Source organism: Tahibacter aquaticus (genome assembly GCF_004363655.1).
In the GTDB taxonomy this organism is placed as follows: domain Bacteria; phylum Pseudomonadota; class Gammaproteobacteria; order Xanthomonadales; family Rhodanobacteraceae; genus Tahibacter; species Tahibacter aquaticus.
This window is the reverse complement of sequence record NZ_SNZH01000020.1, coordinates 57672-112361: the sequence shown is the minus strand read 5'-3', so window position 1 is coordinate 112361 and position 54690 is coordinate 57672. Positions and strand designations below refer to the sequence as shown.

56 protein-coding genes (2 of these 56 running past the window's edge) are annotated in these 54690 nt (G+C 66.1%); 20 read left to right on the top strand and 36 right to left on the bottom strand.

Annotated elements, in window-relative coordinates; genetic code table 11:
* On the bottom strand, positions 1-51 hold the start of the coding sequence (locus DFR29_RS25140; RefSeq protein WP_133821402.1) for a methyltransferase. It extends 441 nt beyond the left edge of the window; the window shows 51 of its 492 coding nt (coding positions 1-51); its start codon is at positions 49-51; its stop codon lies off the left edge, out of view.
* Positions 52-427: 376 nt separating this feature from the next.
* Between DFR29_RS25140 and DFR29_RS25135 the strand changes: the two genes are divergently transcribed.
* Together DFR29_RS25135 and DFR29_RS25130 are read left to right on the top strand one after the other, a co-directional pair.
* On the top strand, positions 428-706 hold the full coding sequence (locus DFR29_RS25135) for a hypothetical protein (RefSeq protein ID WP_133821401.1): 279 nt from the start codon (positions 428-430) through the stop codon (positions 704-706).
* Positions 703-978: a hypothetical protein gene (locus tag DFR29_RS25130; protein ID WP_133821400.1), complete on the top strand. Its 276-nt coding sequence runs from the start codon at positions 703-705 to the stop codon at positions 976-978. Before DFR29_RS25135 ends, DFR29_RS25130 begins: the two co-directional genes overlap by 4 nt.
* A 228-nt stretch (positions 979-1206) precedes the next feature.
* On the opposite strand, the gene DFR29_RS25125 is transcribed toward DFR29_RS25130, so the two are convergent.
* Positions 1207-1485, bottom strand: coding sequence for an HU family DNA-binding protein (locus DFR29_RS25125; RefSeq protein WP_133821399.1), 279 nt, complete (start codon positions 1483-1485; stop codon positions 1207-1209).
* 280 nt (positions 1486-1765) lie between these two features.
* Between DFR29_RS25125 and DFR29_RS25120 the strand changes: the two genes are divergently transcribed.
* Positions 1766-2032 carry a hypothetical protein gene (locus DFR29_RS25120; protein WP_133821398.1) on the top strand — a complete coding sequence of 89 codons (267 nt, stop codon included), beginning with the start codon at positions 1766-1768 and terminating at the stop codon, positions 2030-2032.
* Positions 2033-2086: 54 nt separating this feature from the next.
* Here DFR29_RS25120 and DFR29_RS25115 read toward each other — a convergent pair whose 3' ends face one another.
* Complete coding sequence (locus tag DFR29_RS25115) at positions 2087-3007, bottom strand: DUF72 domain-containing protein (protein WP_133821397.1); 921 nt, start codon at positions 3005-3007, stop codon at positions 2087-2089.
* A gap of 205 nt (positions 3008-3212) precedes the next feature.
* On the opposite strand from DFR29_RS25115, the gene DFR29_RS25110 reads away from it, so the two are divergent.
* From DFR29_RS25110 to DFR29_RS25085, 6 genes are all read left to right on the top strand, one after another.
* Complete coding sequence (locus tag DFR29_RS25110; protein ID WP_133821396.1) at positions 3213-3812, top strand: LexA family protein; 600 nt, start codon at positions 3213-3215, stop codon at positions 3810-3812.
* Between the two features lie 43 nt (positions 3813-3855).
* Positions 3856-5148 carry a Y-family DNA polymerase gene (locus DFR29_RS25105; protein ID WP_133821395.1) on the top strand — a complete coding sequence of 431 codons (1293 nt, stop codon included), beginning with the start codon at positions 3856-3858 and terminating at the stop codon, positions 5146-5148.
* 15 nt (positions 5149-5163) lie between these two features.
* Positions 5164-6057: an SOS response-associated peptidase family protein gene (locus DFR29_RS30585; RefSeq protein WP_133821394.1), complete on the top strand. Its 894-nt coding sequence runs from the start codon at positions 5164-5166 to the stop codon at positions 6055-6057.
* Between the two features lie 200 nt (positions 6058-6257).
* Entirely contained in the window at positions 6258-6530 is a 273-nt protein-coding gene (locus tag DFR29_RS25095; protein ID WP_133821393.1) for a SinR family protein, read from the top strand.
* Positions 6531-6956: 426 nt separating this feature from the next.
* Positions 6957-7391, top strand: coding sequence for an AAA family ATPase (locus DFR29_RS29780; RefSeq protein WP_279571538.1), 435 nt, complete (start codon positions 6957-6959; stop codon positions 7389-7391).
* A 72-nt stretch (positions 7392-7463) separates the two neighbouring features.
* On the top strand, positions 7464-7727 hold the full coding sequence (locus tag DFR29_RS25085; RefSeq protein WP_133821392.1) for a DUF2188 domain-containing protein: 264 nt from the start codon (positions 7464-7466) through the stop codon (positions 7725-7727).
* 193 nt (positions 7728-7920) lie between these two features.
* Here DFR29_RS25085 and DFR29_RS25080 read toward each other — a convergent pair whose 3' ends face one another.
* From DFR29_RS25080 to DFR29_RS25060, 5 genes are all read right to left on the bottom strand, one after another.
* Positions 7921-8379 (bottom strand): response regulator, encoded by a 459-nt coding sequence (locus tag DFR29_RS25080; protein WP_133821391.1) that lies wholly within the window; start codon positions 8377-8379, stop codon positions 7921-7923.
* A 56-nt stretch (positions 8380-8435) separates the two neighbouring features.
* Positions 8436-11618, bottom strand: coding sequence for an efflux RND transporter permease subunit (locus DFR29_RS25075; protein ID WP_133821390.1), 3183 nt, complete (start codon positions 11616-11618; stop codon positions 8436-8438).
* Positions 11615-13105 carry an efflux RND transporter periplasmic adaptor subunit gene (locus DFR29_RS25070; protein ID WP_133821389.1) on the bottom strand — a complete coding sequence of 497 codons (1491 nt, stop codon included), beginning with the start codon at positions 13103-13105 and terminating at the stop codon, positions 11615-11617. Before DFR29_RS25070 ends, DFR29_RS25075 begins: the two co-directional genes overlap by 4 nt.
* Positions 13102-14403, bottom strand: a complete 1302-nt coding sequence (locus DFR29_RS25065) for a TolC family protein (protein WP_133821388.1) — start codon at positions 14401-14403, stop codon at positions 13102-13104. The genes DFR29_RS25070 and DFR29_RS25065 overlap by 4 nt, the downstream gene beginning before the upstream one ends.
* Positions 14404-14470: 67 nt before the next feature.
* The gene (locus DFR29_RS25060; protein WP_133821387.1) at positions 14471-14854 is read right to left on the bottom strand and encodes a hypothetical protein; all 384 of its coding nucleotides are present in this window, start codon (positions 14852-14854) and stop codon (positions 14471-14473) included.
* Between the two features lie 1333 nt (positions 14855-16187).
* On the opposite strand from DFR29_RS25060, the gene ubiT reads away from it, so the two are divergent.
* Positions 16188-16709 carry a ubiquinone anaerobic biosynthesis accessory factor UbiT gene (ubiT, locus tag DFR29_RS25055; RefSeq protein WP_166654325.1) on the top strand — a complete coding sequence of 174 codons (522 nt, stop codon included), beginning with the start codon at positions 16188-16190 and terminating at the stop codon, positions 16707-16709.
* 8 nt (positions 16710-16717) lie between these two features.
* Here the strand turns inward: ubiT and DFR29_RS25050 are convergent, their stop codons facing one another.
* From DFR29_RS25050 to ubiU, 3 genes are all read right to left on the bottom strand, one after another.
* Positions 16718-17014 (bottom strand): hypothetical protein, encoded by a 297-nt coding sequence (locus DFR29_RS25050; protein ID WP_133821385.1) that lies wholly within the window; start codon positions 17012-17014, stop codon positions 16718-16720.
* 94 nt (positions 17015-17108) lie between these two features.
* A complete protein-coding gene (locus DFR29_RS25045; protein WP_133821384.1) occupies positions 17109-17984 on the bottom strand; it encodes a U32 family peptidase in 876 nt (291 codons plus the stop codon).
* 4 nt (positions 17985-17988) lie between these two features.
* Entirely contained in the window at positions 17989-18987 is a 999-nt protein-coding gene (gene ubiU / locus DFR29_RS25040) for a ubiquinone anaerobic biosynthesis protein UbiU (protein ID WP_133821383.1), read from the bottom strand.
* Between the two features lie 218 nt (positions 18988-19205).
* On the opposite strand from ubiU, the gene DFR29_RS25035 reads away from it, so the two are divergent.
* From DFR29_RS25035 to DFR29_RS25005, 7 genes are all read left to right on the top strand, one after another.
* Positions 19206-21350 carry a TonB-dependent receptor plug domain-containing protein gene (locus tag DFR29_RS25035; RefSeq protein WP_133821382.1) on the top strand — a complete coding sequence of 715 codons (2145 nt, stop codon included), beginning with the start codon at positions 19206-19208 and terminating at the stop codon, positions 21348-21350.
* Positions 21351-21371: 21 nt separating this feature from the next.
* Complete coding sequence (locus tag DFR29_RS25030) at positions 21372-22370, top strand: substrate-binding domain-containing protein (RefSeq protein WP_133821381.1); 999 nt, start codon at positions 21372-21374, stop codon at positions 22368-22370.
* A gap of 3 nt (positions 22371-22373) precedes the next feature.
* A complete protein-coding gene (locus tag DFR29_RS25025) occupies positions 22374-23159 on the top strand; it encodes an ABC transporter permease (RefSeq protein ID WP_133821380.1) in 786 nt (261 codons plus the stop codon).
* Positions 23156-23983 carry an ABC transporter ATP-binding protein gene (locus DFR29_RS25020; RefSeq protein ID WP_133821379.1) on the top strand — a complete coding sequence of 276 codons (828 nt, stop codon included), beginning with the start codon at positions 23156-23158 and terminating at the stop codon, positions 23981-23983. The genes DFR29_RS25025 and DFR29_RS25020 overlap by 4 nt, the downstream gene beginning before the upstream one ends.
* Before the next feature lie 23 nt (positions 23984-24006).
* Entirely contained in the window at positions 24007-25209 is a 1203-nt protein-coding gene (locus tag DFR29_RS25015) for an NnrS family protein (RefSeq protein ID WP_166654324.1), read from the top strand.
* 69 nt (positions 25210-25278) lie between these two features.
* Positions 25279-25719 carry a ribonucleotide reductase subunit alpha gene (locus DFR29_RS25010; RefSeq protein ID WP_243746176.1) on the top strand — a complete coding sequence of 147 codons (441 nt, stop codon included), beginning with the start codon at positions 25279-25281 and terminating at the stop codon, positions 25717-25719.
* 178 nt (positions 25720-25897) lie between these two features.
* Complete coding sequence (locus DFR29_RS25005) at positions 25898-26275, top strand: hypothetical protein (protein WP_208113713.1); 378 nt, start codon at positions 25898-25900, stop codon at positions 26273-26275.
* A 47-nt stretch (positions 26276-26322) separates the two neighbouring features.
* Here DFR29_RS25005 and DFR29_RS25000 read toward each other — a convergent pair whose 3' ends face one another.
* The 15 genes from DFR29_RS25000 to DFR29_RS24930 all read right to left on the bottom strand — a co-directional run bounded on the left by DFR29_RS25000 (position 26323) and on the right by DFR29_RS24930 (position 43772).
* Positions 26323-27648: an MFS transporter gene (locus DFR29_RS25000; RefSeq protein ID WP_133821377.1), complete on the bottom strand. Its 1326-nt coding sequence runs from the start codon at positions 27646-27648 to the stop codon at positions 26323-26325.
* 27 nt (positions 27649-27675) lie between these two features.
* Positions 27676-28575, bottom strand: a complete 900-nt coding sequence (locus DFR29_RS24995; protein ID WP_133821376.1) for a peptidylprolyl isomerase — start codon at positions 28573-28575, stop codon at positions 27676-27678.
* A gap of 4 nt (positions 28576-28579) precedes the next feature.
* Complete coding sequence (narI, locus tag DFR29_RS24990; protein ID WP_133821375.1) at positions 28580-29284, bottom strand: respiratory nitrate reductase subunit gamma; 705 nt, start codon at positions 29282-29284, stop codon at positions 28580-28582.
* Positions 29281-29967 (bottom strand): nitrate reductase molybdenum cofactor assembly chaperone, encoded by a 687-nt coding sequence (gene narJ / locus DFR29_RS24985; protein WP_133821374.1) that lies wholly within the window; start codon positions 29965-29967, stop codon positions 29281-29283. Before narJ ends, narI begins: the two co-directional genes overlap by 4 nt.
* The gene (gene narH, locus DFR29_RS24980) at positions 29964-31511 is read right to left on the bottom strand and encodes a nitrate reductase subunit beta (RefSeq protein ID WP_133821373.1); all 1548 of its coding nucleotides are present in this window, start codon (positions 31509-31511) and stop codon (positions 29964-29966) included. Before narH ends, narJ begins: the two co-directional genes overlap by 4 nt.
* A complete protein-coding gene (locus tag DFR29_RS24975; protein ID WP_133821372.1) occupies positions 31511-35254 on the bottom strand; it encodes a nitrate reductase subunit alpha in 3744 nt (1247 codons plus the stop codon). Before DFR29_RS24975 ends, narH begins: the two co-directional genes overlap by 1 nt.
* Before the next feature lie 61 nt (positions 35255-35315).
* Positions 35316-36743 carry a NarK family nitrate/nitrite MFS transporter gene (locus DFR29_RS24970; protein ID WP_133821371.1) on the bottom strand — a complete coding sequence of 476 codons (1428 nt, stop codon included), beginning with the start codon at positions 36741-36743 and terminating at the stop codon, positions 35316-35318.
* A gap of 269 nt (positions 36744-37012) precedes the next feature.
* Positions 37013-37366 carry a DUF7009 family protein gene (locus DFR29_RS24965; RefSeq protein WP_133821370.1) on the bottom strand — a complete coding sequence of 118 codons (354 nt, stop codon included), beginning with the start codon at positions 37364-37366 and terminating at the stop codon, positions 37013-37015.
* Positions 37367-37409: 43 nt separating this feature from the next.
* The gene (locus tag DFR29_RS24960) at positions 37410-37970 is read right to left on the bottom strand and encodes a molybdenum cofactor biosynthesis protein MoaE (protein WP_133821369.1); all 561 of its coding nucleotides are present in this window, start codon (positions 37968-37970) and stop codon (positions 37410-37412) included.
* A gap of 4 nt (positions 37971-37974) precedes the next feature.
* Positions 37975-38235 carry a MoaD/ThiS family protein gene (locus tag DFR29_RS24955; RefSeq protein WP_133821368.1) on the bottom strand — a complete coding sequence of 87 codons (261 nt, stop codon included), beginning with the start codon at positions 38233-38235 and terminating at the stop codon, positions 37975-37977.
* On the bottom strand, positions 38232-39515 hold the full coding sequence (locus DFR29_RS24950; RefSeq protein ID WP_166654323.1) for a molybdopterin molybdotransferase MoeA: 1284 nt from the start codon (positions 39513-39515) through the stop codon (positions 38232-38234). Before DFR29_RS24950 ends, DFR29_RS24955 begins: the two co-directional genes overlap by 4 nt.
* A complete protein-coding gene (locus DFR29_RS24945) occupies positions 39478-40497 on the bottom strand; it encodes a molybdopterin-binding protein (RefSeq protein WP_243746175.1) in 1020 nt (339 codons plus the stop codon). The genes DFR29_RS24950 and DFR29_RS24945 overlap by 38 nt, the downstream gene beginning before the upstream one ends.
* A gap of 3 nt (positions 40498-40500) precedes the next feature.
* On the bottom strand, positions 40501-41484 hold the full coding sequence (gene moaA / locus DFR29_RS24940; protein WP_133821366.1) for a GTP 3',8-cyclase MoaA: 984 nt from the start codon (positions 41482-41484) through the stop codon (positions 40501-40503).
* Positions 41485-41680: 196 nt separating this feature from the next.
* Positions 41681-42424, bottom strand: coding sequence for a helix-turn-helix domain-containing protein (locus tag DFR29_RS24935; protein WP_243746174.1), 744 nt, complete (start codon positions 42422-42424; stop codon positions 41681-41683).
* A gap of 52 nt (positions 42425-42476) precedes the next feature.
* Complete coding sequence (locus DFR29_RS24930) at positions 42477-43772, bottom strand: oxygen-independent coproporphyrinogen III oxidase (RefSeq protein WP_133821364.1); 1296 nt, start codon at positions 43770-43772, stop codon at positions 42477-42479.
* 163 nt (positions 43773-43935) lie between these two features.
* On the opposite strand from DFR29_RS24930, the gene DFR29_RS24925 reads away from it, so the two are divergent.
* The 3 genes from DFR29_RS24925 to DFR29_RS24915 are packed head-to-tail and all read left to right on the top strand — an operon-like array spanning position 43936 to position 48568.
* On the top strand, positions 43936-45966 hold the full coding sequence (locus tag DFR29_RS24925) for a pyridoxal phosphate-dependent decarboxylase family protein (protein WP_133821363.1): 2031 nt from the start codon (positions 43936-43938) through the stop codon (positions 45964-45966).
* Positions 45963-47084, top strand: coding sequence for a PLP-dependent cysteine synthase family protein (locus DFR29_RS24920; protein WP_133821362.1), 1122 nt, complete (start codon positions 45963-45965; stop codon positions 47082-47084). The genes DFR29_RS24925 and DFR29_RS24920 overlap by 4 nt, the downstream gene beginning before the upstream one ends.
* On the top strand, positions 47081-48568 hold the full coding sequence (locus DFR29_RS24915) for a UbiD family decarboxylase (RefSeq protein ID WP_133821361.1): 1488 nt from the start codon (positions 47081-47083) through the stop codon (positions 48566-48568). Before DFR29_RS24920 ends, DFR29_RS24915 begins: the two co-directional genes overlap by 4 nt.
* Positions 48569-48698: 130 nt before the next feature.
* On the opposite strand, the gene DFR29_RS24910 is transcribed toward DFR29_RS24915, so the two are convergent.
* The 10 genes from DFR29_RS24910 to DFR29_RS24865 form a co-directional block, all read right to left on the bottom strand.
* Positions 48699-49004 (bottom strand): hypothetical protein, encoded by a 306-nt coding sequence (locus DFR29_RS24910; protein WP_133821360.1) that lies wholly within the window; start codon positions 49002-49004, stop codon positions 48699-48701.
* On the bottom strand, positions 49001-49543 hold the full coding sequence (locus tag DFR29_RS24905) for a DnrO protein (protein WP_133821359.1): 543 nt from the start codon (positions 49541-49543) through the stop codon (positions 49001-49003). Before DFR29_RS24905 ends, DFR29_RS24910 begins: the two co-directional genes overlap by 4 nt.
* A gap of 112 nt (positions 49544-49655) precedes the next feature.
* Positions 49656-49880, bottom strand: coding sequence for a hypothetical protein (locus DFR29_RS24900; RefSeq protein WP_133821358.1), 225 nt, complete (start codon positions 49878-49880; stop codon positions 49656-49658).
* 101 nt (positions 49881-49981) lie between these two features.
* Positions 49982-51190 (bottom strand): beta-ketoacyl synthase N-terminal-like domain-containing protein, encoded by a 1209-nt coding sequence (locus tag DFR29_RS24895; RefSeq protein ID WP_133821357.1) that lies wholly within the window; start codon positions 51188-51190, stop codon positions 49982-49984.
* A gap of 1 nt (position 51191) precedes the next feature.
* Positions 51192-51707 carry a 3-hydroxyacyl-[acyl-carrier-protein] dehydratase FabA gene (gene fabA, locus DFR29_RS24890; protein WP_133821356.1) on the bottom strand — a complete coding sequence of 172 codons (516 nt, stop codon included), beginning with the start codon at positions 51705-51707 and terminating at the stop codon, positions 51192-51194.
* Positions 51708-51848: 141 nt separating this feature from the next.
* On the bottom strand, positions 51849-52148 hold the full coding sequence (locus DFR29_RS24885) for a chorismate mutase (RefSeq protein WP_166654322.1): 300 nt from the start codon (positions 52146-52148) through the stop codon (positions 51849-51851).
* A gap of 32 nt (positions 52149-52180) precedes the next feature.
* Positions 52181-53431 (bottom strand): hypothetical protein, encoded by a 1251-nt coding sequence (locus DFR29_RS24880; RefSeq protein WP_133821354.1) that lies wholly within the window; start codon positions 53429-53431, stop codon positions 52181-52183.
* Positions 53412-53678, bottom strand: coding sequence for a DUF2249 domain-containing protein (locus DFR29_RS24875; RefSeq protein ID WP_133821353.1), 267 nt, complete (start codon positions 53676-53678; stop codon positions 53412-53414). Before DFR29_RS24875 ends, DFR29_RS24880 begins: the two co-directional genes overlap by 20 nt.
* 404 nt (positions 53679-54082) lie before the next feature.
* Positions 54083-54514: a universal stress protein gene (locus tag DFR29_RS24870; RefSeq protein WP_166654321.1), complete on the bottom strand. Its 432-nt coding sequence runs from the start codon at positions 54512-54514 to the stop codon at positions 54083-54085.
* Positions 54515-54647: 133 nt separating this feature from the next.
* Positions 54648-54690, bottom strand: partial view of an SCO family protein gene (locus DFR29_RS24865; RefSeq protein WP_133821351.1) — the 3' end only. Its footprint extends 551 nt past the window's final position; 43 of the gene's 594 nt are visible here — the last part of the coding sequence; its start codon lies beyond the right edge, outside the window; the stop codon is at positions 54648-54650.

The window sequence follows — 54690 nt, the reverse complement described above, 5'->3', positions numbered from 1 at the left end:
GCCCACGTCGAGCACGTTGCGGATGGGACGGCCCAGGTAGTGCTCGGCCATGGCCACGGTCACCGTTTAGCCCGAATTGCTGGCGGTTTCGCTGCCAACTCCGCTGCAGGCTTGAAGGGTCACAGTCAGCGATTCTGCTACTACGCCGGCGATAACCGAAATCTGGTCATCGGTTCGTAACCAGTATCAGAGTGGACGTCAGGGTCAGGGCACCGGCAGCAACAAGGGCGGCGGCAACCGGCCCGGCCAGTCCGACAGCGACGACGGTTCGCGCGGCAAGGACGACCCGAACGGCACCCCGAACAGCCCAGATGCCGGCAATCGCTGATCAAGCTCGACGTTCGAGCAACACGTTTTTTGAGCGCCGCAACTTCTGCGGCGCCCCACCAGCCAAGGTACTCAGACACCCCAGCCAACGGAGCCAACCATGGCCACGCGCCCTGCAGCAGCAGCCATCATCGACCTGTCGAAAGCCGATCACCGCGAAGTCGAAACACTGTTCGCCGCCTTCGACGAATCCGACGGAAACGCCAAGAAACAGGCTGCACTTGCCAGCCAGATCGGTCAGGCCCTCAGCATCCATGCGGAGATCGAAGAGACGCCTTTTATCCCGCCGTCCTACCGTTGCTCGACAAGGAGGGGGAAGACCTCACGTGCGAAGCCACGGTGGAACACGGAACGCTGCACGGACTCATCGCCAGCATGAACGGCAAAGATGCCTCGCGGCCCATGGTCCGCGCGCATGTGACGGTGCTCAAGGAATACGTCGAGCACCACGTGAGGGAAGAGGAGAAGGAACTATTCCCGCGCGTCGAGAAGCTCGAGCTGGACTTGGTCGCCATGGGCGATCTCGCGCTGGCGCTCAAGCAGCAGATGATGGCCGACGTTGAGGCGGACCGATCCAACCAGAGCAAGGGTCAGCAGGCGACTGTCCGCGTTGTTCCCGTTTCGGTATCGCCGCGCGCTGAGGGGGCGTAGTCCTTCCCGCTGTTCGTTTTGCGCAGCGATCGGCCCGCCGGCCTTGCCCCTGGTTAACGGGCCGATCGCTTTCTCTGCCGGCGATCGACGGCGTACGTCGCACGCCGCGGTTTGTGTTTCCGTCGGGACGCGCCGCGACGCATTACGCGCGGCTCATCGGCGTTCCTGCGGGCATGCGGCGCGTCCGTTTTACTCTGGCCGGCCCGATGGCGCACAGGCCAGTGGATTTCACACGCCGGCCACGGCCTTCTTGAGGGCGGCGCCCGGTTTGAACGCCGGTGCTTTGGCGGCGGCGATCTCGATCGCGGCGCCGGTCTGGGGGTTGCGCCCCGTGCGCGCCGAGCGCTCCCGGACTTCGAACGCGCCAAATCCAGGCAGGACGACGGACTCGCCGGCAGCAAGCGCCTTGGAGATCTGGTTCAACACGGCGTTGAGGTAGGTCTCGCTCGTCACGCGGGGCAGGTCGAGTTCTTCGCCGATGCGTTGGATCAGATCGGACTTGTTCATAGGGTTTCTCCTGGAAAAGTCGAAAAGTATGGCACGGCGTCCTGCACGCGCCGTGAAAGCACGACCGCGTGCACACGCCGCGGGAGTCCGCGACCGGCTCTTCGAGCGCGAGCACCGACCTGGGTGCCGTCAGCTGTTACCTGCATCGGTGAGCCGCCCGCAAGCCGCTCTGCGCGTAAGCGTTGTGTGGCACCACACTCCGCCACGTCACCGGCACCCCGCGGAATCCCCCTGGTTCCGCGGGGTGTCGCGTTTCTAGGCTCGATTTTTAGGAGCAGTCATGGCCAGCACCCACTACCGCATCGCTACAGCCGCTGCAGTCGGGCTCAGCGTCGTCGGCGTTCTCGCTATCCTCATCGCCGTGATCCAGTTGGTCGTTCTGCTCATCAATGGACCGGACCCTCTGACGCGGGCAGCGGGCCTCAACTCGTTCTGGGCGACGTTGATGGCGTTTGGTGGTTCGGTCGCTGTGGGGCTGGCGCTGATCGTTGCCGGCGGCGCCGGTCGCGCAATCATCGCGTTGACGGCGCCTAAAAGCTCAGCGTAGCCCGCGCTTTGCGTTGCTCGTGCGCTTTGACGGCGACGTCCGTCGGTACCCGACTTAAATCCGCGTTTGCCGCCTAACGCCCCCGATCAGCTTCATCAGAGTCTGCCCGTTACGCTGGCCCTGATCTTCGAAGTTGTTGTTGAAAATCGCGTGCACCTGGACCACGGAGCGCGCTAGCTGCTGGATGGGCTCCGCCAAAGCGGCAAGTTCCTCGTCGCTGTAGTCGTAGTTGAACCGATCGCTGGCCGACGTCGAGTCTTTAAGGTTCCACGTCGCTTCGTTGCGCCCGTGCAGCCGAACGATCGCGAGTTCCGGATTGGTCACGCCCCAAACCGACGGGATGGAGTTGCGCGCGCCCTGGGGCTCGTCCACTACGACGTTGACGAACGCATGCTGTTGCTCGAACGCCAGAGTGGCGTCCCGGCGCTCCTGTGTCATCCAGCTCTCGTGCCGGAACTCCACGGCCACTAAGTAGCCGGTCAGCCGGTGCCGGACTTCCTCCAAGTAGGCGTAGTTCGACCGCTTGGCGGTGAACCAGGGCGGGAACTGGAAGTGCAACGCTTTGAGCTTGCCTGCGTCCTTCAACGGCTGCAGGGCCGCGAGGTAGCGCCGCCACAGTTCGTCGACGATTTCCGGAGGCAAGGTGTAGGCGTAGAGCGGGGCGCCGTCGGCACTGAGGTTCAGGGCGCGCAAGATGTCCTGGGGCAGCGCCCGCCGGGGTGTCTGGTGGCCGGTCAGGGGGCGAAACGCCTTCACGTTGAAAACAAAGTCGTCGGGCGTGCGCTCCGCCCAGAGCTGCGCGTTCCGGATGCTGGGCAAGGCGTAGTACGACGAATCCACCTCGACCAGCCGAAAAATCTCGGCGTAGTGCCGGAGGCGGGCCTCGGCAGAGCTGCAGCCGCGCGGATAGAACCGCCCGCACTTGATGAGCGTCGCGTCCGTCCAGCTCGCCGTGCCCACGAGGATCTCACCCATGGGGCTATGCTGAACGGCCAGACCTTAATGCGGCGTGCAAACGCTCCGGACGCCTGGTGCCGACCGGGCTCCCACACAGACACTTGGCCGATCAGGTATCCCAGCCACCACGGTGGTTACGGTTTTTCACCGTCGATCCCGCGCGCCGTCCGTCGGTGGACGGTGTAGTCTTGATTGCCGCACAGCAATCAAGCGAGTTCCGAACATGACACCCCCTCTCCACGGCGGTCCCCGCCCCGGTGCCGGTCGCAAACCCGGATCCGGCACCTTCGGCGAATCCACACAACCCGTGCGTGTGCCGGAGAGCCAAGTGCCGGCGGTGGTTGCGTTCCTCGAGGCCTACCGGGAGCAAAAAGCGCTTGAGGACGAGGGCGTCCGAGCCCAGAACATGCGGCGGACCGAGCCGGGCCGTGAGGTTCACGTGCCTCTGATGGGCTATCGGGTCCCGGCCGGCTTCGCATCGCCGGCGGACGATTACGTTGAGGACACCATCGACCTCAACGCCCACCTGATCCGGAAAGGCCACGAGGCAGCGACGTTTATCGTCCGGGCCTCAGGTTGGAGCATGTTCGGAGCCGGCATCCACGACGGAGACGAAGTCGTCGTGGACCGCGCCTTGGAGCCGACCGACGGCTCCGTGGTGGTGGCCGCGGTCGACGGCGAACTGCTCATCAAGCGGTTGCGTATCAGGGGCGGCAAGCCGGTGCTTGTTTCGGAAAATCCGCACTTCCCCGAACGGATTGTTGCTCCTGGCGAAACCCTGGAGATCTGGGGCGTGGCGACGCGCGTGCTGCACAAGCTCTAGGCGTTCGGCTGGTTCGGCCGGGAATCGGCCGGGGAGGTGAGGTATGCGACGGATTGCGCTGGTCGACGTCAACAACTTTTACGTGAGCTGCGAGCGGCTATTCCAACCAGCGCTCGAGGGCAAGCCGGTAGTCGTGCTTAGCAATAACGATGGGTGCGTGGTCAGCCGTTCGGCCGAAGCCAAAGCGCTGGGAATCAAGATGGCTGCGCCGTGGCACCACTGTCGTAGCATCGCCGAGCAGAACGGCGTGATTGCCTTCAGCAGCAACTACGTGCTCTACGGGGACCTGTCTCGCCGGGTCGTCGAGGTGCTGGGCCAGTTCGTGCCCCGCGCGGATCTTGAGGTCTACTCGATCGACGAATGCTTCCTCGATCTGAGCGGCCAGCCGAAGGCTGATGCGACCGAGCTAGGGAAAACCATTCGGGAGCGGGTCCGCCGCTGGTGCGGATTGCCGGTCTGCGTGGGCGTTGGCCCGACGAAAACGCTCGCGAAGCTCGCGAACTTCATCGCGAAAAAGCAGGACGCTTGGGGTGGCGTCTGCGACTTGACGCGTCTGCGATCCGAGCGTCTGAGCGGGCTGTTGGCCGATATCGACGTGGGGAACGTCTGGGGCATTGGTCGACGGTTGGTGCCGCAACTTTCGGAGGCGGGTATCTATACGGTCGCCGATCTGCGCGACGCCGACGCGGCCAGCCTCCGCCAGCGGTTTTCCGTGGTCATGGAACGGATTGTTCGCGAACTCCGGGGCGAGGCGTGCCTGGAAATCGAACACCAGCCGGCGGCCAAAAGTCAGATTCAGTCGGCGCGCTCGTTCGGCGAACCGACGACGCAGCTCGAACCGGTACTGGAGAGCGCTCGCGCGCACGTCGTTCGTGCCGTGGAAAAGCTGCGCGTCGAACGCGCGGTCACGGGGAGGATTGAGGTATTCCTGGAGACAAACCGGTTTACCCCCGGCGAGCCGCAGCACCACCCCGTGCGCAGCGAGAACCTCCCGGCGGCGACTGACGACGTGCTCCACCTGGTCGCCGTAGCGGTTCGCCTGGTCCGGGCCATACACCGGCCAGGGCTCCGCTACCACAAGGTCGGCGTCCGGCTGCTGGAGCTGGCGCCGCGCAGGGCTCGGCAGGCCGGGTTGTTCGAGGATCAGCCCCAGCATGACGCCAAGCGGGCGAGGCTGAGCGAAGTACTGGATGCGGCAAGCCAGCGGTGGGGGCGAGGCGCGATCGCGCCCGGGACCGCCGGCTTGGCCGGCGAGCGAGTCTGGCACATGCGTCGGCTGGCGTTGTCCTCGGCCTACACGACGCGGTGGGCAGAGCTGCCCACCGTGCGCACGTAACCGCGAGGAGCCCTCGTGCTCGCGTTCTGGATCGATCCCGACCCTAACCCGGCGGCGACCCGTGCTGCGGAGCGAGCGGGCTCTTGGGAGGCGGTGGCGCGCTCAGTGCTGCCCTCGGGGCGCCGCGTAGTGCGGCCATTGGCTGGCGCGTTCATCCTAGTCGGTGCGGCGCAGGGACCGGCGGTCGTGCGCGCCGATTGGGGGTTGGTGCCACCGGGGACGAAAGGAGAAGCTCGGCGGGCTACTGCGGTGCGGTGGATTGGGTTGCCGGCGAAACGACTGACCCATGCACCGTTTGAGTCCCTGTGGGCGAGCACCGCTCGCTCGTGGCGCTGCTTGGTGACGGCAACCGGATGGCTCGCCGAGGTGCAGGGCCTGCCGACCGCGTGCAAGCCGCCCGCACACCCCGTTGCCTTGGCCGGCGTCTTCAGCCGTTTCGAGAACGCCGAGGGGAAAGTGATTCGCACTTTTGGCCTTGTGACGTCCTGGCGTGAAAACACCGAACGATTCGGGCACTACGGGCCGATCGTGATCAACCCGCGGGATGCTGGGACCTGGGTAGGGAAAGACCCTGACCGGGCGAGGGGACTTCTCGCAGAGGCAAGCCACCGGTCGCGGAGCGAGGAATTCGGGGAAGGGGGCGATCGAGCTAGCTCGATGCTGGTAAGCCATCCCAGCCGACCGCACTCCACCAGTCAATCTGAGCGACCCCAGTGGACATGTAGTCATGCGCACTTTTGGATCTGTGCGTTGTGCTGGCCGAAGACGTTCTCCACTGGCGTAGTGGGCGACCCAGACATTCAGACCGCGTCAGTCACACACCAAATCAACGATAGTGGGTCCCGAGATAGGAGCGAAAACCGGTTTTCGCCACGTATTCTCGTTCGAAGCTTGTTCCACGCAGTGTGAGTGCAGGATGCATCAAAAGCCGCTAGCTTGGTCGGAGAAGAAGAGATTCCGATGCTGCGTTGCACAAGGAGCGCCCTGAGAGTTTGCTCGGTCAAGCGGCAGAGTGGACGATTAGGCAGGCTTATCGAGGATCCGGCGAGACGCCTTCGAAATGCGTTGCTGTTTCCGAACTTCGACTTTCAAAGTCATAGGAGATGTGGATGGCTTCCTACTTGATCGGCTACGACCTCAACAAGAGGGGTAAGGATTACTCATCATTGATTGAGGCGATAAAGAAGGTTGGCTCCGACTGGTGGCACTGCCTGGATTCGACTTGGATAGTCAAGCATGACGGCCCTAGCACCGTGATTCGGGATGCGTTGGCGAAATTCATCGATAGCGACGACGAGCTGTTGGTAGTTCGACTAACCGGGGAGGGTGCTTGGCGGGGCTTCAACGACGAATGCTCGTCGTGGCTAACGCGCAACCTCTAGCGATCGAAGCCGGATATCTTAGTGTTCCTGCGACGGAGCCGGATAGTCGATTAGGGAGCGTTATCGTGGGTAGAGAAGGGCAGCGTTCAGACCCGAAGCAGACGTTGGAAACCATTTGTCGCTGCATAGCGCGCGCACGGCAGGCTCTAAGCCGCATCAACGCAACGTAGCCGCGTCCAGGAAGCAGGGCGGGTACCGCAAGACAGGATTTTGAGCGCTTCGTGCGTGGTTGAACGACCCCGTAGCACCTGAGAGTGCGCGCAGCATGGCCAACTTAACGCTCGCGAACTTCGATGCTGTGGCCGCTATGGCCAGGCAGCACAACAACCGTTCGCAGCTCTTGGCGCGCTTGGCCCGCCAACAATTTGCGGCAACGAACGCGAACCTTCCGGAACTCACCGACACGGCCGACCAAGGGAAGTGGCCATGGCTTCGGCTGCGCTCACTGACCCTTGGCCCGTTCCGTGGCTTTCAAGAGCCGCTGGCCTTCGATCTGAGCAAGAAAGTCGTTCTCTGCACGGCCCAAACGGCAGCGGAAAGAGCAGTTTGTGCGAGGCGCTCGAATACACGTTGCGCGGAGCCGTCGAAGAGGCGGGCTCGAAGCGGATCGAGCAGCGCGACTATTTAGCCAACATCCACGCCAATCAGACCAACCAGAAATCGCAGAACCAGCCGAACCAGCAGACGCAGGGCGGCAACCAGCAGACCGGGCAGAACGCGCCGGGCCGTGATCAAGAGGTCGGTTCCAAGAACCAGCAAGGCGGCCGCATGTCAGACGACGATCAGCGCGGCCAGCGCCAAGGGCAGGGCAATCAGACCGACGGTGGCATGAAGGACAAGGGCGACCGTACCAACCGCTGAGTCGCTTTCAGCGGCCCAGGGCGCAAGCCCGGGCGCCCGCTTTAGGCACGTTGCTGTAGAGGAGAACCGCCCATGAATCGGGCAGAAAAAAGTGCGCGCACGGTTTACCACTTGGTGCATCGAAACGCGGATGGAAAATGGCATTTGAGCCAAGTGGGCGGTGACGATGGTGTTGCTTCGTTCAACACGAAGGATGAAGCGCGGCAGGACGGTGAACGGCGCGGACGCCAGCACGCCAACCGGGGCGAACTCGCCCAGCGCGTTGTGCACCGCGAAGACGGTTCCATCGAAACGGAGTTCACCTACGGATCGGATCCTCGAACCACACCGGGCTGAACCATCAGGCTGGGTGGAGACCAACAGCTGCATCCTGCTCACGGCGATCGTGGGCCAGATCATCACTGCAAGAAAGCGGCGATCCGGCGGCGGGTAAGTTGCGGTATTTGCTTAAATCACAACGGAAAAGAGCGCATTGCTCGGGCGGCCGCAGTGAACGCCGCTCCGACCGAGGGAGCCGGGGCGGCGGGGTTCACGAACGGGTGACTCGGGGTCGCTTCGGTTCTGCCGGACGCTGGAACGTGCCGATCAGTTCGCCCTTGGCGAGCACGTGACCGCGCATCGCGGCGAGCAGAGCTTCACGGTCCGAGCCGGCAACCGCGGCACTCATCTCGGGTATGTTCCGCAAGCGGCGACCCACTTCGTAGTCGCTGATGTCGGGTAGGTCGATGTCCAGCAGGACCACGGTAGGGCGTGTCGTCGGCGCCGATTGCAGCGCTTCCTCCCCGGTCGCCGCCACGGCGACTTCAGCGCCGAGGTCGCCGACAGCAGGCACCGGCGCATGTCTAAAGCACTTCATCAGCCTGTCGCCGTCGATTGCCATGATCGAACCGTCACGAGAGCGAGCCAAGGATGTTGCATGGACAGACGAGGTCGCAACCAGCGTCCAGAACAGCAGACCAACGACGAATGAGAGCGTTGAACGTTCCATGAGAAATCCTCCTTTCTTGGGAACAAAGCACTCGCGCGCTTGGCGCGCGAGCTACGTCACGCCGGCGTCGCCGGCACATGGGAAGAAGCAGATCGATCGAGACCGACAGAAGCACGCAGCGAGCGCTCGCGCAGCAGCCGAAAGACGACGGGAATCACGAGCATCGACAGCAGCGGCGCAGTGATCATTCCGCCCACCATGGGGGCGGCGATGCGCTGCATGATTTCCGAGCCGGTGCCGGTGCCGATGAGGATCGGCAGCAGGCCGGCCAGGATGACGGCCACGGTCATCGCTTTCGGGCGCACGCGCTGCACCGCGCCTTCGCGGATCGCGGCGAGCAACGTGTCCGGCGTGGCCGGTTCGCCAGCGGCGAGGCGTCGCTCCCAGGCGTGTTTCAGATACAGCAGCATGATCACGCCGAACTCGGCCGACACGCCCGCGAGCGCGATGAAGCCGACCGCAGTCGCGATCGAGAACGCATGCCCCAAGGTATACATCAGCCAGAACCCGCCGATCAGCGCGAACGGCACGCTGGCCAGGATCATTACCGCCTCGTCAACGCGCCCAAAGGTCATATACAGCAGCACGAAAATGATCAGCAACGTCGCCGGGATCACGACGCGCAGCTTGGCCATGGCATGCTCGAAATACTCGAATTGACCTGACCAGGTGATCGACGTGCCGGCTGGCAGTACCACGTCCCGAGCCACGCGCTCGCGCAGGTCGTGCACGACCGATGCGAGATCACGGCCGCGTGCATCCACGTAGATCCAACCGGACAAACGCGCGTTCTCGCTGCGGATCATCGGTGGGCCGTCGCTGATCGCGATTCGCGAGACGCTTCCGAGCGTGATCTGCGCGCCGCCCGCCGTCAGGAACGGCAAGTCGCGCAGCTTCTGCACGCTGTCGCGTAATTCGCGCGGATAGCGCACGCTGATCGGAAAGCGTCGCCGCCTCTCTACCGTTTCACCGATGGTTTCGCCACCGATTGACGCGCTCACGACGCTCTGCACGTCGGCGATGTTGAGGCCGTAGCGCGAGGCCTCGGCGCGGTCGATATCGACGTCGACGTAACGACCACCGGTCAGGCGCTCGGCGAGCGCCGAGGTCACCCCCGGCACCGTCTTGATCGCCTGTTCGATCTCGGTGGCCACTTGGTCGATGACCGCCAGATCGCTGCCGTTGACTTTGATGCCGATCGGACTCTTGATGCCGGTCGCGAGCATGTCCAGACGATTGCGGATCGGCGGCACCCACAGGTTTGTCAGACCTGGCAGCCGTACCGCAGCGTCGAGTTCATTGATCAGTTTTTCCGGCGTCATGCCGGCGCGCCATTGATCGCGCGGCTTGAAGCGCACCGTCGTCTCGACCATCTCCATCGGCGCCGGATCGGTCGCCGTTTCGGCGCGGCCGATCTTGCCGAACACGCTGGCGACTTCTGGCACCGAGCGGATCATCTTGTCGGTCTGCTGCAATACTTGCGCTGCCTTGCCGGCGGACAGCCCAGGCAACGCGCTCGGCATGTAGAGCACGTCACCTTCGTCGAGCGGCGGCAGGAATTCGCCGCCGAGGCGGCTGATCGGCCATGCCGTCGCCGCGAGCAGGAGCGCTGCAGTTAACAAAGTCACTTTGGGAACTCGCAGCGCGACCTCTAGGATCGGCCGGTAGAGCGCGATCAAGGCGCGCGGCAACGGATTGGCCCGCTCCTCCGGGATGCGTCCGCGGATCCAGTAACCCATCAACACGGGAATCAACGTGATCGACAAGCCCGCGGCCGCAGCCATCGCGTAGGTCTTCGTAAACGCGAGCGGCGCGAACAGACGCCCCTCCTGCGCTTCGAGCGTAAACACCGGCACGAACGAGAGAGTGATGATGACGAGACTGAAGAACAGCGCGGGCCCCACCTCGGCTGCTGCGTCGCCGATCAGTCGCCAGCGCGCATCGGCGGACAGCGTGTCGTCCGGATGCGCGTGCTGCCAGGCTTCCAGGTGCTTGTGCGCGTTCTCGATCATCACGATGGCGGCATCGACCATCGCGCCGATCGCGATCGCAATACCACCGAGCGACAGGATGTTCGCGTTGAGCCCTTGCCAGTGCATCATGATGAACGCGGCGAGTACGCCGAGCGGTAGCGCGACGATCGCGACCAACGCCGAGCGCAGGTGGAACAGGAACACGGCGCACACCAGCGCGACGACGAGGAATTCCTCGATCAGCTTGCCGCTCAGGTTGTCGATCGCGCGCCCGATCAGTTGCGAACGATCATAGGTTTCGACGATCTCCACGCCGGCCGGCAGGCTCGCCCGCAAGCTCGCGAGTTTTGCTTTGACCGCGGCTATGGTCGCCTGCGCATTCTTGCCCGAACGCATCACGATCACGCCGCCGACGACTTCGCCATCGCCGTTGAGTTCGGCGATACCGCGGCGCATCTCGGGGCCTAGTTGCACGCGCGCGACATCGGTCAGTCGCACCGGTACGCCGCCAGCGCCGACGCTAAGCGGAATCATCCGGAAGTCGTCAAGCGTTTTCAGATAACCGCTCGCACGCACCATGTACTCGGCTTCGGCCAGTTCCAACGCCGAGCCACCGGCTTCGCCGTTGGCGCGCTGCACAGCCTCGGTCACCGCGGCCTGCGTGATGTCGTAGGCGCGCAAACGGTCCGGGTCTAGCACGATCTGGTACTGCCGCACCATACCGCCGACGGTCGCTACTTCGGCGACGTCTGGCACGCTTTTCGGCTCGTAGCGAAGGAACCAGTCCTGCAGGGCGCGCAACTCGGACAAGTCATGCTGACCGCTGCGATCGACCAGCGCGTATTCGTAGATCCAGCCGACACCCGTGGCGTCAGGGCCGAGCGCGGCGCTCGCGTCGCGCGGCAACCGCGACTGCACCTGGTTGAGGTACTCCAGCACGCGCGACCGCGCCCAGTACAGGTCTGTGCCGTCTTCGAACAGCACGTAGACGTACGAGTCGCCGAAGAATGAGAAGCCGCGCACCGTCTTGGCCCCCGGCACCGACAGCATCGTCGTCGTCAATGGATAGGTGATCTGGTCCTCGACCAGTTGTGGCGACTGCCCGGGCCAGGTCGTGCGGATGATCACCTGCACGTCCGACAGGTCCGGCAACGCATCGACCGGCGTTTGCCGCACGGCGTACACGCCCCAGGTAGCCAGGAACAATGCCGCGAGCAACACGAGGAATCGATTCGCGATCGATCCGCGGATGATGCGCGCGATCATGGCGTGGCTCCTGCCGGCAACGCGGCGATCGTTGCGATTTCGAACGCGTCGTCAGCGTTGCGCACAAAGGTGAAGCGCACGCGCTGACCGACCCGAAGACCATCGACGGGCACGGTTTCGGGACGCACGAAAGTCATGGTCATCTCGCCCATTTCCAACGCGGGGATGGCGTCGGTCGCGATGGACCAGGTGCTGCCGTCGATGCGTTTGACGGTACCGTCGGCGGAGTACCGCGACGGCGTGCTTGGCGCCGGCGACGTGTCCGACGCATCGAGACGCGCCAGCGTACCGGCGAGGCTTGCTTCGGAATCGATCAGAAATTGGCCGGACAGCACGATGCGGTCGCCTTCGGCTACGCCGTCGAGCACCGCGGTACGGCCATCGCTTTCGTGACCGACACGTACTTCCTGCGCACGGAAGCGGCCATCACCGGCATCGACGATGACAACCCGGCGTGCGCCGGTCGCAATTACGGCCTCAGTCGGTATTTGCACAAGCTCTGCATCGGCGGCACGGCCGGTGACGGCGACGCGCGCAAACATGCCGGGTACCAGGCGGCGTGTCGGGTTCGGCACGACGATGCGGGCGCTCTGCGTACGCGTCGTGACATCAAGTTCGGGCAGCAAGGTGTCGACGGTGCCGGCGAGCGATTCGCCAGGGAATGCCGGGAGTTCCAGCGTCACGGCATTGCCCGGTGCGACGCGGCCGGTCTGCGCTTCGGGAATTGCGACATTGACCCACACGGTGTCGAGATCATTGATGCGCAGCAACTGTGAGCCGGCCGTGACGCTTGCGCCGTCGCGCACCAGCAGTTCGCTGACGACGCCGGCACGCGGCGCGACGATCGTGAACCGGTCCTCGGCGCGCCCAAGGCGCTCGACGGCACGGATCTGGCCTTCGCTCATTCCGAGCAACAGCAACCGTTGACGCGCGGCCGCGCGCACGGCATCCAGCCCCTCGCTGCGGGCTGTGCGCAGCGACAGGTACTCGGCCTGCGCGGCCGTCCACTCCGGTGCAATCAGCGTGAGCAAGGGTTGGCCTGCGGTGACCGTCGTCAACGGTGTGCGCACGGCAAGGTGCTCCACGATGCCAGCGACGCGCGCCTGCACGACCACCACGCCGCGTTCGTCGAACGTCACCGTCCCCGTCGCACGGACCGAGGCCACCTGCGTGCCACGCGTCGCGAGTGCGGTGCGCACGCCGAGGTTCTGCACGAGGCGCGGTTCGATGCGCACAGTATCCGCGTCGGCAGGTCCGTCGCTGGCGTACTTCGGGACCAGCTCCATGTCCATGAACGGCGATTTGCCGGGCTGGTCGAAGTGCTGGGCCGGCACCATCGGGTCGTACCAGTACAGGATTTTTTTCTCGGTCGGTGCCGGCGACGCAGCCGGCATGTCGCGGTGTCCACGGCCAATGAGCCACCAGGTCGAGCTGACGCCGATGACGATACCCACGAGCAGTGCGAGAAGCAGAGTTAGACGGTTCATGGCGTTCGCTCCGTCGGAAACGCGAAATACAGCGTCGCCCAGGCTTGACCCAGAGTGTTCTGCAGGTCGGTGTAAGCCAGCCGTTGCTCGGTGGCTTCGTCCAGTGCGCGCAGTGATGCGGTGAGGTCGCCGCGACCGCCGCGGTAGGCCGCAATTACCGCGTCTGCGCGGTCTTCGCTCAGCGGTAGCAGCTCACGCTCATAGCGCGCCAGGCGATCGGCCGCGCTGCGCCAGGTCGTAAGCGTCTTGCGCAACTCGGCGCCGTGCATGCGCTGGGCCGCCTGGCGCTCCGCGTCAATGCGCGTAACCAGCGCTTGCTTCGACGCGATGAGCTGGTCTTGCCGATGCGCAGCGAACAGCGCCAGCGGCACCCGAAACTGCACCGACACCATGTTGGAGAATTGCGGTCCGCGCTGCGCGTACGCGAACTCGAGTGACCAGTCGGGCCGCTTCTCGGCCCGGGCAAGCGCCACGTCGGCGGTAGCGGCACGTTCGGCGGCGTCATAAGCCAGCAACTCGCGGTGGTGCGCGATGTTCCTCACCAGTGATTCGGGATCGCCGCCTAGATCGCGCCAGTCCGGCGGTTCGCCGAGCGGACGATCGCCCAGGTCCGGCAACCAGCGCGCCAGTTCCGTGCGTGCCGTGTCGCGGTCGGCCCGCGCGGCATCGAGGCGATCCTGCAACGTCGCGATCGCCGAACGTGCGGCGATGCCTTCCGCGGCCGTCGCGCGTCCGGCGGTCAGCGCGGCGGTGGCCGCGGCCAGCTGCGCGTTGGCCCGCGGCTGCAGCGCGGTCAGCAGTGTCAGGCGGTGCTCGGCGGATGCCGCAGCAATCCAGGATCGCGCCACGGCTTCGCGCACTACGAGCTGCTCGTTCGTCAACAGGGCCCGTTCACGGTCCACATCGGTCGCGGCGCGTTCGCTGCGCAAGCGGCGTTTCTCCCGCCGCGGGAGCTGCTGCGCGATGCCGACCGTGCGCATGGTCATAAAGTCGCGCGTGGTGCTGAAGGCGTCGTCGCCGGTCACCGGCAGGTTCTGCAGACCCACGATGGGCTCGGGGTCTGGTAACTGGCCGGCGGGACCCACCGCAGCTTCAGCGGCAGTCACGCCCGCCGCTCGCGCACGCAATTCTGGCGCGTGGCGTTCGGCCGACTGGACAGCATCCATCAACGACAAGGACATGAGGTTCGCCGACACGGCCGTGCCAGCAACGAGGGCGGTCAGTACGGCCAGAAGAAAACGAAGTGACGCGTGCGCCTGGCAGAAGCCGCGCGGGAGAAAACGATATAGGGACAGCATGAGAACTCCACGGGAATGACGAAACGGCCGCGCACAGCACGGCGCCACGATCAACCGCGAGGCTTGCTCAAATCTGGAAGGTGCAGTGCTGGATGCTCACCGGCGGCGGTTGCCCACGCGCTCGACGGGCGTACGCCTGCGTGGTGTCGTCCGGTAGCACCGGGCGCACGTATTCACGCGACCACGTGGTCGCTGGCAGTAGCGCCGGCGAGACGGTCGGCGCCGGCACATGGTCCGACGATGGCGTGGTCGGATAGCAGTGCTCGTGGCAGCGCGCCTGATCTGTCGTGTCGGGCATCTGGTACGGCGTCGTTTCGACGGTCGCCTGTGCGGCCGCGACGGCGATTTCCTGCGGACACCGGTACGCAGCCATCGCAAACTGCTGGAACAGCAGTCCGATCAGCGCGAAAAGCGCTATCAAGCGACGATGGCGGCGGTAGCGAAACGGCATTGGTAGACGACGGATGTCCAAAGGGAGCGGCAATGAGACCGACGATGACGGCAACAGCTTAGGCTCTGTTTTCGACGATCGCACCCCCACGAGACTCCGGTTCGTCCCGAAGGTTCCCAGGGGCCGGTGACGAGACGATGCTCGGTCTACCGACCGAGCCCCCGCATTGACCGCGCTCAGTTTTTTCTGAGTCGCGTGACGCCGGCGAGAGGCGTACACCGCCGTCGCTTGCCACCGAGCGACATCGCGCGCGCGGGCGAACGAACCACGGCGCCCCGAAATGTCGAAGACTTCCACCTTGACCGATTCTGCGACAGCGCCGTTCGGAACGACGCCGGCGTCGCGAACCTGAACTCCTTCCAGAGCGAGGACGGAGGAACGAATTCCCCGTTAACGGTCCGTCAAGCGCGACTCGAATTCGTCTACAAACTCACTCATCGTTAAATGCTCGGCTCACCGAGCACACCGGCCAGCAGGACAAGGATCTGCGCGAGCTGCGTTCGTGGCAGCGGCGTCTGGAAGGGGAGCTGCAAACCCTTCGCCCGATCGCCTGTCAGCACAACAGCCTGCAGGGACGTTACGCGTAGGAACAGCTCTGCGGTGAAGCGCTGCGCGCCGATCTGGCGGCGGCACGCGCCGGCATCGTGCGAGAACGCCAGTTACGGTAGACCGCAGAGACGGCGGCCGCGCTCGCCGCGGTGCGCGATCAGGCAACCGAAGAGATGCTATCGCGGCTGGGCGCTGTCTCGCCGAATGGGATCTCACCGCCGGCGCCGAAAAGCGAGTGAGCGCGCTATGTCCTAATTTGCACTCAATCCGGTCACGACCCCGATTTCACCTTCCGTGAAACGGCAGCCATGGAGCCCGTGACACACCTGCTTGAGGGATATGTATTCCATGTGACAAAGCGCCGATTTCCTCTCGGTGATTCGAGCCACGGGCTCGCTGTCGCCCAACCAAGACGGAGGGACGGCGCGAGGCCAGTCACGTTCGACTACAGGCACAATTCGTTCCTTCTTGAGACGCAACTGTATCTCCCTGTTCGATTACTACCAGACCCTATCGGCGTCGATGCTGGTCCGTGTAGGCAGCGGAATCCGGAGGCGACGGTACTGCGATTCTTTACGTGTAGTCGGCGCTACACGAATGCCTGATTCCATTTTGGTCAACGCATTTTCTCTAGGAGATCCGCGGCTGGACAGATATTTAAGATCGATTTTTGACCTTAAGTTGCCTCACCCCCACGTTTCCCGCCGCCGTATTGATGTGGATCAGAGCAGGGGAGGGTGATGAAAGGCAGTCTTGTCACCTGCCGTTGTCGGATACCTACCGAATGTCCTTTTCATCTCTGTTGCGATTTCTGCCCCCGCCCCGGCGCTGGGCGCTCCCGATGCGACTCGTTCCCCGTCGGATGCTGGCGCAAGTTTTCGAGCGTGCCGCTGCTACCGTACTGGCTGACGCGCTGGAACGTGGTGAACTGCTCGCGCTGGAAGGGCGGGTGCTGGGCATCGACGTACTCGATCTCGGACTGCGCTTCGCCGTGCGCGTGAATGCCGGTCATGTCCGGATCGCCTCGTCGGACGAGGGAGATGCGGCAATTGAGGCGCGTGTGCAGGGCACGCTTACGGATCTGCTGCTGCTGGCCAGCCGACTCGAAGACGCGGACACGCTGTTTTTCCAGCGCCGGCTAGGGCTTACCGGCGACACCGAACTCGGCCTCAACGCACGCAATCTCCTCGACCAGCTCGACTGGGCGCAGGTGCCGCTGCCTTTGCGCATTGTTCTTAACCGCGCGGCGCGGTTTGCCGACTGGGCACGTGCGTCATCGCGCTCGAGCCGCGAGATCGACGGATAGCACCGGCGTCACACCCGGCGACCCGGCGCGAGGCAGGGTCGGCGAGCAGACGACTTATCGCCAAGGCCGAGGTCCGGTCTTTCCGTCTCCGCGGCTCGGGGCTCGCAGCTCATCCAGGCCCGCGCGAGATCGGGTTCGCCGAGGCCGAGCGCGCCGAGCAGGTGTTCGCGCTCCCTGTCGACCGTGCGCAACGTATGCAGGATCGACTTCGGCGCATCCAGGTGGCACAGGCGTAGCAGCGCGGCATGTGCCGTGTCGAGTAGTTCCAGGGCGTAATGCACGCGTTCCAGTTTGTCTTGACTCATGACTTGGTTCCGATGGAAGAGGAAGGGACCGGCCCGTTTGCCGGCTGCGGACTCAGGGCAATGACGAACGCGTGCTCCGATGCGGCAGCCGTGCTCATGGTGGCGGCTGCATGCCCGGCAGGCCGCTCCAGTAGCCGGCCGTGCAGCCCGGCTCGCGCGGTGGCACTGCCGCCCCTCCGCGCACAGCGTCGAAGCGGCGTACTGCCTGTGCAGTGCCGTGCTGCTGCGGGTACAGCCGCAGCAGCCCGATGCCGGCGGCGGCAAGCTCCGTCCATTCCGGCAGCAGGTCGCAGTTCTCGGCACCCTGCATCTGCACGCCGTTGATGGTCAGGAAGTGCCGGCCCTCGCGGGTGGATAGCGGCAGCCCGTCCGGGTATTCGATGCAGCGGAATCCGCATTGATCCTTGGCGAGATCCAGCGCGCGCGCCGTGAAGCAACGTGCCGAGTAAGACAGCGGCAGACGGCCCCAGGCGATCAGCTCGAGCTCAGGCAGATCGCAGCCGGCCGCGGCCGCGGCCTGGCGCAGCTCTGCCACCAGTTCGCATCCCATCTCGACGTTCAGCACCAGCCGGTAAAGCCCGTCGTCCTGCAGCAGGCGTAGGGTTTCGAGGTTGTAGACATTGAGGCTCGGACCGCCCACGAAGGGCACGCCGTGCCGGCGGCAGACCTGCACGGCCGAGATGTCGTTGGCCTCGATGCGAACGTTGCCCAGTCCGGCGAGCCGGCGCAGGGCGCCGAGTTCGGATTCGGCCTCTATCAGGGCCAGCGAGGAGAGCACAACCTCGCGCCCCGCCTTAGTCTGCTGCTCGGCCAGTCCGACCCAGTCGCGCAGATTCAGTTCGCGGCGCTTGCTGCAGACGGTCTCGCCGAGATAGACCACGTCCAACGGCCAGTCGAGGCTTTCGGCATAAAAGTCCAGCACCTGCCGGCGCGGCCAGAAGTACTGCAGGGGCCCGAGGGTCAGTCGCATCTCGTCAGTGCCACGAGCGATGGTAAGGACCCAGCGTGGTCTGATGGCCTTCGGCGTGGGCCGACAGCGCCGCATTCCACTCGGGCAGCTCGCGCCAGCGGTCGGCGTCCTGGCGCAGGCGATCGATAGCCTCGCGCCAGACCCGCGTCACGGTCCGGATGTAGGCACTACTGCGCTGACGACCTTCGATCTTGAGGGCGGCAACGCCGGCCGAGCGCAGCCGCGGAAGCAGCGACAGCGTGTTCAAGCTGGTCGGCTCCTCCAGTGCGTGGAAGGTCTCGCCGCCGACCACGAAGCGGCCTTTGCAGACGGTGGGGTAGCCGGCCGCCTCGCCCGAGGCGTAGACGTCCAGCAGCACCGAGTTGAGGCGCACCGTGCGGCTACCGTCGGCGTGGTCCTCCCAGCGCACGAAACTGGCCGGTGAGCAGACGCCGTGGCGATTCGGCGATTGTCCGGTGACATAACTGGATAGCTGGCAGCGCCCTTCGACCATGATGCATAGACTGCCGAACGCGAAAACCTCCAGCGGCACCGGAGACTGTTCGCAGATGCGCTCGACCTGCTGCACCGACAGTACGCGCGGTAGCACCGCCCGGCTGATTCCGAAGTGTTCGTGGTACCAGCTCAGTGCTGCCTGCGTCGTGGCTGAGCCCTGCACCGATAAGTGACGGTCCAGTCGCGGATGCGTGCGCGCGGCGTAGGCGAGCAGCCCCGCATCGGCGGCGATGATTGCGTCCGCGCCGAATTCGGCGGCACGGTCGACGGCGCCCTGCCACTGCGCGACGCGCGACGGGCCGGGGTAAGTATTGAGCGCGACATAGACCTTGCGACCGCGGGCTTGTGCATAGGCGACACCAGCCCTCAGATCCGCGTCGCCGAAGTTCAGCCCGGCGAATGCACGCGCATTGGTCTGGTCACGGAAACCGAGATAGACCGCGTCTGCGCCGGCATCCACGGCAGCAATTAAGCCGGGCAGGTTGCCGGCAGGGCATACGAGCAGCATGGGGGGATCCGGCGACGGGGGAGGTCAGATGCTCGTTCTGAGTACCCCCATCGCGCCCTGATCCAGGTCAGCCGCAAGCCACAGAGATTTCGCGGCGCATCGGCGTGACGCCGGAAGCCGGCAAAGGACGGCCATCTGCGGCTTGCTTGACCTGGGTCAGATGAAAATGATTCGCATTAACTAACAATGAGGGCGTCACAACTACCGAACTTCCCACGATGCGTTCACTCGCCGTCCGTCTCCGCCGTCCGCCCCGCGTGCTGGCGCTCGCTGTCTCCATTGCCCTCGGCCTCGGTCCGTATTCCGTCTGGGCGGAAACGGCGCCTGCGATAGAGGCCTGCCTGGTGGAAGAGCTGTCCTGCCTGGACACTGTCGTGATCAGCGCCAAGGGATATGCCGCCGCCGACCTTGCCACGCCGGCGGCCGTGATCGTCAGCGGGCGCGACGAAATCGCTGGAAACGGCTATCGCACCCTGGGCGATCTGCTGCGCGGCCGCGCCGGTCTGGCCGTCGCTGCCGACGGGGCGCAGGGTCAGAACCCGGTACTGCGAGGACTGAAGAAAGAGAGCGTCGTGGTCCTCGCCGACGGCATGCGCCTGAATTCGGCCCAGCCGGCCGGCGCAATCGCTTCGTTCCTGAGCCTGGGGCTGGCCGAACGCGTCGAAGTCGTGAAAGGTCCGGCGTCGGTGTTGTACGGCAGCGGAGCGCTAGGCGGTGTTGTCAACGTGCTGACGCCGCAGGCGCGTTTCGACGAAACGCCGCGCTATGAGCTGGGGAGCCAGCTCGACGGCGCGAGCCACGGCATCGGCATGTCTGCGCTGGCACGCTGGCATGACGCGGATTCCGCGCTCGTCCTCGGCGGCGCCAGCCTCGACCAGGACGACTATCTCGCCCCCTCGGGACGCGTGGCTGACACGGGCTATCGTAGTCGCGCGCTGATCGGCCAGTTCCGCCAGCGCCTCGGCGATGCGCTCGAAGCGCGACTTTCGCTGCAGGGGCAGCGCGATCTCGACGTCGCGTATCCGGGATCAACGAGGCCGCACCCGCTCGCGCAGGTTGGCAGCACCACGGTTTATTCGCCCGAGCAGGAGAGGCGTCTTGTCGAACTCGGCCTGGCCCACGCCGGGGCCGGCCCAGCAGGCTGGAACTGGGATCTCCGCTTTTACCGGCAGCAAATGCAACGGGCGATTTTCGGCCGCATCAACGGACCGCTGGCGGCGACGGCGGCGCGCGATCTGAGCCAAACGCAGGTCGGTTTCCGTTCCGACGGTGCCGACTTGCGCCTCGATCGCTGGATCGATGCCGGACACCGCCGTCTGCTGGGAATTCAGTACTGGCGCATGCAGGCCAGTCCCGAGCGCCTGATCGCGGCGCCGCCCACGTTCGCGCTGCAGCCGAGCCCTCCCTTCGTCGACGGCCGTATCGAGTCGACGGGCGTGTTCGTGCAGGACGACATGGACTTCGGGCCGTTGCAACTGCTCGGCGGGCTGCGCTGGGATCGGGTCGAGGGGCGCGCTGCGACGGTCGCGGGTGGCGGGCGGGGCCAGCCGCTGGCACGCACTGACGGCGCATTTTCCGGCAACCTGGGACTGGTCTGGCCCCTGCATCGGGGCCTGCACCCGTATGCCAGCCTGGCGCGCGGCTTCCGGGCCGGGGAGATGCGTGAACGCTTCGAGGCCTCGCCGCGCAGCGACGGCTACTACTATCTCGGCAATCCGCAGATCCGGCCAGAGGTGTCCACCCAGTTCGAGCTCGGCGCAAAAGGCGAACAGGAAGGCCTGCAGTACCGGCTGGCGCTGTTCGAGAACCGCATCACCGACTACATCACCGGCCGCGACGTGTCGGGACCATCCGGCAGCAATGCCTGTCCCGCGGCCCAGGCCGGAGCCTGCAAGGAAACGGTCAATCTCGGTCGCGTGCGAATCAGCGGCATGGAACTGAGTTTGCGCCGGCAGGTCGCTACCGAGCAGTGGCTGAGCCTGGAGGCCAGCCGCCTGCGAGGCCACAACCGAGATCTCGACGAGCCCTTGTTCCAGATGCCCGCTGACGAACTCAGCCTGGGCTGGGACGGCCACGTCGGCACCCTGCTCAGCGGGCGCCTCGACGGAGAGTTCCGGGCGCGCGCGGTCCGGCGCCAGGAGCGTGTGGCCCGTGTGTTCGCCCGCGGCAGCGAGGACCCGACCGCCGGCTTCGTCACCGCCGATGCCGAATTGACCTGGCAGCGTGACGGGCATCGCCTGCACCTGGCTCTGCGCAATCTTGCCGACCGGAACTATCACGAACATCTCACCGACGGGCTCACCGGCGCCGAACCGCCGGCGCCCGGCCGCAGCCTGCAGCTCAGCTGGCTGGCGCGGTTCTGACAATCCTCCACGGAGTCCACCATGCATCGCCGCCGCTTTCTGCACGCGTCTGCCGCCGCACTCGCGGCCCTGGCCTCGCCTCCGAGTCTGCGCGCCCAGTTGCGGCCGCGGATCCTGCGCCTTTCCGGTCCCTGGGCCTCGGTTTCGTTTCCGCTACTGTGGATGGCCGAGCGTGCTGAGTTCGGGTCGCTGGCCGAACGCATCGAGTTCCTGCCGTGGCGTGATCCCGACGAGTTGCGCCTGATCGCCCTGGAAGGGCGTGCCGATTTCATCGCCATGCCCAGCAACGTAGCCGCCACCTTGTACAACCGCGGCCTGATGCTGCGACTGCAATGCATCAGTGCCTGGGGACTGCTTTATCTGGTCTCGCGCCGGCCCTCGCTGGACCGGCTGGCCGACCTGGGCGATGAGGAACTGGGCGTACCGTTTCGCGGCGATATGCCCGAGATCGTGCTGACTCAGCTTGCCGCGGCGCAGGGTGTCGAAGCACGTCGCGAGCTGCGCCTGCGCTACTTGGCCTCGCCACTCGATGCGGTGCAGCTGTTGCTGAGCCGTCGCCTTGATCACGCGTTGCTGGCCGAACCGGCTGTATCGATGGTGCTGGCGCGTAGTCGCAGCGGCATTGTTTCGCTGTTCGCGCCCGAGCTGTACAGGACGCTGGATCTGCAGCAGGCCTGGGCCGACGCCGGCCTGGGACCAGCACGACTGCCCCAGGCCGGTATCGTCGCCGTGGGTGCGGCCGTCGACGACGGGGGGTTGTGTGCCGAATTCGCGCAAGCTCATGCACGTGCGCTGGGCGAATGCATGGCGGCGCCGCAGGATTGCGGCGCGATCGTGGCCCGGCGCAGCGGACGGTTGGACGCGGCCGCCGTCGCGGACTCGCTGGGGCACAGTCGCCTGGAGGCGGTGAACGCCGCGCAGGCGCGTCCCGAGCTCGAGGCGTTCCTCGGCCGGTTGCTCGCCCATCGACCAGGACTGATCGGCGGACGGCTGCCCGAGTCGGGCTTCTATAGTGGCTAGCCCATGACCCTGCGGCTCTTGCGTGCTTGGATCGCCTGGCTCTGGAGCGGATGGAGCGCCGCCGCTGGACTTGCCCTGCTCGTTGCGGGGTGGCAGCTCGCGGCCGAGCGGCTGGGGCCGTTGTTGCTGCCCGCGCCGCTGGACGCATTCGCACGCCTGTACTCGCTGCTGGAGGCCGGCGTGCTATGGCCGGAGTTCCTGGTCACAGCGCGCCGCGCGCTGGCGGGTTTTGCCCTGGCGCTGGGCATCGGCTGCGCGGCCGGGGTCCTGGCCGGAATTTCGCGAGCGGGCGCGCTGCTGGCACGCCCGCTGGTCACGGTGCTGCTGGGAATGCCGCCGATCGCCTGGCTGGTGCTCGCGCTGCTGTGGCTGGGCAGCGGCGACGGCACTCCGGTGTTCACCGTCTGTGCGGCTGCTTTGCCCGTGGTATTCGGAGCCACGCTCCAGGGCATGCTCACCCGTGATACGGCACTGTCGGCGATGGCGCGTGCATTCGGTCTGTCCTGGCGCCCGCGTGTGATCGAAGTGGAGCTGCCGCACTTGCTCGCCTGGTTGTTCCCCGCAGCGACTACAGCGCTGGGCACGAGCTGGAAAGTGGCTGTGATGGCCGAACTCCTGACCAGCAGTGACGGCATCGGCGCGGCACTGGCCGACGCGCGCACGCAACTTGACATGACGACAGCGCTGGCCTGGGTGCTCTGTGTCCTGCTGGCATTGCTGCTAGTCGAGTACGGCCTGCTGGAACCGGTCAAGCGCGAACTCGAACGCTGGCGCGAGGTGGCGCGGTGAGCCTGCTCCGAATTCGCGGTTTCGGGCACCGCTACGGCGCGCGGCGCGCGCTGGCGCCGATGGACCTGACACTGGAGCGAGGGGAGTCTCTGGCGGTGCTCGGGCCTTCGGGGTGCGGCAAGTCGACCCTGCTGCAGGCGACGGCCGGTCTGCTCGAGATCGGTGAGGGAACAATCGAGCGCGGCTGGCAGAATTTGGGCATGGTGTTCCAGGAACCCCGACTTCTGGCTTGGCGCAGCGCGCTCGATAACATTGCGCTGGGGCTCAAGGCGCGCGGCGTCAGACGGCGCGAGCGCCGCGCTGCCGCGACGGCGCTAGGCACGCGGCTCGGCCTGTCGGCCGCGGACTTGGCACTTTATCCCGCCGCCCTGTCGGGGGGCATGCGAAGCCGCGTCGCACTGGCCCGGGCGCTGGCGATCGAACCCGATCTGCTGCTGCTCGACGAGCCCTTCGCGGCGCTTGACATCGGACTGCGGCATGAACTCGAACAATGGCTGCTGAGAGAATGCCTGCGCCTGGGCTGCACGATGCTGATGATCACGCACAGCCCGCGCGAGGCGCTGCGCCTCGCCGATCGGCTTCTGGTGCTCGGCGGACAGCCGGGCCGTCCGCTGCTCGCGCTGCAGCCTGCGTTGAGGGCAACCGATCGCAGCGAGCGTGACGTGCTGGCGCTTGAGACGGCCCTGCTCGCCGACACCGGCTTTCGCGCTGCCTTCGGTCTGCCGCCGGACGAACGGGTAGAGGCCACGGATCGTGCACCGGAGACGGCGTGGTTTCAGCACCACTGCCTTGCGACCCCTGCGCCGGATCGTCAGGCATGCTGACTTTACGGACCGCGTATCTGCAATTGCTGCGGTGGCCGCTTTGGCAGTGCGGACTGCGACCATTCTTCCTCGCCGGGGCGGCCGTCGCCGCGCTGTACGTTCCGGCGTGGCTGGCCGTGCTGGGCGGCCGGTTACGCGCACCGGCATTTCCCGGTGGCGTAACGGCTTGGCACGCGCACGAGTTGATCCTCGGCTTCGGCCTCGCATCAGTGATCGGCTTCAGCCTGACTGCTGTGCCCGAATTCACCAGCGCCCGTGGCTTCGGCCGGCGCATTTCACTGGGATTGTTCGCGCTCTGGCTCGGCGCCCGCGCGGCAGCGGCGGCGATCGTGCTGATTGGCGTCTGGCCGCTGGCTCTGCTCCAGACGGCACTGTGCCTGTGGCTGCTGCTCGTGCTGACGCGCGCGATCTGGCAGGATCCAGCGCGGCGTCAACTCGATCTCTGGGCGGCGCTAGCCGCCGTGCTGCTGGCAGCGACGCTGTGCAGCCTTGACCTGGCGATCGGCGGCGTCCTGTTTGCGGATCCGTTGGCCGGCCTGCGCCTCATCCTGCATCTGATGCTGCCGCTGATCGTGCTGAAACTGGCGCGTATCTCGATGCGTGTGGTCAACCGCTGCCTCGAGGAAGCCGGCGCCGAGCCAGACTATCTGGCGCGGCCACCGCGCCGGCATATCGCAGCGCTGTTGATCGTCCTACATGCACTCGCGGTCCTCGCCGGGGCGCAGGGTGTCGCCGGCTGGCTGGGGCTCGGCGCGGGGGCAGCCAGTCTAGGGCTGCTCGGCGACTGGCCGCATACGCGAGTGCTGGCGCGGCGCTGGGTGGCGCTGCTGTACACGCTGCCCTGGCTGCTGGGGCTGGGTTATCTGCTCGACGGTGCTGCGCGTCTGGGCGCCTCGATTCCACCGAGCGCCGGCCTGCACGTGCTCGCCGTCGGCGCACTTGGGCAGGGCGTGTTCGTCGTGTTCTGCATCGCCGGCCGTATGCATATCGGTTTGTCCCCGGACGAAGGGCGCTGGTTGCCGCTGGCGGCGCTGATGCTGCTCGGCGCAGCGCTGGTGCGCGCGCTGGCCGGCATGGCTGGACTGCACGCACTACCTCTATGGTGGTGCGCGGGTTTCCTGTGGTCGTCGGGTTTCGCCCTATGGCTGTGGCGGGGTGGCGTCGACCTTGCACGTCGTCGTGGTGACGGCGCCTGGGGGTGCGTGGGGCCACGGGCACCGGAATGAGGCGCCGGCGGGCGTCGCCGATGCACCCGACTACGCGGATGCAGCAATGATTCAACGTGAATACTGTCAATGATCTGCAATGACTACGTGGGGGAGCTGATGGAACTCGTAACCTTCGATGATCTGCTACAGGCTGCCCGGACGCAGCCCGAACCCCAGCGATTGCTGCTCGTGTTCGCTGCGGCTGAGCTGCCGCCCGACGCCGCCGAAACCGAGCAGCGTGCGTTCGAACGCGGCGAGGGCGGCGCGCTGGCGCCCGTCGTATGCGTCGACAAGCGTCCAGAGGAAATAGCGAATTTCGCGGCGCTGTCCGAGGAGTCGCGCGCGGCCGGAGCGGACTGGCATCTGCTGTTCGTCGCGGCTTTGTCTGGCCGCGGCGGGCATCCGCCGAATGGCGACGAGGCCGTGCAGCCCATGCGCATGATGGTCGAGCAGATCAAGGGTGGACAGATTGCCCGCTTTCTCGCCGTGGACAAGGTTGGAAACCTGGTTCATCTGCAACGCCGCTGAGCCGCCACGGCGCTGGCATTGCGCCGACCGGCTGCCCGCAGGAAAGACTTGGCGACCGATGTTTTTCAGCGGCAACGGGCGCCGCCTTGCGCTGCGCGGCTCGCGGTCGTAAGTTCCATTCGCTGCACCCAGGCGCGCGCAGCAGTGCGTCGCATCACTCACTACCTGGAGGGTTGCCATGAACGCCGACTCAATTGATTCTGTTCATCACGCGCTGCCGACTTGGCTATCGCCGGAAACGCGCGGCACCCGGCCGCTGTGGCGGGTGTTCTGGATCTACGGCGTGTTCTGCAGCCAGTTACTGTTCGCGGCGATACTGTTCGCCTTCGACAAAACGGGCACTCCGCTGTTCGCGCTGGCGCTGGCGGGGTTCGCTTCCTATTCGCTGCTGATCACCCGGCTGGTCTGGGTGAACGCTGACAATGTCCGCGATCTGCGCTACGGCCAGGTGGCGCGCTTCCTCACCGTGACCTGGGCGCTGAATGCGCTGCTGATGTCCGGGTTCCTGCTGCTGTCGCATCTCGGCGACCACAGCCGTCCGTTGATCGGTGGCTGATCCGACGGCGGTCGCATTGCCCACGTTGCGATCACAACGCGGGCAAACTAACCGTCTCTACGCAGCGCCGGCGCGCTGCCTGCCACCTGCATGATCTCCGGCAGGTCGGTGTCGCGCGCCACCTGCGGATGGCGGGCGAGCTCCATGCGGCGTATTGCGAAATGCATCCAGGTCAGGGCTATCGCAACCAGCACGAACAGCAGCATGAAGCAGCTCGTCCATACGCCGATCAGGTCGTTCAGCACGCCGAACGCGATGGGCAGGATGAAGCCGCCGAGGCCGCCGATCATGCCTACCACGCCGGCCACCGAACCGACGTTATCCGGGTAGTAGACCGGTATGTGCTTGTAGACCGCGGCTTTTCCCAGCGACATGAAGAACCCGAGCGCGAACACCAGCATGGTGAAGGGCAGGACGCCGACGGCCAGAGTGAATGCAATGGGGCCCTTGATGCCCTGCACGACATAGCTCGTGCTCGGGTAGGACAGCAGGAAAGTGCAGATCACCGAGCCGATAAAGGTCCAGTACATCACCTTGCGGGCGCCGTATCTGTCCGAGGCCCAGCCGCCGACAACGCGGAACAGGCTGGCCGGAATCGAGTAGGCCGCGGCAATCATGCCGGCAGTCTTCAGGTCAAGTCCGTAAGCGCCGACTAGGTAGCGCGGGAGCCAAAGTGCCAGCGCGACGAAAGCGCCGAACACGAAGAAATAGTAGAGCGAGAAGCGCCAGACCTGCAGGTTTCTCAGGGGCTGCAACTGCACCAGGAACGGCACTGCCTGCACGCCCTTGGCGCGTCGCTCGACGACGTCGGGCTCGTCACTGGTGACCAAGTAGAAGATGACGGCAGAGACCGCTAGCGCCACCGCCCAGATGCGCGCGACTCCATGCCAGCCCACGGCCACCATCACCAGCGGCGCGAACAGCTTAGTCACGGCCGAACCGATGTTGCCCGCGCCGACGATGCCCAGCGCTGTTCCCTGGCGCTCCTTGGGAAACCACTTCGAGACATACGTGATCACGACGGTGAAACTGCCGCCGGCGATGCCGACGCCGAGCGCAGCCAGCAGATAGGTCGGATAAGTGTCCGCCCAGGTCAGCAGCCAGGTGGCGCCGGCGCCGGCCAGCATCACGGCACTGAAAATGAGGCGCCCGCCAAGTTGCTCGGTCCACACGCCCAGGAAAATGCGCGAGAGCGAGCCAGTGAGGATGGGCGTAGCGACGAGCAGGCCGAACTGGGTGTCGTTCAGGCCCAGCTCGGCTTTGATCTGTACGCCGATGATGGAGAAGATCGTCCAAACCGCAAAACTCACAGTGAAGGCGGCGGTACCGGCCCAAAGGGCAGTATGTTGCTGTGCGGGGGAGGGTGAGTTCATGGAGGGAATGCTTGCCGGCGAAGGAAATCAGGCAGCCTCAAACATCTCCAGGCCGCGGACGCCGTGCCGCTCGGCCAGGATGTTGAGGTACTGGTGCAGTGCGTTCTGCTTGACCTGGGTTTCGAGGTAGGCGGCGATGCGCTCGCGACAGGCGGCAAAAGACAGGGGCTGGCCGGGTCTGTGCTCATCCAGCACAACGACGTGATGGCCGTAACGACTCTCGACGGTCAGACCGGCCAGCCCCGGCTTGAGGCGGAACACCTGGCGCTCGAATTCCGGCACGGTGTCGCCGGATGAAACCCATCCGAGATTGCCGCCCTCGTTGCGGGAAGGACAGGCCGAATGCAGGCGTGCGAGTTGTTCGAAGCGCGCCGGTTCCCGCCGGAGCTGATCAATCAGCTGTTCGCCGAGCTCGCGTGCCTTGTTGCGGCCGGCGCCATCGCCGGGCAGTGCTGGAAGCAGGATGTGGCGCACGCGAGCGGCGTCCGCTTCATGCATGCGGTCGCGGTTCGCGTCGAAATAACGGCGGCAGTCGGCTTCCTCGGGTGCTGGTGTCGGCACTTCGCGTTCGATCAGCAGCGCAACCTCGGCCTCTTCGTGCGTCTCTGGGCCTTCGGGCCGTGCCGCACCGGCCAGGCTGAGGCGGTGGATTTCCAGCCTCAGCAACTCGCGCACGACCAACGCCCGGGCGGCATCGGCGCGTGCCCGTTGCGGATGGTCTGCGCGGTGGTGCTGCATCTCGCGCGCGATCTCCGCTTCGCTGATCGCGGTGGCGCCGACATGAACGAAGACAGGCGCCGGACCCGGCGGCGGACGGCTCGGCGAGCTGTCGGTGTCGTGTCCGGCGAGCCCAGGGCGGGGCGTTTCGCCGGGACTGGTAGCCCGTTGCGGGCGGCTGTCCAGCAGGATGGGAATGGTCGTTCGCATGGCGTCACCGGCGGCTGGAGTAGTCGAGCGGCGCCGTGCGGCGGCGCACGATCTGGTATGGGCGGACGACGTAGCCCAGTGGAATGCTCCAGACGTGGACCAGCCGCGTGAACGGCGTGATCAGGATCAGGGTAAGCCCCAGCGTGACGTGCGCCTTGTAGATCCAGTGGGCGTCAGCCACGTAGTCGGCGGCGCCGCCGCGCAAGGTGACGATGTGCTGCGCCCATTCGCCGAGCTTCACCATCTGCGAGCCGTCCATGTGGCCGGCGGAGACGACGATGGAGCCGAGGCCGAGGAGGAGCTGCGCAAAAAGCAATACCAGGACGGCAAGATCGCGGCCGCTGCCGGTGGCGCGGATGCGCGCGTTGGCGATGCGGCGCACGAGCAGCAGGCTCATGCCGACGAGGCAGAGCAGGCCGAACAGGCCGCCGACCACCATCGCGAGGAGCTGCTTCTGGCCACTCGTCATGAAGTGCTCATAGACCGAATGCGGCGTGAGCAGGCCGACCAGGTGGCCGCCGAGGATGGCAAGGACGCCGATGTGGAACGCGTTGCTGCCCAGTCGCATCCACCTGCTCGACAGCAGCTGGCTTGAGCCGCTGCGCCAGGTGTAGGCGCCATGATCGAAGCGCGCCCAGCAGCCGATCGCGAACACGGCCAGTGCGACGTACGGAAAGATCTGGAACATGATGTAGTTAACGGCGTTCATGGACTCACCTGCGATTCGTGCGGGTGGGCGCCGGCCGGTAGCCGGCGCGGCGGTGAGCACTCGTCCTGGGGGGGCTCGACACCGAAGCGCACGGCCTCTTCCTCCCACACACGGTCTATGGCCTCGGGCGTGTCATCGCGCGTTTCGTCGCGGGCTTTGCGTCGCATCAGGGCGAGATCAACCTTGCCCTGGCTAATCTCCACCAGGATTTCGAGCAGTGTCGCGTAAGGGCTTTCGCGCTCTGCGGCGCGCCCCGCCAGCAGCGCGACGATCTGCGCAACATGGCCAAGCCAGTCGACGACCTCAGCCTCGGGTCGCCCGGAAAGGTACTCGAGCACCAAGGGCAGGTAGTCGGGAAGCTCGCGCGCGTCGAGTTCAAGACCGCCGCGGCGGTAAGTTTCGATCAGGTCGACCATGGCCTGGCCCCGGTCGCGCGATTCGCCGTGGATGTGCTCGAACAGCAGCAGGCTCATGGCGCGGCCGCGGTCGAACAGACCCAGCCAGCGTTCCTGTGCTGCCATGGGTTCCAGCGCGAGCAGCGCCTGCGCGAACACCTGCAGCCGATGCGCCGACGCGGGCGGCAGGGCGCACTCGACGCAGGCCTGCAGCAGCGCATCGCGATGCGACCACAGTTCCTCTTGCGGATAGTCCAGCAGTACGCCGACCAGTTTCAGGACTTTCATGCTCGCTCCCTCTCCGATTTCTGGCGCGCAGGCGGCACTTGGTAGGTCGTTGTGGCCCGCCCGCCGAACAAGGCGGCGCCGTCGGAACCAGGCGAGCAGCCCTCGCCGAAGGTGAAGCCGCACCCGCCGCGTTCGCCAAAGGCGTCGTTGGCGTATTCGCGGTGGGCGCTGGGTATGACGAAGCGGTCCTCGTAGTTCGCGATCGCAAGGTACCGGTACATTTCCTCGGCCTGCGCGCGGGTAAGGCCGACCTGAGCGAGCACCTCGTCGTCCTCCACGCCGTCCACGTTCATCGCGCGGCGCCAGGCGCGCATCGCGAGCATGCGTTCCAGCGCCACGACGACGGGCCGTTCGTCGCCGGCCGTCAGCAGGTTGGCCAAGTAGCGCACCGGGATACGCAGCGAAGAGACGTCGGGGAGTTCGCCGTTCTTGCCGATACGGCCCGCATCGGCGGCCGACTGGATCGGCGACAGAGGCGGCACGTACCAGACCATCGGCAGGGTGCGGTATTCCGGGTGTAGCGGCAGCGCGAGCTTCCAGTCGATCGCGAGCTTGTAGACCGGCGAGGCCTGCGCAGCGTCCAGCCAGCTGTCGGGAATGCCTTCGGCGCGCGCAGCCGCGACGATCTCCGGATCGCGCGGGTCGAGGAACACGTCCAGGTGCGCCGGATAGAGTTCCTTCTCGTTGGCCACGTTAGCGGCGGCTTCGATGCGGTCGGCGTCATAGAGAAGGACGCCGAGATAGCGGATTCGTCCGACGCAGGTCTCGGCGCACACGGTCGGCTCGCCCATCTCAATGCGCGGATAGCAAAAGATGCATTTCTCTGATTTACCTGATTTCCAGTTGTAATAGATTTTCTTGTACGGGCAGGCCGAGACGCACATGCGCCAACCGCGGCACTTGTCCTGGTCGATCAGGACGATGCCGTCCTCCTCGCGCTTGTAGATCGCGCCGCTGGGGCACGATGCGACGCAGGCCGGATTAAGGCAGTGCTCGCACAGGCGCGGCAGATACATCATGAAGGTCTTCTCGAACGCACCGTAGATCTCGCGCTGCACGCCGTCGAAGTTCGTGTCCTTGGAGCGCTTGGCGAACTCGGTACCGAGGATTTCCTCCCAATTCGGTCCCCAGTGGATTTTCTGCATGCGTTCGCCGCTGATCAGCGAGCGCGGACGCGCCGTCGGTTGGTGCTGGCCCTCCGGCGCTTGGTGCAGATGCTGGTAGTCGAAGTCGAACGGCTCGTAGTAGTCGTCGATCTGAGGCAGATCGGGATTGGCGAAGATCTTGGCGAGCAGGCGGAAGCGACCACCGGCCTTGAGCTGCAGTCGGCCGGCACCGTCGCGGACCCAGCCGCCGTTCCACTTCTGCTGGTTTTCCCATTCCTTGGGATAGCCCACGCCGGGCTTCGTTTCGACGTTGTTAAACCAGGCGTACTCGACGCCTTCGCGCGAGGTCCAGACGTTCTTGCAGGTGATCGAGCAGGTATGGCAACCGATGCACTTGTCGAGGTTGAGGACCATCGCGATTTGGGCACGGACTTTCATCACGCCACCTCCTTGGCCGATGGAGGCACGGGTTCTCCGTCGAGCCAGTCGACTGTGCTCATCTTGCGCACGATTACGAGTTCGTCACGGTTGGTGCCCACCGTGCCGTAGTAGTTGAAGCCGTAGGCGAGCTGGGCGTAGCCGCCGATCATGTGCGTGGGCTTGACCACCACGCGGGTCACAGAATTATGGATGCCGCCGCGGGTGCCGGTGATCTCGGAACCGGGCGTGTTAATGATGCGCTCCTGCGCGTGATACATCATTGCGATGCCATTCATCACGCGCTGGCTGACCACCGCGCGCGCTGCGATGGCGCCGTTGACGTTGAAAAGCTCTATCCAGTCGTTGTCCTCGATGCCAGCGCGTTTCGCGTCATCCTCGCTGAGCCAGACGATGGGACCACCGCGCGACAACGTCTGCATGATCAGGTTGTCGCTGTAGGTGCTGTGGATGCCCCACTTCTGGTGCGGCGTGATCCAGTTCAGTACGATTTCGGTGTTGCCGTTGGGCTTCTTGCCGAATATGGGCTTGATCGTCTTGGTGTCGACCGGCGGGCGATAGCTCATGAGGCCTTCGCCGAAGTCGCGCATCCATTCGTGGTCCTGGTAGAACTGCTGGCGGCCGGTCAGCGTGCGCCAGGGGATCAGCTCGTGCACGTTGGTGTAGCTCGCGTTGTAGCTGACGTTGTCGTCTTCAAGTCCGGACCAGATCGGCGAGGAAATGATCTTGCGGGGCTGCGCCTGGATGTCGCGGAAGCGGATCGCCTCGTGCTCCTTGCCTTCGGCCAGGTGGGTATGGCTGCGTCCGGTGAAACTCTCGAGCGACTTCCACGCTTTGACGGCGACATGGCCGTTGGTTTCCGGCGCGAGATGCAGAATCGCCTCTGCAACGTCGATCGCTGTGTCCAGGCGCGGGCGGCCCTGGCTTACGCCTGGTTCGGCGACTTCGCGGTTGAGGCGGGCGAGGAACTCGACCTCGTGGCCGGTTTCCCAGCTCATGCCTTTGCCGCCGTTGCCCTGCTGGTCGAGCAGCGGACCGAGCGAGGTGAATTTCCGGTAGAGATTCGGATAGTCGCGCTCGACCACGACCATGCTCGGTGCGGTCTTGCCGGGTATGAGCTCGCACTCGCCCTTTTTCCAGTCAGTGACGCCGTAGGGCATGGCGATCTCGTTCGGCGTGTCGTGCAGCGTCGGCACCAGCACAAGATCTTTCTCGACGCCGAGCACGCCGGGTGCCATCGCGCTGACGCTGCGCGCGATGCCCTTGAAGATCTCCCAGTCCGAACGCGCCTCCCAAGCCGGATCCACCGCCTTGGACAGCGGGTGAATGAACGGATGCATGTCGGAAGTGTTGAGGTCGTCCTTCTCGTACCAAGTTGCGGTCGGCAGCACGATGTCGCTGTAGAGCGCCGTAGTGCACATGCGGAAATCGAGCGTGACAAGAAGATCGAGCTTGCCTTCCGGCGCCTCGTCGCGCCATTTCACTTCTTCGGGCTTGGTGGCGCCGCGCTCGCCAAGATCCTTGCCCTGCAGGCCGTGGCGGGTACCGAGCAGATGCTTGAGCATGTACTCGTGCCCCTTGCCCGAACTGCCGAGCAGGTTGGAACGCCAGATGAACAGATTGCGCGGATAGTTCTCCGGCGCCTCCGGGTCGGCGAATGCGAAATCGAGGCTACCGTCCTTGAGCTTGCCGACGGCGTAGTCCACGGGAGGGATGCCGGCTTTCTCAGCCTCGCGCATCAGTTGCAGCGGATTGGTGTTGAGCTGCGGAACCGCCGGCAGCCACCCCATGCGCACCGCACGCAGGTTGTAGTCGGCAAGCGATCCGGTATGGCGCGAGCGATCGGCCAGCGGCGAGAGGATTTCCTCCACGCCGAGCTTTTCATAGCGATATTGGCTACTGTTGAAGTAGAAAAAACTGGTGCCGTTCATCTGCCGCGGCGGCTTGCTCCAGTCCAGGCCGAAGGCCACCGGCGTCCAGCCCGACTGCGGGCGCAGTTTTTCCTGGCCAACGTAGTGCGCCCAGCCGCCGCCGGATTGGCCGACGCAGCCGCACATCACGAGCATGTTGATGAGCCCGCGATAGTTCATGTCGTTGTGGAACCAGTGGTTCATCGCCGCCCCGACGATGATCATGGCGCGGCCGCGGGTCTTGTCTGCGGTGCGCGCGAACTCGCGCGCGATCTGGATTACGTCGGCACGCGGTACACCGGTGATTTTCTCCTGCCAAGCCGGCGTGCCGGGCACGTTGTCGTCGTAGCTCGCAGCGACATGGCCCCCGCCGAAACCGCGGTCCACGCCGTACTGCGCCAGCAGCAGATCGTAGACGGTCGCGACCAGCCATTCCTTGCCGTCACCGAGCGCAAGGCGGCGAACCGGGATCGTGCGTTCCAGCACGTCCTCAAACTTGGATTCGATCCAGTACGCATGCTCTACGCCGCCGAAGTACGGAAAGCTCACGGGCTCCAGGCCATCGTGGACGCCGGCCAGACTCAGGCGCAGAAGCGTGGCGCGGCCGGCGCTGTCTTTTTCCTCGATGTTCCACTTGCCCTTCTCGCCCCAGCGGAAGCCGACCGAGCCGTTGGGCACGACGAGCGCTCCGCTGATCTCGTCATAGGCCAGGGTCTTCCATTCCGGATTATTGCGTTCGCCGAGACCGCCCAGGTCGGCCGCGCGCAAAAAGCGTTCCGGCACAAGACGCCCATCGGGCCGGCGCTCGAGCCGGACGAGCAGCGGCATGTCGCTGTACTGGCGGCAATAGGCGGTGAAGTAGGGCGAGGGATTGTCGACATGGAACTCGCGCAGGATCACGTGACCCATGGCAAAGGCCAGCGCCGCGTCGGTACCTTGCTTGGGATGCAGCCAATGATCAGTGAGCTTGGCTACCTCGGAATAGTCCGGCGTTATCGCCACCGTCTTCGTGCCGTTGTAACGCGCCTCGGTGAAGAAGTGGGCATCCGGCGTGCGCGTCTGCGGAACGTTCGAGCCCCAGGCGATGAGGTAGCGGCTGTTGTACCAGTCTGCCGATTCGGGCACATCGGTCTGCTCGCCCCAGACTTGTGGGCTCGACGGCGGCAGGTCGCAGTACCAATCGTAGAAGGACAGGCAGGCGCCGCCGAGCAGCGACAGATACCGCGCGCCGGCCGCGTAGCTGACCATCGACATCGCCGGAATCGGCGAGAAGCCGACAACGCGATCCGGGCCGAATGCCTTGACCGTGTGCAGGTTGGCGGCGGCAATGATCTCGTTGACTTCGTCCCAGCTCGACCGCACGAAGCCGCCCATTCCGCGCTTGGACTTGTAGCTCCGCGACTGCTCCGGATCCGCGATGATGCTGGCCCAGGCCTCGACGGGCGCACCGGTGCGGCGGGCCTCGCGCCAGAGCTTGAGCAGGGCCGAGCGCACCAGCGGATATTTCACCCGGTTGGCGCTGTAGAGGTACCAGGAATAGCTGGCGCCGCGGGGGCAGCCGCGCGGCTCGTGATTGGGCAGGTCCGGCCGCGTCCGCGGATAGTCGGTCTGCTGCGTCTCCCACGTCACCAGCCCGTTCTTGACGTAGACCTTCCAACTGCACGAACCGGTGCAGTTCACGCCGTGGGTCGAACGCACGATCTTGTCGTATTGCCAGCGCCTGCGATAGCTATCTTCCCAGCTGCGATCCTCCCGACGCGCGGCACCGTGCCCGTCCGAGAACGGCTCGGAGGCCGGCTTGAAGAAGTTCAGACGGTCGAGAAAATAACTCATGGCTGGGTCTCCATAGGAAGCCTTGCTCTGCCGGCGTATGCCGCTAGCCGTTGCGGATGGATCAGCACGGACATTCCGCGCCGCGGCGGAAGTACCACCACCACGTGATCGCGATGCAGCTGAGGTAGAAAACGGTGAAGCCGCACAGCGCCGCCTCGGCGCCGCCGGTCAGCGCCAGCGACGAGCCGAAGCTCTTGGGAATGAAGAACCCGCCGTAGGCGCCGATCGCCGACGAGAACCCGATGACCGCCGCCGACTCGATGCTGGCGCGGCGCAGCGCGGCCGCGCGCTGGCTCGCGTCCGCATCCGCCGGCAGTGCGCGCTCGTGCCCGGCGCGGAAGATCACTGGAATCATGCGGAATGTGCTGGCATTGCCGACGCCCGACAGCACGAACAGCAGCAGGAACATGGCCAGGAACCCGCCGAAGCTGCCGCCGCCGGCGGTGCCTGGCAGGAAGACCATGACGCCGAGCACCGCCACTGCCATGCCGATGAATACGACCAGGGTGAGCAGGGCGCCCCCCACGCGGTCGGCGATGGCGCCGCCGGCCGAGCGCATCAGCGCGCCGACCAGGGGGCCGAGAAACGCGTACTTCAGCGCATCGACCCCAGGGAACAAGGTCTTGCTGAGCATAGGGAAGCCGGCGGAGAAGCCGATGAAGCTACCGAACGTGCCCACGTAGAGCCAGCACATCAGCCAGTTGTGTTTGCGCCGGAAAATGACCGACTGCTCGGCGAAACTCGACCGCGACGCCTGCAGATCATTCATGCCGAACCAGGCCGCCACCGCAGCGGCGAAAATGAAGGGTACCCAGACCAGGCCGGCGTTCTGCAGGAACAGCTGGCGGCCGTCGGCGGCTGTCTGCGGTCCACCCGCAAGGCTGCCAAACAGGGCGAAGCCTGTGACGAGCGGAATCACGAACTGCACCGCCGACACGCCCAGATTGCCCAGGCCGGCGTTCATGCCCAGGGCATAGCCTTGCCGGGCCTTGGGAAAGAAGAAGCTGATGTTCGACATCGACGAGGCGAAATTGCCGCCGCCCAAGCCACAGAGAACTGCGATGGCCACGAAGTGCCAGTACGGCGTTGTTGGATCGGCGACGGCGAAGGCCAGCCACATCGCCGGCAGCAGCAGGCTCGCAGTGGAGATCGCAGTCCAGCGCCGACCGCCGAACAGCGGCACCATGAAGCTGTAGAAGATGCGCAGGGTCGCGCCCGACAAGGCTGGCAGTGCGGCGAGCCAAAACAGCTGGTCTGTATCGAAGTTGAAGCCAACGCGCGGCAGGCTGACCGCGATGGCCGAGAACATCATCCAGACCGCGAAGGCCAGCAGCAGCGCTGGTATCGACAGCCACAGATTGCGGTTTGCGATGCGGCGTCCCTGGCTGTCCCAGAACGCCGGATTCTCCGGGTCCCAGTGCTCGATCTGTCGCGCGGCGCGAGGCGCGGCCGAACTCACACTGCGGGTTTCGCTGCCTGGGCTGCTCATCGCAAGATCCGCTCCTCGGCGAGGGCCGTGGAATCGGCTGCAGTTTTGGCAACTCGTCGGCGGATCACACTGATTTGGGTCATCTAAACCCGCTGCCGTGTGCGGCAAGGTGTCACGGCACCCGGGAGTGCGGCGGCGCGCGCAACCCACCGCCGCCTGCGTCCTGCGCTACGAACGGGCGCGAGCAATGCGGGTTAACGACAGGGCATTCGTTGCGCCGGCGGGTCTGATCTCGGTCAGACACGGCCGGGACGGGGGCCGGCGGTGGATCAGGGCTGGAGCGCTGCCTGCGGCCGACGCGTGCGCATGCTGTCACGCACGTCGACATCGAAATCCAGATGCAGCGCAGCCTCGCCTTCGCCGAGGACAAAGCGCAGGGCGTCGCGGCGGGGCAGGCCGGTGACGTAGTCCTCGATGGCGGTGCGCGGCAGCGTCAGCGCCAAGTTGCCGTCCTTCCAGTCCAGCGCCGCCGTAGTGCCATCGTGCAGGTGCAAGCGACGTTCGTGCAGCTGCACCGGACCGAGCCGGGTTTGGTCGGCCAGGGTCTGGCCGTCGAGCAGGCGGGCCAGCTCCGCCTCGTCGATGCGAAAGCGCAGGCGCTGGCCGTGGAGTTGCAGTTTCATGGGGGGTCCTGGGCGAGGTTGGGAGGCGGGAGGGTCGGCGCGTTCAGAGCCCGTCGCCGTGTGTATCTGCTGCTCTTGCCAATGGCGTCGTCGTCGCTGCGGTGGTTTGTGTTGCTGCCTGTGCCGTCGAAAGCGCAGACGGCGTCGCCGGAGAACACAGCGCGCACCCCTCGCTCCATTCGCTGTCGCCGTCCGCGTAGTGTTCCTTTTTCCAGATCGGTGCCTGGTGTTTGACGATTTCGATGATCTTGCGGCAGGCACGAAAGGCCTGGTCGCGATGAGGTGCGCCGGCAGCGACGACCACGGCCAGATCGCCGACCTGCAGCTGGCCGTGGCTGTGCGAGACATGCAGGCGCAATTGCGGGCCGAACGCGGCGGCGGCGTCGCAGCAGGCTCGCTCGAACACGCGCAGCACTAGCGGTGCGAACAGGCTGTAGCTGATGCCGCTCACGGCGCGGCCGAGGTTGAGCGCGCGCACCCGGCCCAGAAACAGGGTCGTGGCCCCAAAATCAGCGTCGGCGACGAATTCCAGCGCGGCGGCCGGGTCCAGCGCCTGTTCGCTGATGGCGGGTAGCAAGAGTTGGAAACACGGATTGTTCTGCATGGGCTCAGCCGCCGCAGACTGGCGGCAGCAACACCAGCCGACCGTCCGCCGGGACTGCCGCCTCGTCGCACAGCAGTTCGCTTTCGCTGGCCAGGACCGAGGCACCGAGCAGACCCGGACGATAACGCGGCCAGTGGCGACGGCCGTAGTCGTCGATGGCCGCGCGCACGTCGGTAAGGTTCGCGGCGTCGGCGAGATCCAGTTCCAGTACGGCGCCGGGTTCGAACTCGCTGAAGCAGCCGAACAGGGTTAGCTGGATCTTCATGCGGCGCTCTCCGTATCCAGGTGCAGGCCCCAGTGCGCACTGCCGTGAAAGTCGACTGACGTTCCCGCTGGCAGGTGCTCCGCCGCTGCCGGTAGCATGGCCCAGCCCTGCGCATGGGCCAGGGAATGGACCTTGAAGGATTCCTGGCCCGACAGCAGACGCACGCCGGCGCGGCCGTCCCGATCGAATGTCAAGCTGGCCTTCTGGTAGAGGGCGAATCCCGCTTTCTTGCTTGCCTCTTGCACTAACGGCAGACGCCACGGCCGTTCGGCGGCAAGGCCCAGCAGCGCGCGCACGGCCGCGCAGACGAAGAAGCGGAATCCGACGGCGCAGGAGGCCGGATTTCCGGGTAAGCCGAAATACAGCGTACCGCCGGGCAGTCGCGCAAACAGCAGCGGTTTGCCCGGGCGCATGCGCAACTTGTGGAAAACAATATCGGCACGAAGCGCGCCCAGCACTTCGGGCACGAAGTCGTAACGACCGGCCGATACCGCGCCGGTGCTCAGGATCAGGCGCGCCCCGTCGGCCACTGCGTCGGCAATGGCGTGCTGCAGCGAGGCCGGCTCGTCCGCCACAGTGACTTCGCGTAGCAGTTCGGTGCCGGCAGCGGCAGCGGCCGCGGCGAGATAGGGGCCATTGCTGTTGCGGATCTCGCCTGAACCCAGCGCCCGCGCCGGGTCGTCAACGAGTTCGCGGCCGGTGCAGAACAACGTCAATCTGGGTGCCTTTACTACGGAGACCTTGGCGCAGCCGATTCCAGCCAGCAGTGCGAGTTGGGGCGGTCCGATCCGGCAGCCGGCCGGCAACGCGGGTTCGCCGCGGCAAATATCCTCGCCCCGGCGGCGGCAGTGCTGGCCGGGCGCCACCGCGACCGTCAGGACGATGCGCTGCGCACCGCCCTGCACATCGTGGGCAAGCACGCGTACCTGTTCCAGCGGGACGACTGTGTCGAGCCCGTCGGGCAGGCGCGCGCCAGTCATGATGGCGCAGGCAACCTGTGCGGATCGCGCCGCGTCACCGGCCGCCTGTTCCCCCTGCACGGCGAATTCCTCGCCGGCCTGGGCCGTGCGTGCACCCAGCGGCAGGGCGAAACCGTCCATCGCCGCGTTGTCGAATGGTGGCAGGTCCTCGCCGCTGTACACGGCCTGGGCCAGCACGCGGCCCAGGGCCGCGCGTGGTGCCAGCGCTTCGGTCGGACCGCGATGCAGCCCCTGATGGATCAGTGCGAGAGCAGCATCGACATCAAGCATGGTTGCGTCCATCGGGATGGGGCTCGCCACGCAGCATTGCGCGGGCATGTGCCAGCAACGGACCGAGTATGGCCATGCCCTGGGCCACGGCACGTGGACTACCGGGCAAGGTGACGACCAGGCAGCGCCCGATCAGGCCAGCCTCAGCCCGCGACAACCAGGCCAGTTCAGTGTGATGGCGGCTTTCGCTGCGCAGTAGTTCACCCAGGCCCGGCACCGGCCGGTCGGCCACCGCGCGAAGGGCTTCGGGACTTAGATCGCGTGGCCCGAAGCCGGTGCCGCCGGTGCACAGCACCAGTTCGGCGCCAGCAGTGGCCAGCGCTTTCAGCCGCGTCGCCAGCGGCTCCACGCCGTCGGGCAGCAGAACGACATCGGCGACGACGGCGCCGAGCGCCTGCAGCGCCTCGACCAGCAGCGGTCCGGAACGGTCGGCATAGGTACCAGCCTGAGCGCGGTCACTGAGCGTGATCACCGCACAGCGCGCACCGGCGAGACCGGACGCGGCCTGCGGCAGATAGTGTTCGCGCTCGTCCTCATCCAGCCCGCGCGGATGGATTCGCAGGCCCTGCGGACCGCCTTCGTCAAACAGCAGGCGGACCTCGCGCAGGCACAGCGCCGGCTGTAGGACTTCGAGCTGGTCGCAGAGGCAGAGCAGAGCAGCGTTGACGCCGGCCAGGGCTTCCAGCGCCAGGCTTCCGCAGGCCGTGCCAGTGACCTCGCAATAGACGCGCACGGCGTCCTCGCCGGGCAGCGGCAGGCAGCGAAGCTCGACGTAGTCTGGCGTTGGCAACGAATGCAGTGGAATCAGCTGGGCCACATTCCTGGCGCCTTGGAGCCCGGCCACCTGGGCCAGCAGCAGCGCGTCGCCGCGCGGCAGGCGGCGCTCGACGAGAGCAGAATAGGCAGAGCCGACCTGCAGTTCACCGGTAGCGACGGCGCGCCGCTGCACCGGGCGTTCGCGGCGCAAGTCGGGCATCTGGAAACCCACGCAGGGGGTCTGGTTCAAGGGCATGGTTCAGCCTCCGATCGACGCAAGATGCGGGGTAACGCCGGTCTCGCCCCGGTGCAAGCCGTGACCGGCGGCCTTCAGGCCGAGCTGGCTTATCAACGTAGCCTGAAGTTCGTTGGCCTGCGCGTCGGCCTGCAGCAACTGTCGCAGTGGAATGCCTGCGTTGCCGAACAGGCACAGGCGCAGGTCGCCGGCTGCGGTGACGCGAAGGCGGTTGCAGCCGGCGCAGAAATCGCGCGAATACGGCGCGATGATGCCGATGTGACCGGCGTAGTCCGGATGGGCGTAATCGCGCGCGGGGCCGGCGTCCGGCGCGCGCGGATGCAACTGCCAGCCCTGTGCCAGCAGCGTCTGTTCCAGGGTTTCGGCGCGGTAGTGGTGGCGCCGGAAATAGGCGAGGTTGTCGCCGGTCTGCATCAGCTCAATGAAGCGCAGGCCGACGCGACGCGTGCGCACGTAATCGAGGAAGGCCGGCAGCTGGTCGTCGTTGAGTCCGCGGAGCAGCACCGCGTTGAGCTTGACTGCTGTTAGGCCCAGTGCAAGCGCGCGCTCGATGCCGTCGAGGATCTGCGGCAGGCGGTCGTGGCCAGTGATCGCGGCGAAACGCGCGCGGTCCAGCGCGTCGACGCTGACATTCAGATGCGTGAGACCGGCGGCCTGCCACTCGGCGATGCGCCGCTGCAGTAGCACGCCATTGCTGGTCAACGCGACTTTGGCCACGCCGGGCACGGCGGCGACGGCGGCGATGATCTCGCTCAAATCATGGCGCAGGCTGGGCTCGCCGCCGGTGAGCCGCAGCTTGCTCATGCCCAGCCGCGCGAAGGCCCGGACCAGCCGGCCTATCTCTGCCACAGTCAGCAGAGGTGCCAGTCCAGGACGCGGCTGGTAGCCCCGGGGCAGGCAGTAGCTGCAGCGGAAATTGCAGGCCTCGATCAGCGAGAGCCGCAGGTACGGAAAGCGTCGGCCGTAGCCGTCGATGAGGGCTGCCATCTTTCAATCCTTTCCAAAGCAGGAAAGGCCGGCCGTTGTCCACCGGCCCCGGTCGCCGTTGCCGATCGCGGCTGGCCGCCATCGCCGGAATCCGGCGACCAGCGGTGCGTCTACGTAGTGCCATCCGGGCGCGGCCATGCGGTGACTCTAGGCAGCGCGTTCGGCCGCCGCACTGATCACGATCAAGCGCAGGCGTTTATTCGCGCAGCAGCGGCAGGGCAAGACACCGCAGCCGGGCCATGTCGAGAATTTCGAACTCGCGCCGGTCCACCAGCAGCAGGCCTTCGTCCTGGAAGCGCCGCACCACGCGCGACACGGTTTCGGCCGCCAGCCGCAGGTAGTTGCCGATATCGGTGCGGGACATACTCAGCGCGAAACGGTTCGGCGAGAAGCCGCGGCTGGCGAAGCGCCGCGAGATCGACAACACGAAGGCCGCCATGCGCTCGTCCGCGCTGAAGTCACCGGCCATCGCTGCGGCCTTGTTGATGTCCTGGCTCAGCAGCCGAAACAGCTGCGTTTGCAGGCCCGGCATGCGCGTGGCCAGGGTGGCCATCATGGGAAACGAGAAGCGGCACAGGCTGACCGTATCCAGCGCGACGGCGTTGCAGGGAAAGCGTGCGCTGTGAATCGCATCCAACCCGATGATTTCGCCGAGCAGGAAAAAACCGAGCACCTGCTTGCGCCCGGAAGCGTCAATGCGGAAGGTTTTGACCATGCCGGAGCGTACCGCGGCGATCGCATTGAAGGGATCGCCCTCGCGGAAAAGCAGCGTGCCCGCAGGATACGGCCCCACATGCTGTACCAGGCAGTGCAGCTCCTGCAGTGCGGACTTGTCATAGCCCTCGGAGTGGCAGACGCCGGCGAAGGCGCAGCTACTGCAGAATGTGAGCCCGTCGCCGTCGTCCGTGATCGGGTTCGGCTTGGTGCGAAACGGGTTCATGAATGGGCGCGACATCGGGAGATGGTCAGCAAGCAAGGAACTCGGTCTAAGGTCACGGCCGGCGCCTGACCACAGCGAACGGGGCGCAGATTGCTTGCAGGGCCAGCCGCCCTTGCGACCCAAGCTGCAGGTTCTCCAGGTTGTAGTGCAGCAGTCCCGCTTCCCGCAGCGGCTTCAGCGTGTCCAGCTCGTCGCGGAAGTACTCCGCGAACACGATGCCGTGCTGTTCCTGCATCTGCACAAGATCAATGCTGCCGGCACAGAGCAGGGCCTGCAGCAGATCGCTGCGTAGGCGCTCGTCCGCATCCAGCTGAAGGCCGCGCCAGACGGGCAATTCGCCCATGTCGATGCTGCTTTCCCAGGCCGTTAGGTCGGGGCAATTCTCGAAGCAGGCATCGCCGATGCGACTGCGCGCGCCCACACCGAGGCCGACGAGGTCGGTCTGTGCCTGGGGAACATAGCCGAGCGCGTTGTGATGCAGCAGGCCGCTCTGGCGGGCGCGGGCCAAATCGTCCTGCGGCAGAACGAAGAGGTCCAGGCCTAGCGCCTCGTAGCCGGCGGCGAGCAAGGCGCTGACTGCGTCTGCGTGATGCCACGCGCGGTCGGCTAGTGGAACCGCGGTGGCCAGCGATGCCGGTCCACCCGGGCAGCATAGGTGGATGCGGTCCGCACGCAGCGCCAGGAGCTGCTGCAGGCCGGCCTCGAAGTCGGCGTCGCTGCCCGGCGGCCCACCGAGATCCAGGGCCGTCGAGCGCATGCCGGCCTCCCGCGCGGCGACGAGGCTGCGTTCCAGCACCGCAGTGGCATCGCGGTCCGCAGCCGCCGGCAGTGCGCGGAAACGGACGCGGTTGAAGCCCAGGTCGACCAGGCCGGCGAGTTCCCGCGCGTCGTAGACACCATCAGGCAGCACGATCAGGAACTCGCGCGTGCTCGCATGGCTCAGGAAGAAGTGCCGCGACACGGCATGCAGCAGCTCGCCCAGTCCGTCACTGGCTGTCTTGCCGGCCAAGCCGTCGAGCTGCAGCTGCACTACGTCGCGGTCGCGGTCGAACAGCGGCGCCACCAATTCGCATTCGCGCGCGAGGCGGTAGAAAGAGGCGTGGCTGCGCCCGCGGTCGGCGCCAGGCGCAACCGGGCAATCAGCCGTATTCCCGTCGAAGGGCAGGCGCAGATGCAGCGACAGCAACCGCGGCATCGGATCTTCGTTGCTGTGGCGCGCAGCGCTGCGGAACTGGGATTCGCCCAATTCCGGCGAGAACCGGGCCGGATCGGGAAATCCGACAAATACCGCATCCGGACCGGAATGCGGCGGCCATGGAGCCAAGGCAGACTGGCGTGTCGGGGTCATGGGATCAGTCTGCGCCGGATCACCGCGCGGCGCGTTGATCCAGATCATCCGCATCGCGGAAAAAACCACCCGCCGCCGCACACCGGCCCCGGAATTGATCCAGATCAGTGCCGCGCCGCGCGCCTCTGCGCAGGATCTGTGCTGACCTATCCGGAGTGCCGCCATGCCGTCTTTATCCAGTCACCTATCCGCTGAGCCTTGCAGCGGTGCTGGAGGCGGCGGCAGCACACCCGCTGCCACACCCGGCGCCTGTAGCGGGCCAGCGGAGGCGGCCGCGCACGACTACGCCCTTGACGCCTGCTTCCTTGGTCCTTACGGAGAAAACGACAGTCTGCTTGAAAAACTGGTCGTCGAATTCCTGCGCGACCATGTCTACTGGCGGCGTAACTTCCACCCGGAAGATCCACCGCCGATCACCACCGCCGCCGCGCGCCAGCCGGACTACCTGGATTTCGAAGCTCGCATGCGCCGTGAACTTCACCAGCTTTCGGCGGCGTTGAAAAAGTCAGTGCCGTTTCACAGTCCGCGTTACATGGGCCACATGGTGTCGGATCTGCTGCTGCCCGGCCTGGCCGCACAGATACTGACCTTGCCGTACAACCCCAACAACGTGAGCGAGGACGCCGCGCCGGTCACGGTCGACATGGAAGTTCAGGTCGGGTTGCAGCTCGCGCGCATGCTCGGTTATCCACACGACCCGCAGCAGCCGGCCTGCGCCTTCGGCCATCTGACCTCGGGCGGCACGGTGGCGAACTACCAGGCGCTGCGTCTGGCCCTGGCGCTGAAGGCGTTTCCGGTCGCGCTGCGCGCCGCCGGCCCCGCGGAGCTGGAGCTGCCGCCGGACGACTGGAGCGCGTTCAATCTGTCGGGCGAGGACTCGATCGCACTACTGCAGCGCTGGCAGTCCTGGCTCGCTGCGCTGCCAGCGGCGCACCGTGCGTCTTGGCGGGCGAAGGTCGAGGCGCAGCGCATCGAGCAGCTCGGCCTGCACGGCTTCTTCGCAGCGCATCCGCTGCTAAGCGAACCCTGCGTGCTGGCGCCGGTCACGGCGCACTATTCCTGGAGCAAGGGCGTCAAGCTCCTTGGGCTGGGCCGCGACCAGTTGGAGCTGCTTCCCACCTGCGGCATGCGACTGGACGCCGATGCACTCGAAGCCGCGCTAGAGCGCCATGCGCGGGAACGCCGGCCGGTGCTGCTGGCCGTCGCCGTACTCGGCGGCACCGAATACGGCACGGTGGATCCGGTCGACGCGGTGCTAGCCGCACGCCGTCGCTCGCGCCGCCGCGGACTGGATTTCAGCGTGCATGTGGATGCGGCCTGGGGCGGCTACCTGGCTACTTTGTTCCGCTCCGAGGACGGCAGCCTACGGACGCCGGCGCAGGTCGGCGCGGAGTTCACGCGGTTTCCGGCGCCCGAGGTGCATGCGGCCTTTGCTGCGTTGGCCGACACCGACTCGGTGACCGTGGATCCGCACAAGCTCGGCTATCTGCCTTACGGCGCAGGCGCCTTCGTCTGCCGCGATCACCGCGCGATGGCTCTGCTGGCCGAGCGCGCCGACTATGTCTTTCATTCCGATACGCCGCCGGACTATCTGGAGCGCTACCGCAACCTGGGGCAGTACATCCCTGAAGGCTCCAAGTCTGGCGCGAGCGCAGCCGCGGTCTATGTCACGCACAAGGTGCTGCCGCTGGATCACGCCCATTTCGGCCGCCTGCCGCGGGCCACGGTGCGCGCGGCCGAGGCCTTCCACGCTCGCGCCCTGCGCTTTGCGGCCGAGCAGGCCGGCGTCGTGCAGCTGATCGTGCCGTTCGCACCCGACAGCAACCTGGTCTGCCTCGCGCTTAATCCCTGCGGCAATCGCTCGCTGGAAGTGGCCAATGCCTTCGTCGCCGCGCTGCACGACTGCCTGCGCAGCGATCCGCGCCAGCCGCTGCAGCTCAAGGAGTTTTTCGGTTCGGTTACCAGCCTGCGCTTCGATTTGCTCGGCACCGCCGACACGGCGCGCATTCTTGCAGCGCTGGGGCTGGATGCCGGCCCGATCGGCGAGGGCCGCCTTGTCATCCTGCGCCACACCTTGATGAATCCGTACCTCATCGACACGCAGAACGGTATCAGCTACATCGACGGCTATTTCGCCTTCCTGGCGCGGCAGATCCATGCGCTGCGCGTACGCGACGGACACGCGGCACCGTGAACGCCTGGCGCACGGATACGCCCTTCGACGCCCCCGGGGCTACGCGCGACTGGGAGCATGCGGCCATCGCGATCCTCGCGCAGGAGGCTGCGCGTTCGGCCGATACGCATCTGCTCAAGCTGGACCTGCCGGGGTTTCCGGGTATCGCGTTCTATTTCAAGGACGAGGCGGCGCATCCGACCGGCAGCCTCAAGCACCGGCTGGCTCGCTCGCTGTATCTCTACGCCTTGTGCAACGGCCGCCTGCGCGCGGGCCAGCGGGTGGTCGACGCGTCTTCCGGCAGCACGGCCATCTCTGAGGCCTGGTTCGCGCGCCTGCTCGGCCTTTCGTTCGTCGCGGTGATGCCGGCCGGCACGGCGCCGCAGAAGATTCGCGAAGTGCAGGCGCTGGGCGCGACCTGTGATCTGGTCGACGATCCGGCCGACGTTACCGTACGCGCAGCCGAACATGCGGTGAGCGGCGCGTGCCACCTGGATCAGTTTGGCCTAGCGGAGCGCGCAACTGATTGGCGCGGCAATAACAACATCGCTGAGTCCATCCTGTCCCAGCTCAGTGCAGAATCCGCACCGGTGCCGACCTGGATCGTCTGTGGCGCTGGCACAGGTGGTACGTCGGCAACGATAGGACGCTATCTGCGCTATCGCCGGCTGGCCACGCGTCTATGCGTCGCAGATCCAGCCGGCTGCGCGTTCGCGCAAGGCTGGCGCTCGGGCAGCCGCGACGTCTGCGCTAGCGTCTCCACACGGATCGAAGGCATAGGCCGCGCCCGGGTCGAGCCGGGCTTCCTCTTCGAGGTGGCCGATACCGTGGTGGAAGTGCCGGACGCAGCATCGGTGGCCGCGGTCTGGTGCCTTGAAAGCTTGCTCGGCCGGCGCTACGGCGGGTCCTCCGGCACCAACTTCGCCGCCTGCCTGCAGCTGGCCGCAGCCATGCGCGCACGCGGCGAGAGTGGCAGCATCGTCAGCCTGCTCTGCGATCGCGGCGAACGCTACGCGGAGACTCTGTTCGATCAGAACTGGCTGGCGGTGCAGGCGCTGGATCTTCGCCCTTGGCTGGCCACGTTGAATCGCTGCATCGCCAGCGGCTGCTGGCAGGCACCCGTGGGCGTCAACCCATGATCTTCGAGGAACTGCGCGGCTTTCTTGCGCAGCTGGAGCGCGAGCGGCAATTGTTGCGCGTCACCGAAACGGTGGATCCGCACCTGGAATCCACCGCGCTGTGCCTGCGCGCCCTGCGCGCGGGCGGCCCGGCTCTGCTAATGGAAAAGGCAGGAACGTCGGCGCAGCCGCTGCTGGGCAATCTGTTCGGCCATCGTCGGCGCATAGAGCTGGCGCTTGCTGGCCGGCCACTGGCTTCGCTGCGCGAACTCGGCCAGTTACTCGCGGCAATACGTGAGCCGCGCTGGCCGGGCAGCCTGCGCGCTGCCCTGGCGCAGTGGCCCGAGCTGGCCCAACTCGCCCATGTCGCGCCGCGGCGCGTGCGCGAAGCGGCCTTTCTCGACGAAACCCTGAGCGGCGACGCGGTCGACCTGGCGCGGCTGCCGATACAGCATTGCTGGTCTGGCGATGCCGGCCGGCTGATCACCTTCGGCTTGGTGATCACGCGCGGCACGCGCCAGCCGCGCCAGAACGTCGCGATCTACCGTCAGCAGGTGCTGGGGCGTAATCGCGTGATCATGCGCTGGCTGCCGCACCGCGGCGGCGCGCTGGACTATGCCGATTGGCGCAACGCGCATCCCGGGCGTCCGTTCCCGCTACTGGTCGCCATCGGCGCCGATCCGGCCACCTTGCTCGCGGCCGTCGCGCCGGTGCCGGACTCTCTCTCGGAATATGAATTCGCGGGGCTGCTGCGCGGCGGCCGCACGCGGCTGTGGCACAGTGCATTGACCGGACTGGATGCGCCGGCTGGCGCGGAGATACTGCTTGAAGGCTTCATCCATCCAGACGAGACCGCACTGGAAGGCCCATTCGGCGACCACACCGGCTACTACAACTCGCAGGATCATTTTCCGGTCCTGACGATCGCACGCATGCATTTGCGCCGCGGCGCGATCTACCACGGCAGCTATATGGGCCGCGCACCGCACGACGAACCTTCGGTACTGGCCCTTGCGCTCAACGACATGTTCGTGCCGCTGCTGCAGAAAGCGTTTCCCGAGATCGTCGATTTCTACCTGCCGCCGGAAGCCTGCTCGTATCGCGTCGCCCTAGTGTCCATCCGCAAGCAGTACGCCGGCCATGCGCGCCGGATCATGATGGGCGTGTGGTCCTGGCTGCGCCAGTTCACATATACCAAGTTTGTCATCATCGTCGACGACGATATCGACGTGCGCGACGGCACAGCCGTGATCTGGGCGGTGGCGACGCGGGTCGATCCGGCGCGCGATACCTTTCTGGTGGAAAACACGCCGATCGACTATCTCGACTTCGCCAGCCCGACGGCGGGGCTGGGCTCCAAGCTCGGTCTGGACGCGACCAACAAATGGCCGCAGGAAACCACGCGCAGCTGGGGTCGACCGATCATGCCCGATGTCGGGGTGGAGAGCCGCGTCGATGCGATATGGCAGAAGCTGATGCACGACCTGCGGACGCCGGCGGGCTGAGCACAGGCCGCTGCGTTTTCATGCTGATGGGTCGCGATCACGCTGCCGTAACGGCAGCGTTGCATAGACGCAATTCGTCAGGTTGGCAGCGAACACCCAGTGGCACAGGCGGCGGTGCATGCACGTCCGCTCAGGTGGCGCCAGCGCTGAGCACGGCCAGCACCTCACGCACCTGCAATTGCAACGCGCGATAGGAATTTTCCCACTGTCCCACATGCGGCGTGGCCATACCGAAGCGCCGCAGCATGGCCGAGGCGCACGTCAGTGCCGTGCGCAGCCGCTGGATTTCGGCTAGCGCTGCCTCGTGGTCTTCCTTGCCGACCAGCAGCACTTTGCGGTCACGGCAGACGCCGATGCAGGGCTGCGGCGCCTCGATGCGGCCGCAGCCTATGCACTGCCAGGCCTGGACGTAGCTGTTCTCCGCCGTGCTACTCATTGCGCCGCAGCGGAATCCGGTGTCGCTGGCCAGCCCGGATCGTCGAACTGGCGCGGATATGGCGCCACGGCTGCACGCAGCGCCGCGACCGTGGCGCGGTCCGCGGGCTCGCTTTGCAGGTGCTTGGCGGACTGCAGCAGCGGCAGCAGGATCGGATGCAGGGCAGCATCCGCGTCCGGCGCGAGCCTGCAGTTGGCGAACAGGAAGCGGATTGCCGCTTCGATCTGCGCTGCCTGCTCCCGCACCGCCGCCAGCGGCATATGGCCCAGCTCGTGATGACGCAGTTCCTTGAGCGCGGCTTGCACCCGTCCCATGCCTTCGCGCAAGGCCGCGTCGCTGGCCCAGCGCTTCGCCGGAGGGTTAGTCGGCGCGGCGGCATCAGGCGCCGCAGGCGCTGCGTGCGAGTCCTGCGTTGCTGGCGTCCCGTGGGCCGCATGGGCCGTGTGGTCCTCGGACGACGGCTCCGCTGCAGCGGCTGCGGCATGAGCCGTGATGCCGGACAGGACGAGAAAAGCGAGTAGGCGTCTACGGTTTTTCATGGGCATGGAAAGCCTTCGCAGGGAATCACAAAAAGCGCGGCGCCGGGCATGACCTGCTTTCTGTCGCCAGCCGCGACAGGCCGTCACCCGGCACCGCGCAAAGCGGGCGGGTTCAGGCGCCGCCACAGCCGCCGCAGCAATCGCTGCGTGCGGGCACCGTGCGCACCGCCACCGGCAGTGCAGCGGCCTGGAGCAGGCGCCGCACCTCGGCCTCGGTCAGCTCGGTGCGCACGACGAAGCCTCCGTCGGCATCCAGCGTCACTTCGGCATTGCGGTCATGCGCCGTCAAAGCGCGCTGCGCCTGTTCGGCCAGCGCGGGAGTCGCGGTCGTAGTCATATGAGAACTATCCTTCTGCGTGGTCGGGGATCTGCCGGCAGCTTCGGCCACTACCGGCGCTGGCGCCTTGATCGAAGTCAGCTGCGGTAGAAATCGGCCGCTCAGGCACGCGTGAACACCAGCGTCGCGTTGGTGCCGCCGAATCCGAAGCTGTTGGACATGACCGTGTTCAGCATCGCCGGGCGGCTCGCACGCACGATCGGAAAGGCCGCGGCCTGCGGATCCAGGCTATCGATATTGGCCGAGCCGGCGATGAATCCGTCGCGCAACATCAGCAGGCTGTAGATGGCCTCGTGCACGCTGGCAGCGCCGAGCGAATGCCCACTCAGCGACTTGGTCGAGGACAGCGGCGGCACGGCCGCGCCGAAGACTTCGCGCACGGCCTGTAGCTCGATGAGGTCGCCCAGCGGCGTCGCCGTACCGTGTGTATTGAGATAGTCGACTGGCTTGCGCACGCCGGCCAGCGCCATCTGCATGCAGCGCACGGCGCCCAGCCCGTTCGGCGCAACCATGTCTGCACCATCGGAAGTAACGCCATAGCCGACCAGCTCAGCATGGATGCGCGCACCACGCGCGGCGGCGTGAGCGTAGTCCTCCAGCACCAGCATGCCAGCGCCGCCGGCAATGACGAAGCCATCGCGGCCGCTATCGTAGGGGCGCGAGGCCCGTGCCGGCGCAGCGTTGTAGGCACTGGACAGCGCCCCCATCGCATCGAACTGGGCAGTCATGCCCCAATGCAGTTCCTCGCCGCCGCCGACGAACATCACGTCCTGCGTCCCGCGCCGGATCAGGTCCGCCGCGGCGCCTATGCAATGCGCCGAGGTCGCGCAGGCGGCGGCGATGGAATAGCTGACACCGAGCACCCCGAACGCCGTGGCCAGTGCGGCCGATACGGTGGAACACATCGTTCGCGGCACCATGTACGGACCGACCCGGCGCACGCCTTTCTTGCGCAGTAGGTCGCCGGTCTCGATCTGCCACTGGGCCGAGCCGCCGCCGGAGCCGGCAATCACACCGGTGCGCGGATGGCTGACGCAGTCCGCCCCCAGGCCCGCATCGGCGATTGCATCACGCAGGGCGACATAGCTGTAAGCGGCCGCATCGCCCATGAAGCGTCGCAGGCGACGGTCCACGGCTGCGGCAAGGTCGACACGCGGCAGGCCGGCGATGCAGCTGCGCAGGCCCTGTGCGGCGTATTCGGGCATGGCGCAGATGCCGCTGACGCCGTCGCGCAGCGCATGCGAAACGGCGTCGGCCACATTGCCCAGGCAGGAAACCACGCCCATCCCGGTTACGACGACGCGTCGCATGTCAGAAACCCTCCGTGGTCTGGAACAGGCCTACGCGCAGGTTCCGTGAGGAGTAGATCGGTCGTCCGTCAACGAAGGTATTGCCGTCGGCCACAACCATCTTGAGTCGGCTTCGGATCACCCGGCTGATATGAATCTCGTAGTGCACCAAGCGTGCGCTGGGCAGCACTTGGCCGGCGAACTTCACCTCGCCCACGCCCAGCGCACGGCCGCGGCCGGGCTCGCCCAGCCAGGGCAGGAAGAAGCCAGCGAGCTGCCACATCGCATCCAGACCCAGACAGCCGGGCATGACCGGGTCGGTATCAAAATGGCAATTGAAGAACCAGTGGTCGGGACGTATGTCGAGTTCAGCGCGCAACAGCCCCTTGCCGTAGTTGCCGCCGTGATCGTCGATGGCGGTAATGCGATCGAACATCAGCATGGGCGGCGCAGGTAGGCGTGCATTGCCGATGCCGAACAGCTCGCCGCGGGCACAGGCCAGAATCTGCTGGAAGTCCAGCGAGGAGGGACGCGTCATGGCCAGCCTGTTGAGGGATAAGGAGCAAGTCTGCGCGACACGCCCGCTTTGCCGCGCTGATCTGAGTCAATGCGATCGGCGACAAGTCGCAATTGGGGAGAGTGCGGAGTCACGTGCTACGGCAGGTGGGGGCGCTCGCGTTCATCGGTCGCAGCACGTCTGCGATGCCGGCCTCTCGGGGCCAGCAGCGAGCGGCGGGTTCTGTTGCCCTCGCGCATCGGCGATAGCGGCTTCGATCACGGCGCGCGCCGTCGTCGCCGGCACACCCAGGCGACGCGCCAGCCGCAGTGCGCGGTTGTGCACGTAGCACTCGCGCGCGGGATCGCACGTGGCGATATGCGCCTCTGCCTTTACCACCGCTATCGCCCCAACCAGCATGCGACGTGCGGCCAGCAGCGTAATGAGGCCGTCATCGAGCGCATCGACCAGCGCACGCAGCATGGCCAGCGGAAGTGGTGCGGATTGGCGCACTTTCATGCCTTCTGGGCCACGAAGCGCGCGCTGCGCCGGCGTACGCCGCCCAGCGCATGCCACAGCAGCGTGTAGGCAATTAGCAACGCCAGCCCGGCCGCACGCGCGAGCCCGGTCGAAGGCTCTAGTACGGCCGCCAGTTGCAGTGGCACCGCGGCAAGAAAGCCGCAAAGCACGCGCCATTTGTCAGCGTCCGGCAACAGCCGGTGCACGCTGGGCAAGCGCGTGCCGTGGCCGTAGCGCCGGTGCAGATCGAGCCAGCCGAGGAAGGCGACGATTTCCAGCTGCATGCCCACCGTCAGCAAGGGCAAAGCGACGGCGATCCCGAGTACGCCGGCTAGCAGATCGCCGCGCAGTTGCCACGGCAAGACAAGCGCAAATGCGGTAAGCGCGAGCAGCCCGCTTCGCCACCAAGCGCGTAGCGGCGCGTTGCGCGCAGGTGCGGTGCGTAGCTGTTGCTGTAACGCGGCGCTGGCGAATGCGAGCGCCGCGCCGGCGACGCTCAGGCGCAGGGGCATGGCGGATCCACCGGCGAGCAGCAGGATCGAAGCGGCTACGAGCAGCAACACAGTTGCCGCGGTCCAGGCCATTTGCAGTCTGGGCGGCGTGACGGCCGTGCCCAGGAACATGGGCATGACCACGCGAGAAACGCTGCCCAGGGTCAGCAGCACCCACCCGGCGATGCCCCAGGCGGCGTGGACATCGGTCAGCACGGGAACTGACCACGGCGCAGCCAGCCAGTTGCTAAGGGCGAGGGCGAGCAGGACGCCGCCGGCCGCAGTGACCAGCGCCGCCAGCAGGGCGGCGCTGAGCCCTGCGCGCAGCAGGCCCTGTCCGCAGGCCGTGAGCAGCCCCGGGCCGGTCATGACGGCCAGCAGCGAAAAGGCCAGTGCGAGCGCCGCCGCCGCCGCAGTCAGCAACAGAGGCTTCAGCAGATACAGTCCGCTGGTCAAAAGCAGTATGCCGCAGTTGAACAGTAGGCAGAGCAGGCCCCCGCAGGCGGCACCGCGTAGGCGCACGCCGGCCGCCGCTGGAAGAAACTGCAGCAGGCTGCCCACGAGCAGGTTGCCCATAACGCCCAGCGTAAAGGCGTGAGTGGCCGCCAGCGTTGCCGGATGCCAGCGCGTGTGCAGCAGCGCGGCCGCATCGGTCAGAAGTAGCGCGCCGGCAGCCATACCCCAGTAAGGCGCCGCGAGCAGGAAACGACGCGGTGTCGAGGGCGCCGGCGCGTCCTCAATCGCCAGTCGCGCCATGATCTGTCCGTTCGACCATCACACAGGCACCATGACCTTTCTGCGGCACGATCCGGTGCGTCAGCCCGCGCGCTGTCAAGGCTTCCAGCAGCGGCAAGGGCAGGAGCGGCGTGAGTATTCGCAGAACCGTGCCGGGCGCCATCGTGTCCACCGCCGCGAGCGCTTGTACCAGCGGCTGTGGCGGCGGCAGCGCTCTCAGGTCCAGCTCAAGTACGGTTTCGCCGGGCCGCTGGAGGGAAGAGTTCATGCAACCAGTGCACCATCTTCAGCATTGCAGCGCGCTGATGTAGGTCAAGAACCCAGGACAGGCGACGGAACAGACGGATCGTTGCGAGTGCAGAGAACTCCGATCAGGCCGTCCTGGCCTTCGTCGCGCGCACTAGGCCCGGGCGAAACAGGACGCCCGGAGCAAGATCAGCCAATCATTGATTCGTTTCGCGCTGCGCGCTGCCGGTACGGTCTACGAAGGGGGAAGTTCAAGGGCGATCTCACCCCAATGAGCGTTCCAACGCATCGTCGCTGCTCATGCGCCAGAACGGGGGGCAATCCTCGCTTTCCTCGCCACAGAGGCGCGGGCGCGCAATTTTGGGGGTTCCGAATCTTCCTGACTGAATTCGATCTTCGTGGACTACGCTTTTCTACGCCGCGTAGTCAGGGCACAACCAGCACCGGCACTGTGCTTTCAGCCAGCACATTTTCTACCACGGTGCCCAGGGAGCGGGGACTGTGCGAGGCGCTGCCGTGCGCGCCGAGTACGATGACATCAGCACCGCTTTGTCTGGCGAGGCTTAGGATCCCAGCGACGGGCGGTCCGACCAGTCGATGTTCCACCGTCTCCAGGCCGACGCTCGCGAACACAGCATTTCCGTAGCGCAAGGCGATGTCGGCATTACCCGCGTGGTAACTGGCCAATTCGGCATCATCTTCATCACCGCCGTGCGCCGGTGCTAGCGGCACTGGCTCGGGATCGGCGTAACACAGCACGATTCGTGGCGAGGGGTCTGCGGGCAACCAGTGCAAGGCCACATAGTCCACGGCGCGGTTGCTGTGTTCGCTGCCGTCGACGGCTATCACTACTTTCATGCCATGGTCCTGAATGTCTCTCGGGATTGACTCTGCTACGGGCGGTAGCTGCCTAATCCGACCCAAAATCAAGCCGCCTAGAGCCGCGGAAGACGGCCCGCCCTGTTCCGCTGCAGCGAGCGCACTTTCAACGCTACTTTGTGGATATCTCCAGCGCATTCCGCACGGCAGCCATG

What these genes read in the sequence shown, in the direction of transcription:
- DFR29_RS24905 (WP_133821359.1), bottom strand. Translation starts at nt 49,543, where the DNA reads ATGAAAAACCGTAGACGCCTACTCGCTTTTCTCGTCCTGTCCGGCATC.
- DFR29_RS25005 (WP_208113713.1), top strand. Translation starts at nt 25,898, where the DNA reads ATGAACGCCGACTCAATTGATTCTGTTCATCACGCGCTGCCGACTTGG.
- DFR29_RS24955 (WP_133821368.1), bottom strand. Translation starts at nt 38,235, where the DNA reads ATGAAGATCCAGCTAACCCTGTTCGGCTGCTTCAGCGAGTTCGAACCC.
- DFR29_RS24970 (WP_133821371.1), bottom strand. Translation starts at nt 36,743, where the DNA reads ATGAGCAGCCCAGGCAGCGAAACCCGCAGTGTGAGTTCGGCCGCGCCT.
- moaA (WP_133821366.1), bottom strand. Translation starts at nt 41,484, where the DNA reads ATGGCAGCCCTCATCGACGGCTACGGCCGACGCTTTCCGTACCTGCGG.
- narH (WP_133821373.1), bottom strand. Translation starts at nt 31,511, where the DNA reads ATGAAAGTCCGTGCCCAAATCGCGATGGTCCTCAACCTCGACAAGTGC.
- DFR29_RS24995 (WP_133821376.1), bottom strand. Translation starts at nt 28,575, where the DNA reads ATGCGAACGACCATTCCCATCCTGCTGGACAGCCGCCCGCAACGGGCT.
- DFR29_RS25025 (WP_133821380.1), top strand. Translation starts at nt 22,374, where the DNA reads ATGACCCTGCGGCTCTTGCGTGCTTGGATCGCCTGGCTCTGGAGCGGA.
- DFR29_RS24965 (WP_133821370.1), bottom strand. Translation starts at nt 37,366, where the DNA reads ATGAAACTGCAACTCCACGGCCAGCGCCTGCGCTTTCGCATCGACGAG.
- DFR29_RS24960 (WP_133821369.1), bottom strand. Translation starts at nt 37,970, where the DNA reads ATGCAGAACAATCCGTGTTTCCAACTCTTGCTACCCGCCATCAGCGAA.
- DFR29_RS25095 (WP_133821393.1), top strand. Translation starts at nt 6,258, where the DNA reads ATGGCTTCCTACTTGATCGGCTACGACCTCAACAAGAGGGGTAAGGAT.
- DFR29_RS25110 (WP_133821396.1), top strand. Translation starts at nt 3,213, where the DNA reads ATGACACCCCCTCTCCACGGCGGTCCCCGCCCCGGTGCCGGTCGCAAA.
- DFR29_RS24915 (WP_133821361.1), top strand. Translation starts at nt 47,081, where the DNA reads ATGATCTTCGAGGAACTGCGCGGCTTTCTTGCGCAGCTGGAGCGCGAG.
- DFR29_RS25080 (WP_133821391.1), bottom strand. Translation starts at nt 8,379, where the DNA reads ATGGAACGTTCAACGCTCTCATTCGTCGTTGGTCTGCTGTTCTGGACG.
- DFR29_RS25105 (WP_133821395.1), top strand. Translation starts at nt 3,856, where the DNA reads ATGCGACGGATTGCGCTGGTCGACGTCAACAACTTTTACGTGAGCTGC.
- DFR29_RS25030 (WP_133821381.1), top strand. Translation starts at nt 21,372, where the DNA reads ATGCATCGCCGCCGCTTTCTGCACGCGTCTGCCGCCGCACTCGCGGCC.
- fabA (WP_133821356.1), bottom strand. Translation starts at nt 51,707, where the DNA reads ATGACGCGTCCCTCCTCGCTGGACTTCCAGCAGATTCTGGCCTGTGCC.
- DFR29_RS24925 (WP_133821363.1), top strand. Translation starts at nt 43,936, where the DNA reads ATGCCGTCTTTATCCAGTCACCTATCCGCTGAGCCTTGCAGCGGTGCT.
- DFR29_RS25070 (WP_133821389.1), bottom strand. Translation starts at nt 13,105, where the DNA reads ATGAACCGTCTAACTCTGCTTCTCGCACTGCTCGTGGGTATCGTCATC.
- DFR29_RS24870 (WP_166654321.1), bottom strand. Translation starts at nt 54,514, where the DNA reads ATGAAAGTAGTGATAGCCGTCGACGGCAGCGAACACAGCAACCGCGCC.
- DFR29_RS24900 (WP_133821358.1), bottom strand. Translation starts at nt 49,880, where the DNA reads ATGACTACGACCGCGACTCCCGCGCTGGCCGAACAGGCGCAGCGCGCT.
- DFR29_RS24945 (WP_243746175.1), bottom strand. Translation starts at nt 40,497, where the DNA reads ATGCCCTTGAACCAGACCCCCTGCGTGGGTTTCCAGATGCCCGACTTG.
- DFR29_RS24910 (WP_133821360.1), bottom strand. Translation starts at nt 49,004, where the DNA reads ATGAGTAGCACGGCGGAGAACAGCTACGTCCAGGCCTGGCAGTGCATA.
- DFR29_RS24930 (WP_133821364.1), bottom strand. Translation starts at nt 43,772, where the DNA reads ATGACCCCGACACGCCAGTCTGCCTTGGCTCCATGGCCGCCGCATTCC.
- DFR29_RS25065 (WP_133821388.1), bottom strand. Translation starts at nt 14,403, where the DNA reads ATGCTGTCCCTATATCGTTTTCTCCCGCGCGGCTTCTGCCAGGCGCAC.
- DFR29_RS25115 (WP_133821397.1), bottom strand. Translation starts at nt 3,007, where the DNA reads ATGGGTGAGATCCTCGTGGGCACGGCGAGCTGGACGGACGCGACGCTC.
- narI (WP_133821375.1), bottom strand. Translation starts at nt 29,284, where the DNA reads ATGAACGCCGTTAACTACATCATGTTCCAGATCTTTCCGTACGTCGCA.
- DFR29_RS24875 (WP_133821353.1), bottom strand. Translation starts at nt 53,678, where the DNA reads ATGAACTCTTCCCTCCAGCGGCCCGGCGAAACCGTACTTGAGCTGGAC.
- DFR29_RS24885 (WP_166654322.1), bottom strand. Translation starts at nt 52,148, where the DNA reads ATGCTGCGTGCGCTGGTCGATGCGCTCGATGACGGCCTCATTACGCTG.
- ubiT (WP_166654325.1), top strand. Translation starts at nt 16,188, where the DNA reads ATGTCCTTTTCATCTCTGTTGCGATTTCTGCCCCCGCCCCGGCGCTGG.
- DFR29_RS24975 (WP_133821372.1), bottom strand. Translation starts at nt 35,254, where the DNA reads ATGAGTTATTTTCTCGACCGTCTGAACTTCTTCAAGCCGGCCTCCGAG.
- DFR29_RS25085 (WP_133821392.1), top strand. Translation starts at nt 7,464, where the DNA reads ATGAATCGGGCAGAAAAAAGTGCGCGCACGGTTTACCACTTGGTGCAT.
- narJ (WP_133821374.1), bottom strand. Translation starts at nt 29,967, where the DNA reads ATGAAAGTCCTGAAACTGGTCGGCGTACTGCTGGACTATCCGCAAGAG.
- DFR29_RS25035 (WP_133821382.1), top strand. Translation starts at nt 19,206, where the DNA reads ATGCGTTCACTCGCCGTCCGTCTCCGCCGTCCGCCCCGCGTGCTGGCG.
- DFR29_RS25125 (WP_133821399.1), bottom strand. Translation starts at nt 1,485, where the DNA reads ATGAACAAGTCCGATCTGATCCAACGCATCGGCGAAGAACTCGACCTG.
- DFR29_RS25135 (WP_133821401.1), top strand. Translation starts at nt 428, where the DNA reads ATGGCCACGCGCCCTGCAGCAGCAGCCATCATCGACCTGTCGAAAGCC.
- DFR29_RS24880 (WP_133821354.1), bottom strand. Translation starts at nt 53,431, where the DNA reads ATGGCGCGACTGGCGATTGAGGACGCGCCGGCGCCCTCGACACCGCGT.
- DFR29_RS25060 (WP_133821387.1), bottom strand. Translation starts at nt 14,854, where the DNA reads ATGCCGTTTCGCTACCGCCGCCATCGTCGCTTGATAGCGCTTTTCGCG.
- DFR29_RS25075 (WP_133821390.1), bottom strand. Translation starts at nt 11,618, where the DNA reads ATGATCGCGCGCATCATCCGCGGATCGATCGCGAATCGATTCCTCGTG.
- DFR29_RS29780 (WP_279571538.1), top strand. Translation starts at nt 6,957, where the DNA reads ATGGCTTCGGCTGCGCTCACTGACCCTTGGCCCGTTCCGTGGCTTTCA.
- DFR29_RS25120 (WP_133821398.1), top strand. Translation starts at nt 1,766, where the DNA reads ATGGCCAGCACCCACTACCGCATCGCTACAGCCGCTGCAGTCGGGCTC.
- DFR29_RS25010 (WP_243746176.1), top strand. Translation starts at nt 25,279, where the DNA reads ATGATCTGCAATGACTACGTGGGGGAGCTGATGGAACTCGTAACCTTC.
- DFR29_RS24895 (WP_133821357.1), bottom strand. Translation starts at nt 51,190, where the DNA reads ATGCGACGCGTCGTCGTAACCGGGATGGGCGTGGTTTCCTGCCTGGGC.
- DFR29_RS25130 (WP_133821400.1), top strand. Translation starts at nt 703, where the DNA reads ATGAACGGCAAAGATGCCTCGCGGCCCATGGTCCGCGCGCATGTGACG.
- ubiU (WP_133821383.1), bottom strand. Translation starts at nt 18,987, where the DNA reads ATGCTGCTCGTATGCCCTGCCGGCAACCTGCCCGGCTTAATTGCTGCC.
- DFR29_RS25000 (WP_133821377.1), bottom strand. Translation starts at nt 27,648, where the DNA reads ATGAACTCACCCTCCCCCGCACAGCAACATACTGCCCTTTGGGCCGGT.
- DFR29_RS25045 (WP_133821384.1), bottom strand. Translation starts at nt 17,984, where the DNA reads ATGCGACTGACCCTCGGGCCCCTGCAGTACTTCTGGCCGCGCCGGCAG.
- DFR29_RS25050 (WP_133821385.1), bottom strand. Translation starts at nt 17,014, where the DNA reads ATGAGTCAAGACAAACTGGAACGCGTGCATTACGCCCTGGAACTACTC.
- DFR29_RS24935 (WP_243746174.1), bottom strand. Translation starts at nt 42,424, where the DNA reads ATGAACCCGTTTCGCACCAAGCCGAACCCGATCACGGACGACGGCGAC.